Annotated in this window: 55 protein-coding genes and 1 CRISPR repeat array (1 of these 56 cut by a window edge); of the genes, 33 read left to right on the top strand and 22 right to left on the bottom strand. The window is 65.5% G+C overall.

Features of this window, described 5'->3' with window-relative positions:
- The 4 genes from ACODS4_RS21350 to ACODS4_RS21335 form a co-directional block, all read left to right on the top strand.
- Positions 1-83, top strand: the end of a protein-coding gene (locus ACODS4_RS21350; protein WP_488867305.1) for a methyl-accepting chemotaxis protein. 1,366 nt of this gene lie to the left of the window's left edge; 83 of the gene's 1,449 nt are visible here — the last part of the coding sequence; the start codon falls outside the window, past its left edge; the stop codon is at positions 81-83.
- A 14-nt stretch (positions 84-97) separates the two neighbouring features.
- A complete protein-coding gene (locus ACODS4_RS21345) occupies positions 98-880 on the top strand; it encodes a 3-hydroxybutyrate dehydrogenase (RefSeq protein WP_488867399.1) in 783 nt (260 codons plus the stop codon).
- Positions 881-1,213: 333 nt separating this feature from the next.
- Positions 1,214-2,632, top strand: a complete 1,419-nt coding sequence (locus tag ACODS4_RS21340; RefSeq protein WP_488867303.1) for a sigma-54 interaction domain-containing protein — start codon at positions 1,214-1,216, stop codon at positions 2,630-2,632.
- A gap of 110 nt (positions 2,633-2,742) precedes the next feature.
- Positions 2,743-3,558, top strand: coding sequence for an IclR family transcriptional regulator (locus tag ACODS4_RS21335; RefSeq protein WP_488867301.1), 816 nt, complete (start codon positions 2,743-2,745; stop codon positions 3,556-3,558).
- Between the two features lie 27 nt (positions 3,559-3,585).
- Here ACODS4_RS21335 and ACODS4_RS21330 read toward each other — a convergent pair whose 3' ends face one another.
- The 3 genes from ACODS4_RS21330 to rpoH all read right to left on the bottom strand — a co-directional run bounded on the left by ACODS4_RS21330 (position 3,586) and on the right by rpoH (position 6,162).
- A complete protein-coding gene (locus ACODS4_RS21330; RefSeq protein WP_488867299.1) occupies positions 3,586-4,434 on the bottom strand; it encodes an urea carboxylase-associated family protein in 849 nt (282 codons plus the stop codon).
- Positions 4,435-4,469: 35 nt separating this feature from the next.
- Entirely contained in the window at positions 4,470-5,126 is a 657-nt protein-coding gene (locus tag ACODS4_RS21325) for a GntR family transcriptional regulator (RefSeq protein ID WP_488867297.1), read from the bottom strand.
- 163 nt (positions 5,127-5,289) lie between these two features.
- Positions 5,290-6,162 carry an RNA polymerase sigma factor RpoH gene (gene rpoH, locus ACODS4_RS21320; protein WP_488867295.1) on the bottom strand — a complete coding sequence of 291 codons (873 nt, stop codon included), beginning with the start codon at positions 6,160-6,162 and terminating at the stop codon, positions 5,290-5,292.
- A 260-nt stretch (positions 6,163-6,422) separates the two neighbouring features.
- On the opposite strand from rpoH, the gene ACODS4_RS21315 reads away from it, so the two are divergent.
- Together ACODS4_RS21315 and ACODS4_RS21310 are read left to right on the top strand one after the other, a co-directional pair.
- Complete coding sequence (locus tag ACODS4_RS21315; RefSeq protein WP_488867293.1) at positions 6,423-6,812, top strand: NifB/NifX family molybdenum-iron cluster-binding protein; 390 nt, start codon at positions 6,423-6,425, stop codon at positions 6,810-6,812.
- 39 nt (positions 6,813-6,851) lie between these two features.
- Positions 6,852-7,868: an esterase-like activity of phytase family protein gene (locus ACODS4_RS21310; RefSeq protein WP_488867291.1), complete on the top strand. Its 1,017-nt coding sequence runs from the start codon at positions 6,852-6,854 to the stop codon at positions 7,866-7,868.
- 13 nt (positions 7,869-7,881) lie between these two features.
- Here the strand turns inward: ACODS4_RS21310 and ACODS4_RS21305 are convergent, their stop codons facing one another.
- From ACODS4_RS21305 to ACODS4_RS21295, 3 genes are all read right to left on the bottom strand, one after another.
- Positions 7,882-9,675, bottom strand: a complete 1,794-nt coding sequence (locus tag ACODS4_RS21305; protein WP_488867289.1) for a sensor histidine kinase — start codon at positions 9,673-9,675, stop codon at positions 7,882-7,884.
- A gap of 146 nt (positions 9,676-9,821) precedes the next feature.
- Positions 9,822-9,944 (bottom strand): hypothetical protein, encoded by a 123-nt coding sequence (locus tag ACODS4_RS21300; protein WP_488867287.1) that lies wholly within the window; start codon positions 9,942-9,944, stop codon positions 9,822-9,824.
- A 63-nt stretch (positions 9,945-10,007) separates the two neighbouring features.
- Complete coding sequence (locus ACODS4_RS21295; RefSeq protein WP_488867285.1) at positions 10,008-10,187, bottom strand: DUF3553 domain-containing protein; 180 nt, start codon at positions 10,185-10,187, stop codon at positions 10,008-10,010.
- 106 nt (positions 10,188-10,293) lie between these two features.
- Between ACODS4_RS21295 and ACODS4_RS21290 the strand changes: the two genes are divergently transcribed.
- Positions 10,294-11,028 carry a histidine phosphotransferase family protein gene (locus ACODS4_RS21290; RefSeq protein ID WP_488867283.1) on the top strand — a complete coding sequence of 245 codons (735 nt, stop codon included), beginning with the start codon at positions 10,294-10,296 and terminating at the stop codon, positions 11,026-11,028.
- A 15-nt stretch (positions 11,029-11,043) separates the two neighbouring features.
- Here the strand turns inward: ACODS4_RS21290 and ACODS4_RS21285 are convergent, their stop codons facing one another.
- Positions 11,044-11,217: a hypothetical protein gene (locus ACODS4_RS21285; RefSeq protein ID WP_488867281.1), complete on the bottom strand. Its 174-nt coding sequence runs from the start codon at positions 11,215-11,217 to the stop codon at positions 11,044-11,046.
- A 202-nt stretch (positions 11,218-11,419) separates the two neighbouring features.
- Here ACODS4_RS21285 and ACODS4_RS21280 point away from each other — a divergent pair, with 202 nt between their 5' ends.
- The 5 genes from ACODS4_RS21280 (at position 11,420) to ACODS4_RS21260 (ending at position 17,178) form a co-directional block, all read left to right on the top strand.
- Entirely contained in the window at positions 11,420-14,209 is a 2,790-nt protein-coding gene (locus ACODS4_RS21280; RefSeq protein ID WP_488867279.1) for a hybrid sensor histidine kinase/response regulator, read from the top strand.
- Positions 14,206-14,706: a chemotaxis protein CheW gene (locus tag ACODS4_RS21275; RefSeq protein ID WP_488867277.1), complete on the top strand. Its 501-nt coding sequence runs from the start codon at positions 14,206-14,208 to the stop codon at positions 14,704-14,706. The genes ACODS4_RS21280 and ACODS4_RS21275 overlap by 4 nt, the downstream gene beginning before the upstream one ends.
- Before the next feature lie 54 nt (positions 14,707-14,760).
- A complete protein-coding gene (locus ACODS4_RS21270) occupies positions 14,761-15,126 on the top strand; it encodes a response regulator (protein WP_488867275.1) in 366 nt (121 codons plus the stop codon).
- Between the two features lie 64 nt (positions 15,127-15,190).
- Complete coding sequence (locus ACODS4_RS21265; RefSeq protein ID WP_488867273.1) at positions 15,191-16,354, top strand: protein-glutamate methylesterase/protein-glutamine glutaminase; 1,164 nt, start codon at positions 15,191-15,193, stop codon at positions 16,352-16,354.
- Entirely contained in the window at positions 16,351-17,178 is an 828-nt protein-coding gene (locus ACODS4_RS21260; RefSeq protein WP_488867271.1) for a CheR family methyltransferase, read from the top strand. Before ACODS4_RS21265 ends, ACODS4_RS21260 begins: the two co-directional genes overlap by 4 nt.
- A gap of 83 nt (positions 17,179-17,261) precedes the next feature.
- Here the strand turns inward: ACODS4_RS21260 and ACODS4_RS21255 are convergent, their stop codons facing one another.
- The 4 genes from ACODS4_RS21255 to ctrA all read right to left on the bottom strand — a co-directional run bounded on the left by ACODS4_RS21255 (position 17,262) and on the right by ctrA (position 19,092).
- Positions 17,262-17,486: a hypothetical protein gene (locus ACODS4_RS21255; RefSeq protein WP_488867269.1), complete on the bottom strand. Its 225-nt coding sequence runs from the start codon at positions 17,484-17,486 to the stop codon at positions 17,262-17,264.
- Positions 17,487-17,617: 131 nt separating this feature from the next.
- Entirely contained in the window at positions 17,618-17,836 is a 219-nt protein-coding gene (locus tag ACODS4_RS21250) for a hypothetical protein (protein WP_488867267.1), read from the bottom strand.
- An 82-nt stretch (positions 17,837-17,918) separates the two neighbouring features.
- Positions 17,919-18,128 carry a cold-shock protein gene (locus ACODS4_RS21245; RefSeq protein ID WP_085552656.1) on the bottom strand — a complete coding sequence of 70 codons (210 nt, stop codon included), beginning with the start codon at positions 18,126-18,128 and terminating at the stop codon, positions 17,919-17,921.
- A gap of 226 nt (positions 18,129-18,354) precedes the next feature.
- Complete coding sequence (gene ctrA, locus ACODS4_RS21240) at positions 18,355-19,092, bottom strand: response regulator transcription factor CtrA (protein WP_488867264.1); 738 nt, start codon at positions 19,090-19,092, stop codon at positions 18,355-18,357.
- Between the two features lie 252 nt (positions 19,093-19,344).
- Here ctrA and fliI point away from each other — a divergent pair, with 252 nt between their 5' ends.
- From fliI to ACODS4_RS21215, 5 genes are all read left to right on the top strand, one after another.
- Complete coding sequence (gene fliI, locus ACODS4_RS21235) at positions 19,345-20,682, top strand: flagellar protein export ATPase FliI (protein WP_488867262.1); 1,338 nt, start codon at positions 19,345-19,347, stop codon at positions 20,680-20,682.
- Positions 20,679-21,113 (top strand): flagellar export protein FliJ, encoded by a 435-nt coding sequence (locus ACODS4_RS21230; RefSeq protein ID WP_488867260.1) that lies wholly within the window; start codon positions 20,679-20,681, stop codon positions 21,111-21,113. Before fliI ends, ACODS4_RS21230 begins: the two co-directional genes overlap by 4 nt.
- A 97-nt stretch (positions 21,114-21,210) precedes the next feature.
- Complete coding sequence (locus ACODS4_RS21225; RefSeq protein ID WP_488867258.1) at positions 21,211-22,101, top strand: prephenate/arogenate dehydrogenase family protein; 891 nt, start codon at positions 21,211-21,213, stop codon at positions 22,099-22,101.
- A 90-nt stretch (positions 22,102-22,191) separates the two neighbouring features.
- Positions 22,192-23,853 carry a hydroxylamine reductase gene (hcp, locus tag ACODS4_RS21220; protein ID WP_488867256.1) on the top strand — a complete coding sequence of 554 codons (1,662 nt, stop codon included), beginning with the start codon at positions 22,192-22,194 and terminating at the stop codon, positions 23,851-23,853.
- An 88-nt stretch (positions 23,854-23,941) separates the two neighbouring features.
- Positions 23,942-24,979 (top strand): 2Fe-2S iron-sulfur cluster binding domain-containing protein, encoded by a 1,038-nt coding sequence (locus ACODS4_RS21215; protein ID WP_488867254.1) that lies wholly within the window; start codon positions 23,942-23,944, stop codon positions 24,977-24,979.
- A gap of 86 nt (positions 24,980-25,065) precedes the next feature.
- Here the strand turns inward: ACODS4_RS21215 and ACODS4_RS21210 are convergent, their stop codons facing one another.
- A complete protein-coding gene (locus ACODS4_RS21210) occupies positions 25,066-25,671 on the bottom strand; it encodes a cold-shock protein (protein ID WP_488867252.1) in 606 nt (201 codons plus the stop codon).
- 188 nt (positions 25,672-25,859) lie between these two features.
- Positions 25,860-26,360 carry a YchJ family protein gene (locus ACODS4_RS21205; protein ID WP_488867250.1) on the bottom strand — a complete coding sequence of 167 codons (501 nt, stop codon included), beginning with the start codon at positions 26,358-26,360 and terminating at the stop codon, positions 25,860-25,862.
- 178 nt (positions 26,361-26,538) lie between these two features.
- On the opposite strand from ACODS4_RS21205, the gene ACODS4_RS21200 reads away from it, so the two are divergent.
- The 4 genes from ACODS4_RS21200 to ACODS4_RS21185 all read left to right on the top strand — a co-directional run bounded on the left by ACODS4_RS21200 (position 26,539) and on the right by ACODS4_RS21185 (position 29,639).
- Positions 26,539-27,288: a cyclic nucleotide-binding domain-containing protein gene (locus ACODS4_RS21200; RefSeq protein ID WP_488867248.1), complete on the top strand. Its 750-nt coding sequence runs from the start codon at positions 26,539-26,541 to the stop codon at positions 27,286-27,288.
- 11 nt (positions 27,289-27,299) lie between these two features.
- Positions 27,300-27,986, top strand: a complete 687-nt coding sequence (gene rnhB, locus ACODS4_RS21195) for a ribonuclease HII (protein WP_488867246.1) — start codon at positions 27,300-27,302, stop codon at positions 27,984-27,986.
- Positions 27,987-28,077: 91 nt separating this feature from the next.
- Positions 28,078-29,160, top strand: coding sequence for a site-specific DNA-methyltransferase (locus ACODS4_RS21190; protein ID WP_488867244.1), 1,083 nt, complete (start codon positions 28,078-28,080; stop codon positions 29,158-29,160).
- A 95-nt stretch (positions 29,161-29,255) separates the two neighbouring features.
- Positions 29,256-29,639, top strand: coding sequence for a dihydroneopterin aldolase (locus ACODS4_RS21185; protein ID WP_488867242.1), 384 nt, complete (start codon positions 29,256-29,258; stop codon positions 29,637-29,639).
- Positions 29,640-29,793: 154 nt separating this feature from the next.
- Here the strand turns inward: ACODS4_RS21185 and pcaG are convergent, their stop codons facing one another.
- The 7 genes from pcaG to ACODS4_RS21150 all read right to left on the bottom strand — a co-directional run bounded on the left by pcaG (position 29,794) and on the right by ACODS4_RS21150 (position 36,786).
- A complete protein-coding gene (gene pcaG, locus ACODS4_RS21180; RefSeq protein ID WP_488867240.1) occupies positions 29,794-30,342 on the bottom strand; it encodes a protocatechuate 3,4-dioxygenase subunit alpha in 549 nt (182 codons plus the stop codon).
- A gap of 3 nt (positions 30,343-30,345) precedes the next feature.
- Positions 30,346-31,065: a protocatechuate 3,4-dioxygenase subunit beta gene (gene pcaH, locus ACODS4_RS21175; RefSeq protein WP_488867238.1), complete on the bottom strand. Its 720-nt coding sequence runs from the start codon at positions 31,063-31,065 to the stop codon at positions 30,346-30,348.
- Between the two features lie 111 nt (positions 31,066-31,176).
- Positions 31,177-32,553 carry a 3-carboxy-cis,cis-muconate cycloisomerase gene (locus ACODS4_RS21170; RefSeq protein ID WP_488867236.1) on the bottom strand — a complete coding sequence of 459 codons (1,377 nt, stop codon included), beginning with the start codon at positions 32,551-32,553 and terminating at the stop codon, positions 31,177-31,179.
- Positions 32,550-33,764 carry a bifunctional 3-oxoadipate enol-lactonase/4-carboxymuconolactone decarboxylase PcaDC gene (pcaDC, locus tag ACODS4_RS21165; RefSeq protein ID WP_488867234.1) on the bottom strand — a complete coding sequence of 405 codons (1,215 nt, stop codon included), beginning with the start codon at positions 33,762-33,764 and terminating at the stop codon, positions 32,550-32,552. The genes ACODS4_RS21170 and pcaDC overlap by 4 nt, the downstream gene beginning before the upstream one ends.
- Positions 33,765-33,926: 162 nt before the next feature.
- On the bottom strand, positions 33,927-35,126 hold the full coding sequence (pcaF, locus tag ACODS4_RS21160; RefSeq protein WP_488867232.1) for a 3-oxoadipyl-CoA thiolase: 1,200 nt from the start codon (positions 35,124-35,126) through the stop codon (positions 33,927-33,929).
- A gap of 5 nt (positions 35,127-35,131) precedes the next feature.
- Positions 35,132-35,923 carry a CoA-transferase subunit beta gene (locus ACODS4_RS21155; protein WP_488867230.1) on the bottom strand — a complete coding sequence of 264 codons (792 nt, stop codon included), beginning with the start codon at positions 35,921-35,923 and terminating at the stop codon, positions 35,132-35,134.
- Positions 35,923-36,786, bottom strand: coding sequence for a CoA transferase subunit A (locus tag ACODS4_RS21150; protein ID WP_488867228.1), 864 nt, complete (start codon positions 36,784-36,786; stop codon positions 35,923-35,925). Before ACODS4_RS21150 ends, ACODS4_RS21155 begins: the two co-directional genes overlap by 1 nt.
- A 336-nt stretch (positions 36,787-37,122) precedes the next feature.
- Between ACODS4_RS21150 and ACODS4_RS21145 the strand changes: the two genes are divergently transcribed.
- From ACODS4_RS21145 to ACODS4_RS21125, 5 genes are all read left to right on the top strand, one after another.
- Positions 37,123-38,310, top strand: coding sequence for an ABC transporter substrate-binding protein (locus ACODS4_RS21145; protein WP_488867226.1), 1,188 nt, complete (start codon positions 37,123-37,125; stop codon positions 38,308-38,310).
- A gap of 69 nt (positions 38,311-38,379) precedes the next feature.
- The gene (locus ACODS4_RS21140) at positions 38,380-39,249 is read left to right on the top strand and encodes a branched-chain amino acid ABC transporter permease (RefSeq protein WP_488867224.1); all 870 of its coding nucleotides are present in this window, start codon (positions 38,380-38,382) and stop codon (positions 39,247-39,249) included.
- Positions 39,246-40,289, top strand: coding sequence for a branched-chain amino acid ABC transporter permease (locus ACODS4_RS21135; protein ID WP_488867222.1), 1,044 nt, complete (start codon positions 39,246-39,248; stop codon positions 40,287-40,289). The genes ACODS4_RS21140 and ACODS4_RS21135 overlap by 4 nt, the downstream gene beginning before the upstream one ends.
- Complete coding sequence (locus tag ACODS4_RS21130; protein WP_488867220.1) at positions 40,286-41,041, top strand: ABC transporter ATP-binding protein; 756 nt, start codon at positions 40,286-40,288, stop codon at positions 41,039-41,041. Before ACODS4_RS21135 ends, ACODS4_RS21130 begins: the two co-directional genes overlap by 4 nt.
- The gene (locus ACODS4_RS21125; RefSeq protein WP_488867218.1) at positions 41,031-41,756 is read left to right on the top strand and encodes an ABC transporter ATP-binding protein; all 726 of its coding nucleotides are present in this window, start codon (positions 41,031-41,033) and stop codon (positions 41,754-41,756) included. Before ACODS4_RS21130 ends, ACODS4_RS21125 begins: the two co-directional genes overlap by 11 nt.
- Positions 41,757-41,758: 2 nt before the next feature.
- Here ACODS4_RS21125 and mog read toward each other — a convergent pair whose 3' ends face one another.
- Positions 41,759-42,295, bottom strand: a complete 537-nt coding sequence (mog, locus tag ACODS4_RS21120; protein WP_488867216.1) for a molybdopterin adenylyltransferase — start codon at positions 42,293-42,295, stop codon at positions 41,759-41,761.
- A 319-nt stretch (positions 42,296-42,614) separates the two neighbouring features.
- Positions 42,615-43,910: direct repeats of the CRISPR family, unit length 32 nt; unit sequence GTTCGCCCCTTCACGGGGGCGTGGATTGAAAC.
- A 754-nt stretch (positions 43,911-44,664) separates the two neighbouring features.
- On the opposite strand from mog, the gene ACODS4_RS21115 reads away from it, so the two are divergent.
- From ACODS4_RS21115 to ACODS4_RS21100, 4 genes are all read left to right on the top strand, one after another.
- Positions 44,665-44,871: a hypothetical protein gene (locus ACODS4_RS21115; RefSeq protein WP_488867214.1), complete on the top strand. Its 207-nt coding sequence runs from the start codon at positions 44,665-44,667 to the stop codon at positions 44,869-44,871.
- A gap of 207 nt (positions 44,872-45,078) precedes the next feature.
- The gene (locus tag ACODS4_RS21110; protein WP_488867212.1) at positions 45,079-47,415 is read left to right on the top strand and encodes a heavy metal translocating P-type ATPase; all 2,337 of its coding nucleotides are present in this window, start codon (positions 45,079-45,081) and stop codon (positions 47,413-47,415) included.
- Positions 47,416-47,552: 137 nt separating this feature from the next.
- Positions 47,553-48,008, top strand: a complete 456-nt coding sequence (locus ACODS4_RS21105) for an RrF2 family transcriptional regulator (RefSeq protein ID WP_488867210.1) — start codon at positions 47,553-47,555, stop codon at positions 48,006-48,008.
- 329 nt (positions 48,009-48,337) lie between these two features.
- Positions 48,338-51,274, top strand: coding sequence for a bifunctional diguanylate cyclase/phosphodiesterase (locus ACODS4_RS21100; RefSeq protein WP_488867208.1), 2,937 nt, complete (start codon positions 48,338-48,340; stop codon positions 51,272-51,274).
- A 45-nt stretch (positions 51,275-51,319) separates the two neighbouring features.
- Here the strand turns inward: ACODS4_RS21100 and ACODS4_RS21095 are convergent, their stop codons facing one another.
- A complete protein-coding gene (locus ACODS4_RS21095; RefSeq protein ID WP_488867206.1) occupies positions 51,320-52,513 on the bottom strand; it encodes a 4-hydroxybenzoate 3-monooxygenase in 1,194 nt (397 codons plus the stop codon).
- 165 nt (positions 52,514-52,678) lie between these two features.
- Between ACODS4_RS21095 and ACODS4_RS21090 the strand changes: the two genes are divergently transcribed.
- Genes ACODS4_RS21090 through ACODS4_RS21080 form a run of 3 tightly spaced genes read left to right on the top strand, consistent with a single transcriptional unit; the run spans position 52,679 to position 55,302 of the window.
- Positions 52,679-53,644, top strand: coding sequence for a helix-turn-helix domain-containing protein (locus tag ACODS4_RS21090; protein WP_488867204.1), 966 nt, complete (start codon positions 52,679-52,681; stop codon positions 53,642-53,644).
- A 40-nt stretch (positions 53,645-53,684) separates the two neighbouring features.
- Complete coding sequence (gene cysE, locus ACODS4_RS21085) at positions 53,685-54,518, top strand: serine O-acetyltransferase (protein ID WP_488867202.1); 834 nt, start codon at positions 53,685-53,687, stop codon at positions 54,516-54,518.
- A 40-nt stretch (positions 54,519-54,558) separates the two neighbouring features.
- A complete protein-coding gene (locus ACODS4_RS21080; protein ID WP_488867200.1) occupies positions 54,559-55,302 on the top strand; it encodes an alpha/beta fold hydrolase in 744 nt (247 codons plus the stop codon).
- The last annotated feature ends 109 nt before the right edge of the window (positions 55,303-55,411 follow it).

Here is a 55,411-nt window from a genome sequence, read left to right as displayed (position 1 = left end):
GTCATTGGGGGGCCGTGCGCCTGAACTACCGCCATGAATCGGCGCGCAAAAACGCCGATCCTCAACCAACCAACAGGCATTAGGGAGTGAAGCCATGATGTTGTCGCGCAAGACGGCCATCGTCACCGGATCGACCAGCGGCATTGGGCTGGGCATCGCCCGCGCGCTCGCCGGGGTCGGCGCCGATCTGGTGCTGAACGGTTTTGGCGACCGTGACGAGATCGAGACGCTGCGCCGCTCCATCGCCACGGAGTTTGGCGTCCGCGTCGCCCATCACGGGGCCGACCTGTCGAAACCCGACGAAATCCGCGATCTGGTCGCCTTCGCGCAGGACGAATTCGGGCGCGTCGACATTCTGGTCAACAACGCGGGCATCCAGCATGTCGCCCCGGTGGAGGAGTTCCCGACCGACCGTTGGGACGCGGTGATCGCCATCAACCTGTCGGCGGTGTTTCACGGCACGCGTCACGTCCTGCCCGGCATGCGCGAACGCGGTTGGGGCCGCGTCATCAACATCGCGTCGGTTCACGGCATGGTCGGGTCGGTCAACAAGGCCGCCTACGTCGCCGCCAAGCATGGCGTCGTCGGCTTGACCAAGGTGGTGGCGTTGGAGACGGCGGGAAGCGGCGTGACCTGCAACGCCATCTGTCCCGGTTGGGTGCTGACCGCGCTGGTGCAAAAGCAGATCGACGCGCTCGCCGCGTCCCAGGGAATCGGCGTGGAGGAGGCCGGGCGTCGGTTGGTCGGTGAAAAGCAACCGTCGAAAGAGTTCGTCACCCCCGACCAGCTTGGCGGGTTGGCGGTGTTCCTGTGCTCCGACGCGGCGGACGGGATGACCGGATCGGCGGTGACGATGGACGGAGGATGGACGTCCCAGTGACCGCCGACCCGGTCGGCGGTTGACGCTGGCCGACCGCGCGCGCCCCACGCTTGGCGCCGGTCAGCGTCAACCACCCCTCAGCCCCAACGGTTGTATTTCGCGACTGACATCAAAAATTGTCACAAAAGAATCAAAAAGCGCGACAAATGCCGAAGATAATCCGCGTCTCTTTCCCGCAGGATGCGCCCGCGCGCCGTGCATAGATGCGCGCCTTCCCTTTGCTCTTATGGATGGGTTACTATGTTGACGCCTGAAATTGTTGAGAAAATACGCTGCAATGCAGCGAACATCGGCACCGCGACAGCAACAATCGGTCCGATCTGGGAGGGTGGCGTGGACGACATCGTCGATTTTGAAGCGTTGCGGCAACGCGCCGTTCATTCCCTGTTCGAGCATCTGGAAAGCATGTGCGTCGGCGCCGTCACCGTGGACCGCAACGCCCGCATCGCCTGGATGGATGAGAAGTACAAGACCCTGCTGCGTTTTTCCGGCGACCCGCGCGGCAAGCCGGTCGAAGACATCATTCCGAAAAGCCTGCTGCGCCGCGTCATCGAAACCGGGCAACCGATGCCGCTGGACATTATGGAGTTCGGCGACCGTTCGTTCGTCGTCACCCGCCTGCCGCTGTTCGGGGCCGACGGAACGCTGATCGGGGCCATCGGTTTCGTGCTGTTCGACCGCGCCGAGTATCTGCGCCCCTTGGTCAAAAAATACGAAAAGCTGCAAGAGGAGTTGGCCCGCGCCCAACAGGAATTGGCGCACGAACGGCGCGCCAAATACAGCTTCTCCCAATTTCTGGGAGCCAGCGACTCCATTCGTGAAATCAAACGGTTGGGCCGCCGCGCCGCGCAGATGGATTCCACCGTCCTGCTGCTGGGCGAAACCGGCACCGGCAAGGAGCTGTTGGCCCAGGCCATCCATAACGCCAGCCCGCGCGCCAACCGCCCCTTTGTCGGGGTGAACGTCGCGGCGATTCCCGAAACGCTGCTGGAGGCTGAATTTTTCGGCGTCGCCCCCGGCGCCTTCACCGGGGCCGACCGCCGCCACCGCGACGGCAAATTCCAGTTGGCCAACGGCGGCACCCTGTTTCTGGACGAAATCGGCGACATGTCCCTGCCGCTCCAGGCCAAGCTGCTGCGCGTGCTGCAAGAGCGCGAGATCGAGCCGCTCGGCTCCAACAAGGTCATCCGGGTGGACGTCCGCATCATCGCCGCGACCAGCCGCGATTTGATCGGGCTGGTGCGCGACAAGCAGTTCCGCGCCGATCTCTATTATCGGTTGAACGTGGTGCCGATCACCCTGCCGCCGCTGCGCGACCGGCCCGAGGACATCGAAAGCATCGCCGACCGCATCCTGGAACAATTGTCGATCCAGCAAGGGACGCCGCCGCGCGAGCTGCTGGAATCCGCCGTCCAGGTGCTGCGCGAGTATGATTGGCCGGGCAACGTGCGCGAGCTGTACAACACGCTGGAGCGGGTGGTCGCCCTGACCGACGCGCCGATCCTGACCGCCCCGCACATCCGCAGCGTTCTGCCCGGCATGCAACATCCGGCGGGGGCCACCGCGCTCGCCCCGGCGCAGCTTGGCGCGCGCCCTTTGTCGGAGGTGCTGCACGCCGCCGAACGCATCGCCATCGCCGCCGCGCTGGAGGAGGCGGGCGGGGTCAAGGCGCGGGCGGCCAAATTGCTGGGCATCTCCCGCGCCTCGCTGTACGAACGGATGGTGTCGTTGGGGTTGGGGGCCGCTCAATAGGGCGGTTTCTGAATTCCACTTTGCGGAATTTTGTTCCGAAAATTTGACGTTTTCCGCGATCCCTGCGAGGATGGCCGCAGCCATTCCCCCAGACGATCAAGGACACCCCCATGCGCAGACGGGACGAGGCTCTGGTCGCCGACGACCCGGCGGTGGACGAGGAAAAGGATCCCCGCTTCGTCACCGCGCTCGCGCGCGGCCTGGAATTGCTGCGGGCCTTTCGCCGCAACGAATCGGCGCTGGGCAATCAGGAGTTGGCCGAACGCACCGGCCTGCCCAAGCCGACCATCTCGCGGCTGAGCTACACCCTGTCCAAGCTGGGCTATCTGACCTACGACCCGACGACCGGCAAATATCGGCTGGGCACGTCGGTTCTGGCGCTGGGCTACGCCTGCCTGTCGGGCATGGGCGTTCGACAGGTGGCCCGTCCGCTGATGCAGGAGTTGGCCGACCAGACCGGGTTGGCGGTGGCGCTGGGCGGGCGCGACCGGGTCAGCATGATCTATCTGGAATGCTGCAAGGGGGCCGGGCCGATCACCCTGTCGCTGGACGTCGGCTCCCACATCAAGCTGTCCACCACGGGCATGGGCCGCGCCTATCTCGCCGCCCTGCCGGAGGTGGAGCGCGCGCCGCTGATGGCCAAGCTGGAGGAGCATGAGGGCGACCGCTGGCCCGCCATCCAGGACGGCATCCTGCAAGCCATCGAGGATTATCGGACGCGCGGCTATTGCCGCTCTATCGGCTCGTGGAAAAGCGAGGTTCACGCGGTCGGCGTGCCCTTCGTTCCGCGCGACGGCTCGCAAGTGTTGGCCTTCAACTGCGGCGGCCCGGCCTTTCTGGTCGATCCCAAACGGTTGGAAGAGGACTACGCCCCCCGCCTGATCGCCATGGTCCGCCGCATCGACGCCACCCTGTTCCACGGGTGACGCCGGGGCGGCGCTCTGGCGCGTTGGTTATTTCTCCCAATCCGGGGTTTCCAGTTTCAGCCCGTGGTTGCCGCGATAGGCGGCGACCGGCGGCGAGCGCCAACCCTCCAACAAAGCCGGGTCGATTTTGTAGACCTCCACCCCCAACGGGCGGCAGACCTCCAGCGGGTCGCGGGCGTCCGGCCCCCACAACGGCACGCTGAGATCGCCGCCGGGGCAGGTGGACAGGGCGCACAACAGGTCGATTTCGGCGAAGAATTCCAGGAAATCGCCCTTCTTGGCCGGGCAGGCCTTCATGAAATATTTGTCCTCGGCGTTCAGGCCGGTGACTTGGAAGACGTTCAGCACGTCGTGCACGTCGAACTCGGTCAAGCCATAGGGGGCGACGGCGCGGGTCAGGTTGGAATGGCAATGATGGTGGAAATCCTCCCCCGTCAGCATCCGGTTGACGTAGGGATCGCAGCGGGTGCCGAGCAAATCATGGACCCGCCCGCCATGCTCGTCGATGCCGTAATCGGCCAGCGTGTCGTGGGTGATCGTCACCAGCGGGCGCAGGAAGGGCAGGGTGGACCAAATCCGATCATAAGTGCTGACATGGGCCTGCTGAAGCTGCCGGGTGCGCGACGCCCACATGCGTTCGCGCGGGTCGTGGCGGTTCCAGATGTTCAAATCGGCGACCTGCGGCCCGTCGATGGTGACGATGCGGAAAACATGCCCCGCTGAGACCGTCCAGGCCCGTCCCGACCGGATCGGCACGGTCAGGCTTTCGACCAACTCGCGCCCGTCCGTTTGCGCGGCGACACGCTGGTAAAACGCCCGGTCCACGTCCAGGGCGGATCCTGTGCTGGCCTGATAGGCGGCGGGGTAATTGAGCATGTCGGGTCGGTCCTTCCAGGGGGGAGCGTCGATTGTCAGGGGGAGGGGAAGCGGGCGAGCAACCCCTGTTCGGATTCGTCGAGATAGAGGCGCAGCGCGACCGCCGCGCCGCCCGCGTCGCCAACGGCCAGCCGCTCGACGATGGCGGCGTCGCGGGCGATCCAGGGCGCTTGAAAGGCGGCTTCGTCCGGGTTGACGGCGAAGCTGAGGCGCAGTTGCGCCAGAACGCTGGCGAAAAACCCGTCGAGCAGCGGGCTGCCGATCAACCGGACGATTTCGCCGTGCAAACGCAAGCTGTGGGTGCCGACGGTTCGCCAGGCGCGCGCCGCCGCCGCGTCTTGCGCCGCCGTCACGCAGTCGCGCATCGCCGCCAGACGCGGCGGCGGCAGGATGGCGGGCGCGGCGGCGACCGCCTGAAGCTCCAGCGTCCGGCGGATCGTGAAGATCTCCCGCACGTCGTCGGCGGTGACGGCGCGCACGGTGACGCCGCAATGGCGGTGATGCTCGGCTAACCCCTCCCGGCACAATTGGCGGAACGCCTCGCGCAGCGTGTTGCGCGACACGCCCAACCGTTCGACCAAATCCGCCTCGACCAACTGTTCGCCGGGCTTCAACTCTCCGGCCATGATGGCGGCGCGCAGGCAGTCGGCGGCGCGGTCGGTCGCGGCGGGGGGATGGGGAAGGGGCGTCATCGACTCTGCGCGAAGAATTGTTCAACAATTATGATTGTTGAACAATTCGCGTGACGCTGTCAAGCCCGGCGCGGAAACGTCGACCGCCCAAAAAAACACCCTCCCCAGCGTCGGCGGGGGAGGGTCGGGGTCGGGGCAAAACGCTGAGAGACAGCGGAGGGCGTTACGCCGCCGCCGCCAACTGCAAGGTCTGTTTGGCGAGTTTTTCAAAGGCGCGCTCTTCGATCTGGCGGATGCGCTCGCGGCTGACGCCGTAGCGGACGGCCAGATCCTCCAGCGTCAGGGGCTGTTCGATCAGGCGGCGGTTGACCAGAATGTCCCGCTCCCGCTCGTTCAGCACGCCCAACGCGGCGTTGAGCAGCCCGGCGCGGCGACCGGACTCGCCACGCTCGATCAGCGTCTCCTCAACCGAGGGGCGCTCGTCGGCCAGCAGATCCTGCCACTCCGAATCGCCTTCCGACGCGATGGGGGCGTTGAGCGAGGCGACCGGCGAGGACAGGCGGCGATTCATCGCCACCACCTCATGCTCGCCGACCTCAAGATCGTTGGCGATGCGGGTGACGTTTTCCGGCTGAAGATCGCCGTTGCCGACCTCGCCCAGCTTGCGCTTCAGGCGGCCCAGGCTGAAAAACAGCTTCTTCTGCGCGGCGGTGGTGCCGATCTTGACCAGGCTCCAAGACCGCAGGATGTAATCCTGGATCGACGCCTTGATCCACCACATGGCGTAGGTGGACAGGCGGAAGCCGCGATCCGGCTCGAATTTCTTGACGGCGGTCATCAGGCCGAGATTGCCCTCGGCGATCAGATCGGACAGCGGCAGGCCATAGCCGCGATAACCCCCGGCGATCTTCACGACCAGCCGCAGATGGCTGGTGACAAGCTTTTGCGCGGCCTTCAGGTCGCCATGCTCCGTCCACGCCTTGGCGAGCATGAACTCGTCTTCCGGCGCGAGCACGGGGTAGCGGTGGGTGTCGTTGATGTAGCGCGACAGCGATTCACCGGAATCGGTCGAGCGGAGTGCGAGCGCGGCGCCCATGTCACATCCTCATGCGAAGCGATATGACGGAAACGGTTCCCCCGACAGGCGGGATCCGGCCTCTCCGACGGAGCAGACGATCATATCTTAAGATTTCCGAAAGGAATGTCAAGCGACGTGAACAAAAGGGGGTGATGGCGGCGCGGCTGCACCCGGCCCTTTCGGGCCTCCCGTTCCGTTGATTGACTTCCCTCAGTGCGGGCGCGGCGCGGGCTGGGCAGGATGGGCGGGTCGTCGGCCCAACAGGAAAGATCCGTTGCATGAAAATCGCCGTCGCTACGCAAGACAACCGCAGCGTCGCCACCCATGGCGGGCGCGCCCGCCGCTTTCTGGTGTTCGAGGCGGAGGCTGGCCTTGATCCGATTGAGGAATCCCGGATCGAGTTGACCGAGGACGCGGTGCTCCATCTGTGCGGCGACGGTCGCCCGCACCCGATTGACGCAGTGTCGGTGGTCATCGCCGGGGCGTCCGGCCCTGGCTTCGTCGCTCACATGCGCCGCCGGGGGATCGAGCCGGTGACGACGCTGGAAAGCGACCCGGCGCAGGCGATCCGCGATTGGTTCGCCGGAACGGTCAAGACCGCCCCGCCCCCGGCCCACCCGCACGAGCATCATGACGGCCACCACAAGGATGGTGGGGCGGACGCCTGACCTCTTCCTCTCGACCGTGCCGCGTGGCATGACTGGGGCATGACGCCATTCTTCCGAACCGGGGCGGTGGTCGCGCTGTTTCTGGCTCTGGCTGGAGGGTGCGCCACAGTCATCGAGCCGCATGCGCCCCCGGCGCGGGCGACGCCCGCGCCGCTTGATCCATCCCGCCCACTGGCGGACCGGGTTGGCGCGCTGACCTTCCGTGGCGCGCTGGACCTCACCGGCATGGGCGAGGCGGGCGGGCTGTCCGGCCTGTGGGTGGCGCCGGATGGCGGACGGTTCGTCGCCGTCGGCGACACCGGCTTGGTGGTCGATGGTCGTCTCGACCATGACGCCGACGGACGCTTGATCGGCGCCGACCAAATCCGGGTTCGCCGGCTGCCCGTGGAGGAAGGCTTCACCAAGGTCAAGCGCCGCACCGACGCCGAGGAATTGCTTGGCTTGCCGGATGGCGGCTGGATCGTCGCGCTGGAACGCGACCACCGTCTGTTGCGCTACGCCGCCAACCCCAACGGCCCGCAGGGCGTTCCAACCCCCGTGCCGGTTCCCCCGTCGGTGGAAGAGGACAGCCCCGACAATGGCGGCTTGGAATCCCTGGCCCGCCTGGCCGATGGCCGCCTTCTCGCCATCGAAGAGGGGGACGAGGACAGCGAGCGCGCGCCCAACCAGCCCCGCCGCGCCTGGGTGACGACCAGCCCTGGCCTGCCGACCCAGCGGGCGGACTGGCTGCCGATGGCCTACCGCAGCGCGCCGCGCTATCGCCCAACCGCCGCCGCCGGACTGCCGGACGGCGGCGCTGTGGTGTTGGAACGGCGGGCGTCGCTGCTGGGCGGCTGGTCCACCCGCATCGTCCGCATCCCCGCCACGGCCCTGCACGCGGGCGCCGACATCCATGGGGAGGAGTTGGCGCGGTTGGAACGCCCCCTGTTGAACGACAATTTCGAGGGAATCGCCACCCGTCCAGGACCGAACGGGGAAACGCTGATCTACATCCTGTCCGACGACAATTTCCTGCCGTTCCAGCGCAGCTATCTTGTGATGCTCAGCCTGCCATGAGCGCGAATGACGCTCAAACCAACAGCTCTGGAACGCGGGGCGACGGCGCCGCCTCCGTTTGAACGCGGCGCAGACGGGCGGCGGGGAACAGGATCGTCGCCGTGGTGCCCCGACCAACCGTGCTGGTCAGAAGAAAACGCCCCTCCTGCATTTCAACCAGCGACTTGACCAGCGGCAGGCCAAGCCCGGTTCCGGCGTAACGCCGGGTGTGCGAATTGTCCACCTGATGGAACGGTTCCAGCACCAGCATCAACTCCTCTTGGGGAATGCCGATGCCGGTGTCGATGACGCGGATGCGCAGATTCCGTTCGCTCGCGTCGACCATCACCGTGACGCGACCGTTCGCCGGGGTGAATTTGACCGCGTTCGACAGAAGATTCAGCAGAATTTGCCGCAAAGCGCGTTCGTCCGCGTACAAACTCGGCAAATCGGCGGGCGCCGTCGCCGCAAGATCAATGGATTTTTCCGCCACTTGCGACCCCACCGACCGCAGGCTCTGCTCCACCACATCGCGGACGTCCACAACCTCTTCATGCAGGGCGTATTTGCCGGATTCAACCTTCGTCGTGTCGAGAATGTCGTTGATGAGGCTCAACAGATGCTGGCCAGAGCGGCGGATGTCGCCGACATATTCGGTCTGTTTGCTGGTCATTCGGCCAAAGATGCCGGTTTCCAACGCCTCGGCAAAGCCGATGATGGCGTTCAGCGGCGTCCGCAATTCGTGGCTCATGTTGGCGAGAAACTGGGTTTTCGCCCGGTTGGCGGCGTCGGACGCCTGCTTGGCCGCGATCAGTTCCGCCTCGGCCCGATAGCGTCCGGCGATGTCCTGAATCAACCGCTGCTGGCTGTCGCGCAGGGCGCCTTCGCTGCTTTGCAAATCGGCCAGCATGGCTTCCCGCCGCCCGGCCTCGCGCACCAGAACCAGGGTGAGAAAGCCGAGCATCACGCTGCCGCACACCGCCACCACAAGGGAGATCTTGGCCTTGTCGCGCCAGGGCAGCAAAACATGGTCACGGGACAGCGACACCGTCACGACCAACGGAACCTCCACCGACCGACGGACGCTGAGAATCCGGCTTGGCCCATCGCTGGAGCGGTCCATAAACTCAACGCCCGACAACCCGGATCGCAACGAAAGAGTGGCCGACAAGGACAAGAGAGCCGGTGGGTCGGAACCGGCGTCATGAACGGGAAAACGCGCCATCGTTGGCCCGCTGGCGTGATACAGCGTGACCACGGCGTCGTTGCGCAATTTCAGCGCCTCGTAAAAGACGCGAAACGCCGCTGGATCGATCACCGCCACAAGCACGCCCGCAAACCGTCCGTCAGCGGTTTCCAGCCGTCGGCTCATGCTGACGAACCAGTTGCCCGACACCCGCCCCCGAACCGGCACGCCCAGATAGCTCCCCGAGGCCGTCCCGTCGCGCTGCGCCGTCAGATAATCGCGATCGGACAGATCAAGATCGGCGGGCGTCAGAGCGCCGCTGTCATGGATTGGATGACCATCCGCCGAAATCACCAGAAGGGCGCGGATCAACGGCGACAGACTCGCCTGGCGACGCAACAGCGCGTGCACGTCAGGATCGCCGCGATCCCAACGGTCGGCGCGCACGTTCAAAACCTCGGCCACCCCGGCCAAAACTTTGGCGACCCCCGTCACGCTGTCGGTGGCCTGACGTTCCAGGATCAAGCTCAGGCTCTGGGTTTCCTCCCGCGCCCGCGCGATCAGATCATCATGCTCACGCGACAAATCAGCGCCGATCATGGCGTTCAAGCCAAGGATCAGCAGCAGCCCAAACGCGCTCATTCCCCCTTTCAGACGTGAAATCACGCGTTTCCCCGCCTTGGCGCCCCCACCGACGCAAGGGAGCCTATACCGTGCAGCCTCTCAAGGAAAGACGCGTCAAAATCGTCTTTGGCGCGTCTTTCCTTAAGCCCGGATGAAGCCCGCGCTCACAACCGGACCGACAGGGAGGAAAAACGCGTGGCGCTGGACATGTCGGCGCTGGTCAGCACGGCGGCGACGGCGACCCCGACGATGATCGCGGCGGCAAATCCCAAAAACATGGCTTTCATCAAACGGTTCCTCCGCAAGCGCCGCCAAGGCGGCGCGAGACGATGGCCGGGCAGGGCGGGCGCCTATCCGACATCGGGATCCACCACCGTCAGGGCGACGACGGCGGTGTCGATCAACACCTTGCCCGCATGTTCAAAATTCACCGTCACCCGGTTGCGAATCGCCGATTGCACCTGCCCCAACCCCCAATCGGCTTGCGTCGGATGCCGCACCCAGGCGCCGGGAACCAACGCGTCTTCCATCACCGTCGTCCTTCCACGCCACACGCGCGCTGACGTTACAAGAGGCACGATATAGAGTACAACAGGCGGGCAGCAACCCGCTTCTCTGCCGCGTGGAGACCCTCTCGTGACTGGCTCCGTGACCACCCCCATGCCCGAACCCGTCACCGCCCCCGTCACCATCGAGGTCCGCATCCTTGAATTGCTCGCCTCCAAGCTGTGCCATGACCTGGTCAGCCCGGTCGGCGCCATCCGCAACGGGCTGGAGTTGATTGAGGAAATGCGCGAGGACGCCGAGGCGGATCCTGATTCCGTCTCGGGATTGACCGGCGCGGCGCTGGGGCAGGGTTTTCTTGGCGAAGCGGTGGCGTTGATCGATCACTCATCAAGCCAGGCGGACCGCCGTCTGCGGGTGTTTCGTCTGGCCTATGGCGTCGCCGGACGCGAACAGCGGGGGTTCGCCGACGCCCGCGACGCGGCGGCGGGATGGATCGACGGCGGGCGCAGCGCGCTGGATTGGCCCGAACGCACGCCCGACCCGGCGCTTGGCGAGCGGCGCGGCGTGGCGAAGCTGCTGCTGAACATGGTCGTGCTGGCCGAAGAGGCGTTGCCTTATGGCGGTCGGATCACCGTCGCCGGAGAGGGCGACGCGACGGCGGGCCGCGTCACCGTCACCGCCGCAGGACGACCCGGCGGGTTGAGCGCCGAACTGGCCGCCGCGCTGATCGGCGCGCCCACCGCCCCCCTGACGCCGCGCAACGTCCACGCTTACATCACCGGACGCTTCGCGGAGGATGCCGGGCTGCGCCTTGCCGCGACTCCGTCGGGCGCGGATCGGCTGATCTTCAGCGCCGACTGGTGACGTTGTCGCAATTTCTCACAATTGTTTGAAAATTTGCGAGTCGACGACAACCCGCTCGACGCCGCTCGTGGTTTGATGCGCCGTGGTGCGCAACGTCACCGCCAGATTGTGGCGGGCCGCCAACGCCAAGGCCTCGTTCAAGGCCGCCACCGCGTCACGCACGGTTTTGGCGAGATCCGCATCCCTCATTGATCCTCCTGTGACAATGCGTCCCGCCAATTTTCGGCGGGGCGTTGTGAGATTTCCCTATCGCTGCGGGTAAGGTTCTCTTAATCAGTGTTTGCCACGCTCCGGCCATCACCTGGACTGGAACGCAATCGGCGGCTCGACAGAGCGCCTGTTCGAGCCGCAGGTCGGCGCGGACCATAACATTGGGCCTGGGGAATGCGACATGGATGATCTGCTCTCCGAATTTCTAACGGAAACCAACGAAAACCTATCGGTGCTCGACGTCGAGTTGGTCCGATTGGAGCAGAACCCCAACAACCCGGAACTGCTGTCCAACATTTTCCGTCTCGTCCACACCATCAAGGGCACTTGCGGCTTTCTCGGCCTGCCGCGCCTGGAAAAGGTGGCGCACGCCTCGGAAAACGTGCTGGGCAAGTTCCGTGACGGCGAATTGACCATCAACCCCGAAGCGGTCTCTTTGATCCTTCAGGCGTTGGACACCATCAAGAGCCTGCTGGCGGTTCTGGAAGCGACCGAGGCGGAACCGCCCGGCGACGACATCCCGCTGATCGAGCGGTTGAATCTGTGCGCCGAAGGCAAGCTGGGCGGACCCGCGCCGGTGGTCGAGGCTCCTCCTCCCCCGCCGCCGACCGCCCCCGCCGTGGCCGCCGCCGAAGAGCGCCCCAACACGCTGGACGAGTTGGAAGCGCTGTGGAACTCCATCCCAGGCCCGGCGACCCCGCCCCCGGCGGCCCCCGCCGCCCCGGCCAGCACCGCGCTCGCCCCCCGCGCGCCGGAACCGACGCCCGAGCCTGCGCCCTCGCAGGATCTGGTCGTTCCGGAGCCGGAACCCGCCGCAGCGGCCAAGGTTCCGGTCGCCGCCACCCCGGTCGCCTCGGCGGGTGGGGCTGGCCACGCCAACGACGGCAATTCGGAAAACGCGACCAAGGAATCGGCGGTCGCCGCGCAGACCATCCGCGTCAACGTGGATCTGCTCGAAAACCTGATGACCATGGTTTCGGAACTGGTGCTGACCCGCAACCAGCTCCTCCAAATCCTGCGCTCGCAAAAGGAAAGCGAGTTCGCCGCGCCGCTGCAACGCCTGAACCATGTGACGTCGGAGTTGCAGGAAGGCGTCATGAAGACGCGCATGCAGCCCATCGGCAACGCCTGGGCCAAGCTGCCGCGTCTGGTCCGCGATCTGGCGCATGAACTGAACAAGAAGATCGACCTCCAGATGCTCGGCGCCGACACCGAGTTGGATCGTCAGGTTCTGGAGCTGATTAAGGATCCGTTGACCCACATGGTGCGCAACAGCGCCGACCATGGTCTGGAAATTCCCGCCGAGCGCGTCAAGTCGGGCAAGATCGAGACGGGTCGGATCACGCTGAACGCCTATCACGAAGGCGGCCACATCATCATCGAGATTCAAGATGATGGTCGGGGTCTGGCCATCGACAAGATCAAGCAGAAGGCCATTCAGAACAACATGGCCTCGGAAATCGAGCTGGCCTCGATGACCGATCAGCAGATCATCCAGTTCATCATGAAGCCGGGCTTCTCGACGGCGGCCAAAGTCACCAACGTGTCGGGCCGTGGCGTCGGCATGGACGTGGTGAAGACCAACATCGAAAAGATCGGCGGCACGATCGAAATCAAGTCGCTCCAGGGCCGTGGTTCGACCTTCGTCATCAAGATCCCGCTGACTCTGGCCATCGTCTCGGCCTTGATCGTCGAATGCGCGGCGGAACGCTTCGCCATTCCGCAGATCAGCGTCGTCGAACTGGTGCGCGCCGCCACCGACAGCGAACACACCATCGAACGGCTGAAGGGAACGCCGGTCCTGCGCCTGCGCAACCGCCTGCTGCCGCTGGTGTCGTTGCAGGAGCTGCTGAAGCTGGACGACAACGAGGCGTCGAGCAAGACCGAGGACGAGACCTTCATCGTCGTCACCCAGGTCGGCACCTACACCTTCGGCATCATGGTCGACCGCGTGTTCGACACCGAGGAAATCGTCGTCAAGCCGGTCGCCCCGATCCTGCGCCACATCGAGATGTTCTCGGGCAACACGATCCTGGGCGACGGCTCGGTCATCATGATCCTGGATCCCAACGGCATCGCGTCGGCCACCGGCGAAATGGCGGTCGCGGACGTCGTTGGCAAGGAAACCACGGCGGTCCAGACCCAGCGTCAGGAAGACAAGATGGCGCTTCTGCTGTTCCGCGCGGGCGACGGCGCCCCCAAGGCGGTTCCGCTGTCGCTCGTCGCCCGTCTGGAAGACGTCGATGTGGCCACGGTCGAAATGTCGAACGGCCTGCCGATGGTCCAGTATCGCGGCAAGCTGATGCCCCTGGTCCCGATCGATCCGAACTTCATGCTGGGCAAGGAAGGCCGTCAGCCGGTTCTGGTCTTCGCCGACGGCGACCGCTCAATGGGTCTGATCGTCGACGAGATCGTCGACATCGTGGAAGAGAAGCTGAACGTCCAGTTGGCCGCCGAACGTCCAGGCCTGATGGGATCGGCGATCATCGCGGGCAAGGCGACCGAGGTCATCGACGCTGGCTTCTTCCTGACCCAGGCCTACAAGGATTGGTTCGGATCGGGCGCCAACGACGGTTACGAGGAGGAGAAGCTCCATCGCGTCTTGCTGGTCGATGACAGCCCCTTCTTCCGCAACCTGCTGACGCCGTTGCTGTCGGTGGCGGGTTACGACGTCACGGCGGTGGAAAACGCCAACGACGCGATGGCCCTGTGCGAAGCGGGCGAGGATTTCGACGTCATCGTGTCGGACATCGAGATGCCGGGCATGAGCGGCTTTGATTTCGCCGAGGCGGTGCGCCATGGCAGCCGTTGGCAGAGCGTGCCGATGGTGGCATTGTCCAGCCACGCCAGCCCGCGCGATCTTGATCGTGGCCGGATCGCCGGTTTCAACGATTATGTCGCCAAGTTCGACCGTGACGCGCTGCTTTTCGCTCTCCAGCAGACGCTGACCGAACATAAAGGTGCCGCATGAGCAACGCGAAGCTGCCCTCCACCGTCCGCAAGTCGAAGGGCGACGACCTCGTCGCCACCGGCAACCAGGACTATGTGACCATGTCGATCGCCGATCAGATGTTCGGCATCCCGGTCCTTCAGGTGCAAGACGTCCTCGGCCACCAGCGGATCACCCGGATTCCGTTGGCTCCGCCGGAGGTCGCCGGATCGCTCAACCTGCGCGGTCGCATCGTCACCGCCATCGACGTCCGCTTGCGGCTTGGCTTGCCCGGCCGGGCGAAGGACAAGCCCGGCATGTCCATCGTCGTCGATCTGCGCGGTGAGCTGTACAGTCTGATGGTTGATTCCGTCGGCGAGGTGTTGAGCCTCACCAACGAGGATTTCGAGCGCAACCCCGCCACGTTGGATCCGCGTTGGCGCGAAGTGTCCACGGGAATTTACCGCCTGAACGGCCAGTTGATGGTTGTGTTGGACGTCCCTCGTCTGCTCAACTTCACGACGGTCGAGACGGCGTAACCCGCCGTCTCCCTCCATCGCACGTCCCGTCATGCTTCCTGAGGCGCTATCGAGATGAAATCCTGCCTGGTCGTCGATGACAGCCGCGTTGTCCGCAAGGTCGCGCGCAAGATCCTGGAGGAACTGAACTTCGCGTGCACCGAGGCGGAGGACGGCAAGCAGGCGATGGAAACCTGCGCGGTGCAGATGCCCGACGCCATTCTGCTCGACTGGAACATGCCGGTCATGAACGGCATCGAGTTTCTCCGGCGGCTGCGCAAGATGAGCGGCGGGGAATTCCCCAAGGTTGTCTTCTGCACCACCGAAAATGATCTGGCTCACATCCAGGAAGCGCTGTCGGCCGGGGCCAACGAGTACATCATGAAGCCCTTCGACAGCGACATCATCCAGACCAAGTTCGCACAGGTGGGCTTGCTGTGATCCGTCGGCCCGTCTAACACACGGTTCTTCGTTCGGATGTTGAGTTGAAAGGCGATCGGTCGTTATGTCGGACAGTTTTGGCAGAAGCTCCCTCACCAGCGCAAAGCCCGCGAACCCGGATCCGATCCGGGTCATGGTGGTGGATGATTCCGCCGTCATCCGTGGGCTTCTGACCCGCGCGCTGGAGGGTGACGCCGACATTCGGGTGGTGACGTCGGTTGGCGATGGCCAAATGGCGGTGAATTCGCTGCAACGCAATTCCATCGACGTCATCGTCCTCGACATCGAAATGCCGGTGATGGATGGCCTGACCGCCATTCCAAAGCTGCTGGCCGTGGCGCCGCAGGTCAAGATCATCATGGCTTCGACGCTGACGCTGCGCGGCGCCGACGTGTCGATCCGCTGCCTGTCGGCCGGAGCCGCCGACTACATCCCCAAACCGACCTCCACCCGCGAGATCGGCGGGGCCGAGGATTTCAAGCGCGAGCTGGTGTCCAAGGTCAAGGCGCTGGGCGCGGCGGCGCGGCGCGCCGGGTCACGCAGCCGGGGCGAAGTTCGCCCGCTGTCGCCCGCCTATGTGCCCTTGTCGCTCAAGCGCGAACAGGCGCCGATCACCACCCGTCCTGCCCCGATGGGCCTGCAAGTGAAGCCGGACGTCATCGCCATCGGCAGTTCGACCGGCGGGCCGCAGGCGCTGTTTGAAGTGCTGTCGCACATGAAGGGCGCGGTCACGCAACCCATCCTGATTACCCAGCATATGCCCGCGACCTTCACCACCATTCTGGCGGAACACATCACCCGCCAGTGCGGCATCGACGCGAAGGAAGCCAAGGACGGGGAACCCGTCGTGCAGGGCCGCTGCTACATCGCGCCCGGCGACTTCCACATGCTGGTCGCCCAGCGCGGCGGGGCGAACGTGATTTCGCTGACCAAGGATCCGCCCGAGAATTTTTGCCGCCCGGCGGTTGATCCGATGATGCGGTCGATCCTGAAGGCCTATGGCGGGCGCAAGATTTTGGCCTGCATCCTGACCGGCATGGGTCAGGACGGCCTGAAGGGTTGCACCGACGTGGTCAATGGCGGCGGCACCCTGATCGGCCAGGACGAGGCGTCCAGCGTGGTGTGGGGCATGCCGGGCGCCGTGGCGCAAGCGGGCATCTGCTCGGCCATTCTGCCGCTGAAGGAAATTGGTCCCTACATCCGCAAGTTCGCGTCGAGGGCAGCATGAGAGTCGAAGATTTCGACATGTTCTCCACGCTGCTCAAGCAGCGTTCCGGCTTGGTCCTGACCCGCGACAAAGCCTATTTGCTCGAATCCCGGCTGATGCCGGTGGCGCGCAAATGGAACATGAAGGGGCTGGAGGAGCTTGCGATCACCGTCCGCACGCGGAAGGATGAAGCGCTGCTGCGCGACATCACCGAAGCGATGACGACGAACGAGTCCTCCTTCTTTCGCGATCAGAAGCCGTTCGACCAGTTTCGCCAATTGGTTTTGCCCCGCCTGATGGCGGCGCGGGCGGCCAAGCGGTCGATCCGCATCTGGTCGGCGGCTTGCTCTTCGGGCCAAGAGGCCTATTCGCTGGCGATGATCCTGAACGACGAGGCCGCGAAGCTGGCCGGTTGGCGGGTGGAAATCGTCGGCACCGACATTTCAGCGGAAATGGTCGAGCGCTCCAAGGCGGGCGTCTACACCCAGTTCGAGGTGCAGCGCGGCCTGCCAATCACCATGCTGGTGAAGCATTTCAAGCAAAACGGCGACAAATGGCAAATCAGCCCGCAATTGCGGCAGATGGCCTCGTTTCGCGAATGGAATTTGCTGGGCGATCTGTCGCCACTGGGGCAGTTCGACATCGTGTTCTGCCGCAACGTGTTGATTTATTTTGACGGCCCGACCAAGGGCAAGGTTCTGGAGGGGATCGCCCGCCAGATGCCGCAGGACGGCGTTCTCTATCTGGGCGGTGCCGAGACCGTGTTGGGCATCACCGACAAGTTCAAGCCGGTCGATGGTCAGCGCGGCCTGTACAGCCTGGGTGGTTTCTCCGCAGGCCCCTGAGTGGGGGCCTGGGCGGCGATCAAAACCGCCGCCATGCCCGCCGACGAACGCCGATGATCGGAAACGATCACCGGCCCAAAACATCAAACATCCGAACGCGTGATCGACTTGATCGGTCCGCGTGGGTTGCCGGACATTTCGGCAATCTTGCGGTCCTGCCCTTCGATGAAGGCCCGAATCGAGCCTTCGTTATCGTAGCTGTCGATTTCCGCCGTCGGAACCTTGCGGTTCGAGGTGCGGGCGCCATCCTGATAGAGGACGTCGAACAGGATGAAGCCGTTGTCAACCGGCGGTTTCTTTCGGGCCATGATCGCACTCTCCACATAGGCGTTGGAGCGGCCCGCATCGAGACGGAACGTCCCGAAGCCTGCTGCCGCTCAACAAAACAAGGGCTGTTGGACCGCATTCCGCCATCGGTCAAAGCGGAACGCGCGTCCGATCAACCGTTGTCGGTCTTGGCGCCGACGGCCTCGTCAGTCACGCTGACAGCGCCATCGTCGGCGCCATCGCTGTCAACCGCATCGCCGTCAGCGGATTGTTCCGTGGCGCGACGAGCGGCTGCATCTTCCTCGCGGCGTTGCAGCTTTTCCTGCTTCTTCAGCTCTTTGGCGCGGTTGCGTTCGGCGCGCTGCTGGTTGTAGTTCGGTTTGAAGGCCATGGGCGCAGGCTCCGGTTTGGGAAGCACGGAAAAAGGGCATCGGTTGCCCGATGCCCTTTTCTCTGGAATCGCTGAAAACGGATTAGACCGCCTTCAGATTTTCCGCCGACGTCTTGCCACGCTTCGGATCGCGCTGCTCTTCGTAGGAAACCTTTTGGCCTTCCAGCAGGCTGCGGAGACCGGCGCGCTCAACGGCGGAGATGTGAACGAACACATCCGCGCCGCCGCTTTCCGGCTGAATGAAACCGAAGCCCTTGGTGCTGTTGAACCATTTGACGGTGCCGACGGGCATCTCTGTCTCCCATGACGCAAGTGGCGCCACATCACCGATGCGGCGCATCAGACTGAATTTTGGATTGGCCGCAATCTGGCAAGCTCGCGAAGCGAGATCGAGGGCGAAACAGGCCCGGGCAGTCCGAAGCAGAATGACACCCTATAAGTGGGGGGAACACCCCCCCACTTCAAGCGAAAATCGTCTTCGTCCGGTCAAACAGCGAAAATAAATAAATCGCCCGAACTCAACCCGCCGCCTGTTGCGGAATGCGCGGCGGCGGCGAAGTCACGCCTTCAACGATTTCCTCGTGCGGATCACGCAAAACATAACCACGCCCCCACACGGTTTCGATGTAATTGTCGCCCTGGGTGGCGGCGGCCAATTTCTTGCGGAGTTTGCAAACGAACACGTCGATGATTTTCAATTCCGGCTCGTCCATTCCGCCATAAAGATGGTTCAAAAACATCTCTTTGGTCAGCGTCGTGCCCTTGCGCAGGCTCAACAGCTCCAGAATGCCATATTCCTTGCCGGTCAGATGCAGCGGCAGGGTGTCCACCTCCACCGTGCGGGTGTCGAGGTTGACCGTCAGACGACCGGTGCGGATCACGCTGTCGGAATGGCCCTTGGACCGGCGAACGATGGCCTGAATGCGGGCGATCAACTCGCGCTTGTCAAAAGGCTTGGTCAGATAATCGTCGGCGCCGAATCCCAACCCCTTGATCTTGTTGTCCATCTCGGTCAAGCCAGACAGAATCAGAATCGGGGTGGTGACGCGGGCGGCGCGCAGACGGCGCAACACCTCGTAACCATCAATGTCCGGCAGCATCAGATCGAGGATGATGATGTCGTAATCGTAAAGCTTGCCGATCTCCAGCCCGTCTTCACCCAGATCGGTGGAATCGACGATGAAACCTTCCGTGTTCAGCATCAACTCGATGCTTTTGGCGACGGAGGTATCGTCCTCAACCAGCAGAACCCTCATGGCGACATCCCGACGTTTGATGGTGCGCTTTCGCAACCCGAACTTCGGCGCGGCCCCCGCTCCTTCATGAACGGTGTGTCTCCCCGCCGTTTACACAAGTTAACAGACGATTCAGCTTAACGCCAGAAGGATGCGCTTCATGCAACGTTGATGCTTCCTCCGCAAGATGCGGGCATACTGGTTGACGGCGGCGTCCAGCAAACGACGAACGCCTTGAAAACCCTTGGCCATCGCGCATTTTGGAGCACGCCCGTGCCCGCCGACATCGCTCAACTCATCCACGACATCGACGCCATTCCAGGTTTCAACCGCTTTGGCCGGGTGACGGCCGTGCTTGGCCTGATGGTTGAGGTCGGCGGCATTGAAAAGGAATTGTCGGTCGGCGGTCGCTGCGTGGTTGAATCCCGCGATGGCCGCCACATCCCGTGCGAGGTGGTCGGCTTTCGGCAAGGCCGCGCCCTGCTGATGCCGTTTGGGGCGCTGGACGGCGTCGGGTTGGGCTGCCGCGCCCTGGTGGCGAAGGATCAAGCCTGCATCTTCCCGACCGACGCGTGGCTGGGCCGCGTCGTCAACGCGCTGGGCGAGCCGGTGGACGGCAAGGGGCCGCTGCCGCGCGGGACGCGCGGGGTGCCGATCCGCAACACGCCGCCCAACGCCCACGCCCGCGCGCGGGTGGGGGAAAAGCTGGATTTGGGCATCCGCGCCATCAACGCCTTTCTCACCTGTTGCCTGGGCCAGCGCATGGGCATCTTCGCCGGATCTGGCGTCGGCAAATCCTCCGTCATGTCGATGCTGGCGCGCTTTTCCGGGGCGGAGATCGCGGTGATCGGGCTGATCGGCGAACGCGGACGCGAGTTGCAGGAGTTCATCACCGAGGATCTGGGCGAAGAGGGCTTGGCCCGCAGCATCGTCGTCTGCGCCACGTCGGACGAAGCCCCGCTGATGCGCCGCCAGGCCGCCTACATGACGCTGTCGGTCGCCGAATATTTCCGCGACGAGGGCCGCAACGTCCTGTGCATGATGGACAGCGTCACCCGCTTCGCCATGGCCCAGCGCGAAATCGGCCTGTCGGCGGGCGAACCGCCGACGACCAAGGGCTATCCGCCGACCGTCTTCGCCGAGTTGCCGCGCCTGCTGGAGCGCGCCGGGCCGGGGCTGGTCGGGTCGGGGTCGATCACCGGCCTGTTCACCGTTCTGGTCGAGGGCGACGACCACAACGAACCCATCGCCGACGCGGTGCGCGGCATTCTCGACGGTCACATCGTGTTGGAGCGCCAGATCGGCGAACGGGGCCGCTACCCCGCCATCAACATTCTGCGCAGCGTGTCGCGCACCATGCCGGGTTGCAACAGCCGCAACGAAAACGAGTTGGTCAACCACGCCCGGCGGCTGTTGTCCGCCTATGACAACATGGCGGAGATGATCCGGTTGGGCGCCTACCGCAAAGGTTCCGACCCGCAGGTGGACGAGGCGATCCACTATCAACCGGCGCTGGAGGCCTTTTTGAAGCAAGGCAAGCGGGAGTCGACCGATCTGGCCACCAGCTACGCCCTGTTGGCTGAAATCTTCGGGGTGCAGTGGCCGCAATGAGCCTGAAAACCATCATCCGTCTGCAAAAGCTGCAATTGGACGAAAAGCGCCGCACCCTGGCGGAGCTGCAAAATCTTGGCGACCGTTTGAAGGCGGAAATCGAGAAACTGAAAGAAGAAATCGCCCACGAGCAGGCGACGGCGCGCGACGATTTCGCCGTGTCCTTCACCTACGCCAACTTCGCCCAAGCGGCGATGGAGCGGGGCCGCAAGCTGGGGGAATCGCTGCTTCAGGTCGAGGTTCAAATCAGCATCGCCACCGACCAGATGGCCGAAGCCTATCAGGAGTTGAAGCGCTTTGAACTGGCCGAAGAAGAACGGTTGAAGCGGGAAAAAGACAAACAAAAGCGCAAAGAGGCCATCATGCTCGACGAAACCGCCCTGGTCGGTTTCCGTCGTCGGCAGGCCGAAGAAGAGGCGGCGGAGGGCTAAGGCCCGCAACCCCGCAAAGTTTCGCTTGGTCCATCCGCCCCAAGGTGGTTTAAAACAAGGCGTTTTTCGCGCCCGCAACCCACCCCCGTGGACCATCATGAGCGACACCGCCCCCCTGTTCGACCGCGTCGCCTTCATCGGCATCGGCCTGATCGGCTCGTCTCTGGCGCGGGCGCTGACGGAGTATGGCATCGCCCGGCAGGTCGTCTGCGCCGACCGCAGCAAGGACGTCTGCGTCAAGGCGATGGAGTTGGGCATCGTCGAGATGGCGACGACGGAGGTGGAGGTCGCGTTGGACGGGGCCGATCTGGTGGTGCTGGCCACCCCGGTCGGCAGCTTCGCCGAGGTGGGGGAGCGCATCGGCCCGCATCTGGCCCCCGGAACCATCGTGACCGACGTCGGCTCGGTCAAGCAGGCGGTGCTGCGCGACATCGGCCCCAACCTGCCCGACGGCGTGCATCTGGTCCCCGGCCATCCGGTGGCGGGCACGGAGCACTCCGGGCCGGAGAACGGCTTCGCCTCGCTGTTTCAGGGGCGCTGGTGCATTCTGACCCCGCCGACCGGGGCTGACCCGCAAGCGGTGGACAAGGTGGTTGAGATGTGGCGCCGCGTCGGCTCCAACGTCGAGATCATGGAGGCCAGCCACCATGACCGCGTGCTCGCCATCACCTCGCATCTGCCCCACCTGATCGCCTACACCATCGTCGGCACCGCGTCGGATCTGGAGGAGGACACCAAGTCCGAAGTCATCAAATTTTCGGCGGGCGGCTTCCGCGACTTCACCCGCATCGCCGCCAGCGATCCGGTGATGTGGCGCGACGTGTTTCTCAACAACCGCGAAGCCGTGCTGGAGATTCTCCAGCGCTTCACCGAGGATCTGACCGCCCTGCAACGCGCCATCCGGTGGGGCGAGGGGCAGCAGTTGCAGGACACCTTCACCAAAACCCGCGCCATCCGTCGCGGCATCATCGACGCCAAGCAGGCGTAAAAGTTCTTCACTTGACCATGGTCAAGTGAGACGGTCGAGGCCGCCCCTATAAGCGCTCTGGAACACTCCAGAAACGTCAGAGGGCGCCTCATGTTTTGCTATCAGTGCGAGCAAACGACCCGTCTTCCCAGCGGCGACGGCTGCGCGTCGGCCAAGGGCCTGTGCGGCAAGGACGCGACCACGGCGGATCTCCAGGATCTGCTGGTCCACGCGGTGAAGGGCGTCGCCCAGCAGGCCCGCCGCGCCCGCGCCCTGGGCGTGCCGGACCATGAGGCGGGCGCCTTCATGCTGCACGCGCTGTTCACCACCCTGACCAACGTCAATTTCAACCCGACCCGCTTCGTCACTCTGCTGAACGAGGCGGCGGCGGTGCGCGACCGGGTGAAGGCGCGTTGCGAGGCCGCGCCGAACGCCGCCACAATCGCCGCCCCAACCGGCCCGGCGATTGAGTGGACGCCCGCCGCCGATCTGGAAGGGCTGCTGGCCCAAGCCGCCGCCGTGCCGGTCAACGCCGGTCTGGCCGAGGTGGGGGAGGACGTCGTCGGTCTGCGCGCCCTGATCCTCTACGGCATGAAGGGCGTCGCCGCCTACGCCAACCACGCCGCCGTGCTGGGCTACACCCGCGACACGGTGTTCGCGGGCGTGGAAGAGGCGATGGCTTTTCTGGCCAGCGACCCGACCGACGTCCCGACTTTGCTGGACCGCGCGCTGTCGGTCGGTCGCCTCAACCTTGAGGTCATGGAGCTGCTGGACGCCGCCAACACCGGGCGTTTCGGCACGCCATGCCCGACCGCCGTCCGCGTCGCCCCGGTGGCGGGCAAGGCGATTCTGGTCAGCGGCCATGATCTGGGCGATCTGGAAGCCCTGCTGAAGCAAACGGCGGGCAAGGGAATCAACGTCTACACCCACGGCGAAATGCTGCCCGCCCACAGCTATCCGACGCTGAAGGCGTACCCGCATCTGGTCGGCAATTACGGCGGAGCCTGGCAGGATCAGCAGACGGATTTCGCCAACTTCCCCGGCCCGATCCTGATGACGTCCAATTGCATCATCGAACCCGGCCCGCGTTACCGCCAGCGCATCTTCACCGCCGGGCCGGTGGGTTGGCCCGGTCTGCGCCACCTGACCGACCACCAATTCAAGCCGCTGGTTGACGCCGCTCTGGCTTTGCCGGGCTTCAAAGCGGACGAACCGGAACAGACCATCACCGTCGGCTTTGGCCGCGACGCCGTGCTGGGCGTGGCCGGCGCCGTCATCGACGCGGTGAAGGCGGGCGACATCCGCCATTTCTTCCTGATCGGCGGCTGCGACGGCGCGGCGTCGGGCCGCAACTATTACTCCGACTTCGCGACCGGCGCGCCGGACGACACGGTGGTTCTGACGCTGGGTTGCGCCAAATACCGCTTCAACCGGCATGAGTTCGGGGCCATCGGCGGCATTCCGCGTCTGCTCGACATCGGCCAGTGCAACGACAGCTATTCGGCGATCCGCATCGCCGGGGCCTTGGCCGAAGCCTTCGATTGCAGCGTCAACGACCTGCCCTTGTCGCTGGTGGTGTCCTGGTTCGAGCAGAAGGCCGCCGCCGTGCTGCTGACCCTGCTGGCGTTGGGCATCCGCAACATCCGGTTGGGGCCGACCTTGCCCGCCTTCATCACGCCGAACGTGCTGGCGACGCTGGTGGACGGCTTCGGCATCCAGCCGATCACCAACGCGCCGGACGACATCGCCGCCGCGCTGAACCGCGCCGCCTGATCGTCTGAACCGCGCCGCCGGATGGGGGGAGTCATCCTGCCCGTCCGGCGGCGCTTTTCGTTTGTTCCGACTGGGAGTTTCCCAACCGATGAGCGTCCACAGCATCGCGCTGCTCACCCGCGACGGCGAGCGGCTGAGCTTTCCCTGCGCCGAGGATCAAAGCCTGGTCGAGGCCGCCGCCGCCGTCGATCTGTTCCTGCCGGTGGTCTGCCGCGAGGGCGGTTGCGGGGCCTGCCGGGCCACCGCGCAAGAGGGGGAGTATCATCTCGGCCCCCACAGCAGCGCCGCTTTGTCGGCGGAGGACGCCGAACGCCGGGCGATCCTGCTGTGCCGGACCTACCCGCGTGGTCCGATGAGCGTCAGCGCCCCCTTTGACCGCTCCCGCATCCTCAGCCAAGCCGTGCGCCCGCGCGGCGCCGCCGTGACCGATTTGACGGTGGTGGGCGAGCGGACCATCCGCCTGCGCCTGGAACTGGAGGATGAGGGGGAGGGCCGCGCGGCGGAGTTTGAGGCCGGGCAATATATGGAGCTGGAGATCCCCGGCGAGGGCGTGCGCCGCGCCTATTCGCTGGCCAACACGGCGAATTGGGACGGCGTGTTGGAATTCCTGATCCGCCTGCAACCCCAGGGGCGTTTTTCCGGCTATCTGGAGCGGCGGGCCAAGATCGGGGATCGCCTGCTGACGCATGGGCCGCTGGGCGGTTTCACCTTGCAGGAGCATGGCTTGCGCCCGCGCTGGTTCGTCGCCGGGGGAACCGGGCTGGCCCCGATGCTGTCGATGCTGCGGCGGATGGCCGAGTTCCAGGATCCGCAACCCGCCCGCCTCTATTTCGGCGTCAACCGGGAGAGCGAGCTGTTCGCGCTCGACGATCTCGGGCGGGTGGCGGAGGCGTTGCCGGGATTCACCCTGATCCCCTGCGTCTGGCAGGCCGGAGACGGGTGGCAAGGCTTTCGAGGCACCCCGGCGGACGCGGTGCGCGCCGATCTGGCGGCGTTGGCTGTGGCCCCCGATCTTTACACCTGTGGCCCGCCCGCCTTGATCGACGCGGTGGAGCGCGCGGCGCGCGAGCAGGGCGTGCCGGACAACCATCTGTTCAGCGAACGCTTTCTGCCCAGCGTCGCCTGAATCTCGTTCAAAGGGCGGACGACAAAAAACCCCCGCTCCAGTGGAGCGGGGGTTTTCCGCATCAGATCACATCACGAGACGAGACGTTACGCCAGCTCGACGCGCTGCGCTTCCGGTCCCTTGGCGCCCTGGCGGATGCTGACACGCACCTGCTCGCCATCGGCCAAAGACTGGATGCCCGAACGCTCCAACGCGCGGATGTGGACGAAAATGTCCTTGCCGCCGCTGGCCGGGGCGATGAAGCCAAAGCCCTTGGTCACGTTGAACCACTTGACGGTGCCGTCAACGGTCTCGCCGCTGTCGGAATCGCCGTAGGAGTCACGACCGCCGCCGTAGCTGTTGCCGCCGCCGTAGCCGCCATCGTTGCCCCAGCCGCTGTCACGGTCACGCGCCGGGCGGGCCGGACGGCTGCTCGGGGCGGCGGTGGACAGGTCCACGGAATGGATGGTGGCGACCTGCGGACCCTTCGGGCCGCGCGAGAGGTCGCACACGATGGTCGCGCCTTCGTCGAGGCTGTCGTGCCCGCTGAATTGCAGAACCGTCGAGTGAAGGAAAGCGTCGGGCGAGCCGTCTTCGGGCGTCACGAAGCCGAAGCCCTTGGTGCTGTTGAACCACTTCACAGTGGCCCGGATGTCGCGCTGGGTAATCTCGGGAGCGCGGAACGAGTTGTTGCGCTGCGGACGATCGAACATAAGTGTAGTCTCATCTGTCGTGATAGACCGCATCCCGAAACGCCGGAACACGGCGAACGGACCATGAGCCGTTCCGGCGCGGAATTCAATCGGGATTGCGGCCCAAACCACGAAAGACTCGAGAAAGTTTCAGACCCGGCGCGTTTTGGCGGCGCGCCGGGTGAAATTGATCGCGACGGACGGGCCGGTCAGGCCCCGTGGCACTTCTTGTATTTCTTGCCGCTGCCGCAGGGGCAGGGGTCGTTGCGGCCAACCTTGGGGCCGCTGCGCGGGCGGGCGCCCAGCACGCCGTCCACATAATACCAACGCCCGTCCTGGTGGATGAAACGGCTGGTTTCGTGGTGGGTCAGCGGCTTGTTGTTCATCGTGAAGCGGGCGACGAACTCGACCAGACCGTCCTTGTCGCCGGGCTGGCCGCCTTCGGTGGAGCGGATCTCAAGCCCGGTCCAAACGCTGTTGTCGGCCCAGGTCTCGGCCTCGGCGCGGGCGAAGTCGCCGCGCGTTTCCGGCTGCAAGGTGTCGTGCAGATAGTCGATGTTGCGGACGGCGTAGGCCGAATAGCGCGAGCGCATCAGCGCTTCCGCCGTCGGGGCGGGCAAGCCGGCCAGATAGGGGCCGCAGCAGGCGTCAAAAGTCTTTCCCGAACGGCAAGGGCATTCGGTGGAGGTCGCGGGGGTTTCGGCGGTCATGTCGGCATCTCTGAAGTCACGCGGGCGCCGGCCCATGCCGTCGCGGGCCGCATCCATAGCGCAGCCGCGTCCATCGGCTCAAGAGGGTGATCGTGGGCCATTCCCAATTGGCGGATTAACGATTTTCAGTCATCATTCCTGATAAGGTTCTTGCGCCACACGCTTCTTGAGCCGACCAATGACAAGCCCCCCCAGCGCCGACACCCGACGCATTCAGATCCCAGCCGGAACCATCCTGATGCATCAGGGGGCCTTTGGCGACCGCGCATGGCTGGTCGAATCCGGTGAAATGGAAGCTTTGCTGGAACGTCCAGAAGGCTTGAAGCGGTTGGGAATCATCAAAGCCGGGTCGGTGGTCGGCGAAATGGCCCTGATCGACAACGGAACGCGCAGCGCCACCGTGCGCACCGTCACGTCGGTGTCGGCGGTGGAGCTGACTCGCGAGACGTTTCAAATCATGCTGCGCAAATCGCCGCCGCTGGCGCGCTATCTGCTGGAAAGCCTGATCGCGGCGATCCGCCGCAATTACGGCCTGCCCCAACCGGAACGGCTGGACGGCGGCGCCGAGATCCGGTCTTCGGCGTCCTTCCAGACGCTGGTCGAACGCCGCTTGTTTCGCGAGGGTCATGTCTTTTTCCGCCAGAACGACGAGGGGCTGGCCGCCTATCTGATCCAATCCGGGCAAGTCTCCATCCGCCGGGCCGACGGCTTTGAGGACAAGGAGCTGGCGTTGCTCGGCCCTGGCCGGATCTTCGGCGAGTTGGCGTTGCTGACCGATCATCCGCGCGCCGCCAGCGCCACGGCGACCGAGGCGACCGTCTGCGAAATCATCCGCAAGGAGAGCTTTGTCCAGGCCTTGGCCGCCATGCCGCCCATCTTGCGGACGCTGACCCGCATCTATATCAAGCAGCTTTCCACCCCCCGCTGAAGCCGCCGGTCATGCCCCGCAAAGCCGCCTCCGCCCCACGCCCCGCCAAAAGCGGGGCGACGGTCGTCCGTCACCGCCCCGACCTGTCCTTTGAAACCGCCTTCGGGCCGGGCCGTCGGGTTTGCGGCATCGACGAGGTTGGGCGTGGGCCGCTGGCCGGACCAGTGGTCGCCGCCGCCGTGGTGCTGCCGCCCGACGGCTTGCCGCCGGAGATCGCCGCGCTGATCGACGACAGCAAGGCGCTCAGCCGCCGTTTGCGCGACGAGATCGAACCGGCGATCCGCGCCCACGCGCTCGCCTTCGCCATCGCCGAGGCGTCGGCCCAGGAAATCGACGACCTCAACATCCACAAGGCGACCCTGCTGGCGATGAAACGCGCCTATCTGGCCTTGCCGGGAGCCGCCCCCGACGCGGCGTTGATCGACGGAAAATTCACCCCCGATCTTGGCTGCGAGGCGGTGGCGGTGGTCAAGGGCGACAGCCGCAGCCAATCCATCGCCTGCGCGTCGATTCTCGCCAAAGTGGCGCGTGACAACGAGATGTTGCGTCTGTCGGCGGAGCATCCCCACTATGGCTGGGACCGCAACGCGGGCTATCCGACGCCCGAGCATGTGGCGGCGTTGCGGCTGCACGGCGTCACCGCGCACCACCGAGTCTCTTTTGCACCAGTGCGCGCGCAAAAGGCGCTAACCGGCTGACTCGTCTGACTCTTGGCGCAAAAAGCTGTTGACGGCGACTCGGCGGCGACTCATTGTCGCGCTCGAGTCCCCGCTGCTGTTGGTTGCCCTGATGTCTCCTCACAATCGTATCCTGGTCGGTGATTGCATCGCGTTGATGAACGACCTGCCGCCTGAGTCGGTCGATCTCGTCTTCGCGGATCCGCCCTACAATCTTCAGTTGGGTGGCGAGCTGCTGCGACCGAACCATTCCCGCGTCGCCGGGGTGGATGACGATTGGGACAAGTTCGTCGATTTCGAGGCCTATGACCGCTTCACCCAGGATTGGATGACGGCGGCCCGCCGCATTCTGAAGCCCGACGGCTCGCTGTGGGTGATCGGCAGCTATCACAACATCTTCCGCGTCGGCGCGACGCTCCAGAATCTGGGATTTTGGATCCTCAACGACATCGTGTGGCGCAAGACCAACCCGATGCCGAATTTCCGGGGCACCCGCTTCGCCAACGCGCACGAAACCATGATTTGGGCGTCGAAGGACAAGGACGCGCGCTATCGCTTCAACTACGACGCCATGAAGAACCTGAACGAGGATCTTCAGATGCGCAGCGACTGGGTTCTGCCGATCTGCACCGGCGGCGAGCGGCTGCGCGACGAGGACGGCAAGAAGACCCACCCGACGCAAAAGCCGGAATCGCTGCTGTACCGGGTGATCCTGTCCTCGTCCCGTCCGGGCGACGTCGTGCTGGATCCCTTCTTCGGCACCGGCACCACCGGCGCGGTGGCCAAGCGGCTGGGCCGCAAATGGATCGGGCTGGAGCGCGACGACACTTATGTGAAGGCCGCGCAAGCCCGCATCGACGCGGTGGAGGAAGCGCCGGAGGGCGCCATCCTCGACACGCCGCCCAAGCGCAGCGCGCCGCGCATTCCCTTTGGCTGGGTGGTGGAGCGCGGCTTGCTGCGCCCCGGCTCGACTCTGTTCGACCAACGCCGCCGGGTGGCCGCGCGGGTGCGCGCCGACGGCACGCTGATCGGCTCCAACCCGTTGGGCGATCATCGCGGCTCGATCCATCAGGTCGGCGCGGCGATGGCCGGACTGCCCGCCTGCAACGGCTGGACCTATTGGCATTACGAGGATGGCGAGGCGTTGCGCCCCATCGACGTCCTGCGCGAGCAAATCCGTTCGGAAATGCACTGAAAAAGACGTTGGTTTGGGCCAAGCGTGGCTGCCTTGCCCGTCATGATCGCGGCGGTGTCTTGGCAGCCGGGCGCCGCTATGTTAGGCGTTCGCCCATGAACAAGCTTTTCGCCACCGTCACCGCTCCGACGCCGCGCGCGGCGTCGGCGGCGCTGTCCACCCGCTGTTTTGTCCGTGATCTCGTCATGGACGCCTTGATCGGCGTCTACGCGCACGAACGCGCCAAGCCCCAGCGCGTCCGCCTGAATCTGGATCTCGACGTCATCGCCCCCGGCGTGACCGGCGAGGACATGGCGTCGGTGGTCAAGGGCGTCGTCACCCAGGGGCACGTCACCCTGGTGGAGACGCTGGCCGAACGCATCGCCGAACGCTGCCTGGCCGACGCCCGCGTCAAGGCGGCGAAGGTGCGGGTCGAAAAGCTCGACGTGTTCCCCGACGCCGCCAGCGTCGGCGTGGAGATTGAGCGCACGCGCGCGTGACGGACGTTTTGTTTCCCTCTCCCGCTCCGGGAAGAGGGTGGCCCGACAGGGCCGGGTGAGGGGTTCTCCGAGAATCCCAGTCGTTGGCGAACCCCTCACCCTCCCCACTTCGTGGGTCCCCTCCCTCTCCCAGAGGGAGAGGGAAAAACACACCTTACAAATCAAAAAACACGGTTTCCCGGTCGCCTTGAAGACGGATGTCGAAGCGGTAGACCGCGCCGCCCGGCGTGTCCGCGCGGCTGGCGATCAGGGTTGACCGGCGGTCTTCCGGGACCAGGGCCAGGGTCGGATCCTCGGCGTTCGCCCGTTCCTCGTCGGCGAAATAGACGCGGGTGAAGGCGTGGACCAGCATGCCGCGCGCGAAGACCGTCACCGCGATGTGCGGGGCCTCGCCGTCGCCGGTCGCGCCCGGCTTCACGGTGTCGAAGCGGTACAGCCCCTCTTCCGTCGTGCCGCAGCGGCCAAAGCCCGCCGCGCCGGGTTGAACGCGGCCTTGCGCGTCGGCCTGCCAAATCTCAATCACGCAATCGCGGATCGGCGCGCCTTCGCCGTCCGTCACCACGCCTTCCACGCGGATGCGCTCGCCCGCCGTGTCGGTGGTGGTCAGCACGTTGCTGAGCAGCGGGCGACGGCCATACAGCTCCGGGGTCCAGGCGTAGGCGAAATAGGGGCCGACGGTCTGGGACGGGGTTTGCTTCAGCATGGTTCAGGCCTCCATCGGCGTGGCGTGGCGCCCGCGCAGAACGATGTCGAATTCATAGCCGAGCGCCCACACCGGCTCGGTCACGTCGATTGAGAAGCGCGAAATCAGCAGATCGCGCGCCCCTTCGGGAATGCCGTTGTAAATGGGATCCAACGGCAACAGCGGATCGCCGGGGAAATACATCTGCGTGACCAGCCGGGTCAGATAGGCCGGGCCGAACAGCGAGAAATGGATGTGCGCCGGACGCCACGCGTTGTGATGGTTGCCCCAGGGATAGGCGCCGGGCTTGATCGAGGTGAAGCGGTAGCGCCCCTGATCGTCGGTGACGCAACGGCCAGCCCCGAAGAAATTCGGGTCGAGCGGCGCGTCATGCTGGTCCCAGCGATGAACGTAGCGGCCCGTCGCGTTGGCCTGCCAGATCTCCAGCAGCGTGTTGGGAACCGGGCGACCGCTTTCGTCAAGCACGCGGCCCGTCACGATGATGCGCTCGCCCAACGGCTCGCCGTTCACCCGGCCATTCTTGGTCAAGTCATTGTCGAATTCGCGCAGACTGTCATGCCCGAACACCGGGCCGCTGCGGGTCAGCAGGCTTTGCTTGACCGGGATCAACGGCTTGCTGGGGGAGCGCAGCACCGTCGATTTGTAGGCGGGGGACAGGTAGGGCGGGTGCTGCGTCCAGTCGCGCGGGGCGAAATCCGCCTCGGCCTGCGGCGTGTGGGTCATCTCGGGCGCCTCCTTGGGGGTGTTTTTTGATGAGACGATTGTGGACCATTGGTCCATTTTTGTGAAACGCGAAGACTGGACCGCGCTGGTTCACTTTCTGAACAATGGGCCTCACCGACCGTGCGCGCGTTCCATCACAGCGTGATCCGCCAAGGCGCGATCAATGAAATGGGCCGCCGACCCGGTGTAGCGCAGCGGGTCGAACAGGCGGTCCAGCCCGTCCAGCCCCAGCGCCGCGACGATCTCGGCGTCCTCGGCCAGCAGGTCGCGCAAGGGGCGCTGGTCGGCGATGGCGCGGCGGCTGGCTTCCGCCACGCGGGCGTGGGCGGCCAGACGGCCCATCGTCTCGCCCAGGGCCATCGTCACCGCTTCGGCCAGGATCAAGCCGCGCGTCAAATCCAGATTAGCCCGCATCCGCTCGGCGTCCACCGTCAACCCGTCGATCATCGTGGCGGCGTGATGGGCCGCCCCGGCGACCAGCCGGGCGAGGTCGGGCAGGGCCTGCCATTCGGCGTGCCAACCGCCAAGGCCGCGTTCATGCTCCTGCACCTGCGCGGCGAGCAGCCCGCCGACCAGAGCGGGCGCGCGCAGGGCGGCGGAGAGCAGGACGGCGCAGGACACCGGGTTGCGCTTGTGCGGCATGGTGGAAGAGCCGCCGCGACCGGGGCCGGACGGCTCGAACGCCTCGCCAACCTCCATCTGCATCATCAGCGACACGTCGCGCCCGATGGTCCCCAGCGTTCCGGCGAGAATGCCCAGCGCCGCCGCCAATTCGGTCACGCGGTCGCGGCTGGCGTGCCAGGGCAAAGCGGGCAGGGGGAGGGAAAGCTCCGCCGCCAACGCCTCGGCCACCGCCGGGCCGGCATCGCCCAGCGCCGCCAACGTTCCCGCCGCGCCGCCGAATTGCAGGGCCAACCGCCCGCGCGCCGCCGCCAACCGTTGCCGGTCGCGGCCCAGCGCGTCGAGCCAGACCGCCGCCTTCAACCCGAAGGTCGTCGGCAGGGCGTGCTGCAACCAGGTGCGCGCCACCATCGGCGTCGCCCGGTGGCGGTCGGCCAGAACCGCCAGCCCGGCGGCCAGCGCCGCAAGGTCGGCGTCCAGCCCGTCGATGAAGCCGCGCAATTGCAGGACAAGGCCGCTGTCCATCGCGTCCTGGCTGGTCGCCCCCCAATGGACGAAGCGGGCGGCCTCCTCGTCAGCCTCTTTCACCTTGCGGGTCAGATGCTTGACCAGGGGAATCGCCGTGTTGCCCGCCAGCGCCGCTTCCGCCCCCAAGGCCGCCGCGTCGTAGAGCGCGGCGTCGCAGGCCGCCGCGATGGCGGCGACCGCGCCGGGGGGAATGACGCCGACCGCCGCCTCGGCCCGCGCCAACGCAGCCTCAAAATCCAGCATGCCTTGCAGGCGGGCGCGCGGGGAAAAGGCGTCCGCCGCGTCGGGCGTGGTGAACAGCGGGTCGAGCAGCGGGTCGGCGTAGGGAATCCCGCTCATGACGCCGACGCTCCGGCCTCTTCGGCGTCCATCTCCTCATAGACCGCGCGGGCGAGCGCGATGGCGTGGTTGGCGGCGGGAACCCCGGCGTAGACGGCGGCTTGCAACAGGACTTCCTTCACCTCGTCGCGGGTCACGCCGGTGTTGCGGGTGGCGCGGATGTGCAGTTTGAACTCGCCGTCATGACCCAGCGCGGCCAGCATGGCGATGGTCAGCAGGCTGCGGGTCCGCCGGTCCAGTCCGGGCCGGGTCCAGATCGATCCCCAGGCGGTTTTGGTGATGAATTCCTGGAAATCACGGTCGAAATCGCTGGCGCGGGCGAGGGAGCGGTCAACATGGGCGTCGCCCAGCACCGCGCGGCGCACCGCCATGCCCCGGTCGTACAGGCCGCGCTCCGGCATCTCGGCGGGGGCGGACAGGCCGCTCAAAAACTCCAGGATCAACGCGGCCAACTCCGCCGGGCGCTCGACGCAGGGGATGTGCGCGGCGTCGGGCAGGATGGCGAAGCGCGCGCCGGGGATGCCGTCGGCCAGTTCGCGCGCCAGGGCGGGGGAGGTCGCCAGATCCTCCGACCCCACCACCACGAGAGTCGGCGCGACGATGCGGGCGTTGTCGGCGCGCAAATCGGCGTCGCGGATCGCCATGGAACAGCCGACATAGCCATCGACCGGCGTCCGGCTGAGCATGGCGACGTAACCGCGAATGAGATCGGGGCGCTCGGCCCGGAACCGCTCGGTGAACCAGCGGGCCATCACTCCTTCGGCGATGCTGTCCAGACCGTTGGCGCGGATCGCCGCAATCCGGTCGGCCCAGATCGACGGCGGGCCGATCAACCCGGCGGTGTCGCACAGGATCAACCCGTCCACCCGCTCCGGCGCTTTCACCGCCAGCCGCTGCGCCATCATGCCGCCGATGGACAGGCCGCAGACATGCGCCCGCCCAATGCCCAGCGCGTCAAGCAGCGCTGCCGCGTCGTCGGCCAGACGGTCCATGCTGTAGCCGCTGTCGGCGCCCACCGGCGACACGCCGGTCAACCCATGGCCGCGCATGTCGTAACGCAAAACCCGGAAACGCTTGGTCAGCGCGGGCAGGGTGGCGTCCCAGATGTGCAGGCTGGTGCCGATGGAGTTGGCGAGCAGCAGAACCGGCGCGTCAGCCGGGCCGGTCAGATCGTAATGGACCGTCAATCCGTCGGCGTCGATGAAGGGCATGGGATCCTCCCGGTGGTCTTGTTTTTGTGGGGAGGAAGTGTCCGTTGCCCCCTCCCTAACCCTCCCCCGCTCACGCGGGAGAGGGGACGCGAGCGCTTCAGCCGCCTGCCCCCTCTCCCGCTGACAAGCGGGGGAGGGCTGGGGAGGGGGCCGAACGCGCGCTCACACCCGCTCGATCAACAGGGCGATGCCCTGGCCGACGCCGATGCACATGGTGCAGAGTGCGCTGCGTCCGCCGGTTCGCTCAAGCTGATAGAGCGCGGTCGTCACCAGACGCGCGCCGCTCATGCCCAGCGGGTGGCCCAGCGCGATGGCACCGCCGTTGGGGTTCACATGGTCGGCGTCGTCGGGCAAGCCCAACTCGCGCAGCACCGCCAGACCTTGCGCGGCGAACGCCTCGTTCAACTCGATCAGGTCCACCGACGAAATGGAGCGACCCAACCGTTCCAGCAGCTTTTTCGTCGCCGGAGCCGGGCCGACGCCCATCACGCGCGGCGGCACGCCAGCGGTGGCCCCCGACACGACGCGGGCGCGCGGCGTCAGGCCAAAGCGTTTGACGGCGGCCTCCGACGCGATCAACACGGCGCAGGCGCCATCGTTGACGCCCGAGGCGTTGCCCGCCGTCACCGTGCCGCCCGCCCGCACCACCGGCTTCAGCGCGGCCAGCGCCTCCAGCGTCGTGGCGCGCGGGTGCTCGTCGGTGGTGACGGTGGTTTCGCCCTTACGGCCCTTGATGACCACCGGGGTGATTTCCTGGGCCAGCGTGCCGTCGGCGATGGCGCGGGCGGCGCGCTGTTGGCTGCGCAGCGCGAAGGCGTCTTGGTCGGCGCGGCTGATTTTCCAGTCGTCCGCCACATTCTCCGCCGTTTCCGGCATGGAATCGACGCCGTACAGCGCCTTCATCGCCGGGTTGACGAAACGCCAGCCGATGGTGGTGTCGTGAATCTCGGCGGCGCGGGAAAAGGCGCTGTCGGCCTTGCCCATGACGAAGGGGGCGCGGCTCATGCTTTCCACGCCGCCCGCGATCATCAGTTCCGCGTCCCCGGCCTTGATGGCGCGCGACGCCGTGGCGATGGCGTCGAGGCCGGAACCGCACAGGCGGTTCATCGTCGTTCCCGACACGACGTCCGGCAGACCGGCCAGCAGGCTGGACATGCGGGCGACGTTGCGGTTGTCCTCCCCCGCCTGGTTGGCGCAGCCGAAGATGACGTCGTCCACCGCCGACCAATCAACCCCGGCGTTGCGCGCCATCAACGCCCGCAGCGGAACCGCGCCCAGATCGTCGGGGCGCACCGACGACAAGGCCCCGGCGTAACGCCCGATGGGCGTGCGGATGGCGTCGCAAATGTAAGCCTCGCTCATCGCGATCAACCCTCCGAACTGGTGCTTTGCCCGTGCGCCTTGGCGGTGCGGGCCTGAAGATCGCGCAGCGCGGCCAGCGCGTCGGCGTCGGGAATCTCGGTGACTGTGAGGTCGGGCGAAATTTTCACGTCCCAGCCGGTCGCCTCGCGCACCTGCTCCACCGTCACGCCGGGATGGATGCTGGTCAAGGTCAACTCGCGCGTCACCGGGTCGGGCGTCAGGATGCCCAGGTCGGTGATGACCGCCGTCGGGCCGCCGCCGGTGATCCCCGCCTTTTCCCGCGCGTCACCGCCATCCAGGAAGCCCGCCGAGGTGATGAAGGGCAACTTTTCGACGAAGGCCTTCTTGTTCTGCTTCAGAACGATGAAGACCTCCTTGGCCTGCGCCGCGATTTCCGGGGCGCCGCCGGCGCCGGGCAGCCGAACCTTGGGGTCGTCGTAGGGGCCGATGACCGTGGTGTTGATGTTGGCGAAACGGTCGATCTGCGCCGCGCCGAGAAAGCCGACGTCGATCCGCCCGCCCTGAAGCCAATAGCGGAAAATCTCCGGCGTGCTGACCACGGTGTCGGCGGTCAAGGACAGGTCGCCGTCGCCGATGGACAGCGGCAGGACGGTCGGCTTCGCGCCGATCGGGCCGGATTCATAAATCAACACGACGTCGGGCGCGTGGGTCAACCGGGCGAGGTTGGCGGCGGTCGAGGGCAGGCCGATGCCGACGAAGCACACCGTGCCGTTCTGCAACAGACGGCTGGCCGCCACCGTCATGATTTCGGCAGCCGAAAAGTCATGCGCGCTCATCACACCGTCTCCTTCTTCGCGCTGTCGGCGAGCGCCCGCTTGAAATCCGCGAAATCCACGGTGTCGAGGACATGGCGCTTCATCCAGGCTTGGAACGTCTCTCGGGTGCGGGCGATGGGATCCCAATCCTTGTAGAATTTGTTGTCGCGCTCCGAATAGCCTTGCGCGTAGGACGGATAGGCCCCGCCCGGAACATGACAGACGGCGGACACCGCCCAGCTCGGCAGCACGCAGGAATTGGTCGGCGCCTCCAGATCGTCGACAATCTCCTCCACCGTGATGATGGAGCGTTTGGCGGCCAGAACCGCTTCCTTCTGCACGCCCAGAATGCCCCACAGCAGCACGTTGCCGCGCCGGTCGGCCTTTTGCGCGTGGATCACGGTGACGTCGGGGCGCACCGACGGGATCGCCGCCAGCTTTTCCCCGGTGAAGGGGCATTCGACGAAGCGGATGTTCGGGTTGACCTTCGGCAGGTCGGACCCGGTGTAGCCGCGCAGCAGGGCGAAGGGCAGGTTGGACGCGCCCGCGACATAGGCGTTGGCCATGCCCGCGTGGCTGTGCTCCTCAATCTCCAACCTGTGCGGCCAGCCCTGTTCCACCGCGTCGCGGAAGCGGTGGAGCGAGCCGACGCCGGGGTTGCCGCCCCAGGAGAAGATCAGTTTGCGGGCGCAGCCCATGCCGATGATCTGGTCATAGATCAAATCGGGCGTCATGCGGACCAGCGTCAGATCCTTTTTGCCCTGTCGAATGATTTCGTGACCGGCGGCGTGGGGGATGAGGTGGGTGAACCCCTCCAAAGCGACGGTGTTGCCGTCTTGCACAAGGCTGGACACCGCCTCGCGCAGAGGTGTGATGAGCGCCATAAGACCTCCCATTTGTGCGAAAATCGCACATTCATTTCCCTTTGCGCCCAGAATGGGCGGCGGGCACGCCCTGTGTCAAGTGCGAAAAATGATGTATGAGTTCGATAATCGCCCTTACTGCGCCGCAGCACAATGCATCCCTATCCATAAAAACTCAGAATCTTGATCTTTTCGTTGTTTTACAGATGATTATGCTAAGCTCTCTTTCTGGGCGTTTATCGCCCATAAAATCATATACCGCACTTGACGATCCGCTTTCCCCTCAGTAGGCTGCACGGAAGATCACGCAGCCGGGATTCACCCGACGCGGCCCTGACGGTGGACAGATTGGGAGGGATGATGACGACGACTCTGCGCAAGGCGCTTTTGGGCGCGGTCTTCGCGGCTTCACTGGGCGTTGGCGGCGCCGACGCGGCGACGATCAAGGTCGGGGTGATCGCCCCCTTCTCCGGTCCCTTCGCCATGTTCGGCCAGACCTTCAAGGAGGGCATCGCCGTCTATCAGGCCGAACATGGCAAAACGGTCGGCGGCGACACCGTGGAGTTCGTCTTCAAGGATCTCGATCAGGCCAACCCGGCGCAGTCGAAGGCTCTGGCGCAAGAGTTGATCGTGAAGGAGCGGGTGAGCTTTCTGGCCGGATTCGCCTTCACCCCCGACGCGATGGCCGTGGCCCCCTTGATCGACGAGGCCAACATCCCCGCCGTGATCTTCAACGCCGCGACCTCCGCCATCACGGAAAAATCGCCGCGTTACGTCCGCAGTTCCTTCACCCTGTGGCAGAACACGGTGCCGCTGGCCAACCACATCGCCAAGCTGGGCGTCAAAAAGGCGATCACCGCCGTCAGCGATTACGGCCCCGGCATCGACGGTGAAACCGCCTTCAAGGCCACCTTTGAAAAGGCGGGCGGCGCGGTGGTGGACACCATCCGCATGCCGCTGAAATCGAACGACTTCGCCCCCTTCATGCAGCGCATCAAAGACAGCGGGGCCGAAGCGGTCTACGCCTTCCTGCCCGCCGGACCGACGACGCTCGCCTTCGCCAAGGCCTTCGCCGACAACGGCCTGAAGGAGAAGGGCATCCAGTTCTTCGGCCCCGGCGACATCACCCAGGAACCCGACCTTCCGGCGCTGGGCGACGCGGTGCTGGGGATGACCACCAGCTTCCATTACAGCCAAGCCCATGATTCCGCTGTGAACAAAAGCTTTCTGGCGAAATACAAGGAGCTGTTCGGGTCGTCGGACAACGCCACCTTCACCTCGGTCGGCGCCTATGACGGCGTGCATCTGATCTACACCATGATCGCCAAGACCGGCGGCAAGATCGACGGGCTGAAGGCGGTGGAAGCGGTGAAGGGCATGAGCTGGGAAAGCCCGCGCGGCCCCGTGACCATCGACCCCGACAGCCGCCACATCCGCCAAACCATCTATCTGCGCACGGTGGAGCGGGTGAACGGCAAGCTGCAAAACACGGAAAAGGCGTCCTTCCCCGAACAGCCGGATTTCGGCTTCAAAATCGGCAAGTAAGCGGGTTGCGCGTCGTCCCCTCTTCCCTTGCGGGAGAGGGGACGGTCCAGCGAACAGGCGGAGCGTGTCATGGAAACCATGTTCGGCATCGCCGTGGACGGCGTCGCCTATGGGATGATCCTGTTCATCATTTCGGTCGGCCTGTCGGTGACGCTGGGGCTGATGCGGGTGGTCAATCTGGCCCATGGGGCCTTCGCCATGGTCGGCGGCTACGTCGCGTCCTACGCCGCGCAATCCTTCGGGCTGCCCTATGCGGCGGCGCTGCTGGTCGCGGTGCTGCTGACGGTGCTGGCGACGTTGCCGCTGGAAAGGCTGCTCTACCGCCGCATCTACGGCCACGCGAACGAGCTGTCGCAGGTGCTGCTGACCATCGGCTTGACCTTCGTCATCGTCGCGTCGGTCAATTACCTGTTCGGCCCGTCGTTGAAGCGGATCCCGTTGCCCGACCTGCTGCTCGGCACGGTGTCCTTGGGGCCGAAGTCCATCCCGACGCACCGCGCCTTCGTCATCGCCGCCGGGGCCGTCACCCTGCTTGGCCTGTGGTGGTTGCTGGAGCGCACCGATTTCGGCATCCGTCTGCGCGCGGCGGTCGATGATCCGGCGATGGCCGCCGCGCTCGGCATCCGCACCGAACGGCTTTACATGGCGACCTTCGCGCTCGGCACGGGCCTTGCCGCGTTGGGCGGGGTGTTGGGGGCGGAACTGCTGCCGTTGGAACCCTATTACGCCATCCGCTACATCGTGCTGTTTTTGGCGGTGGTGGCGGTCGGCGGGGCGGGCAGCATCTTCGGATCCGCCGCCGCCGCTCTGGCCTTGGGAATCACCGACACGGCGGGCAAATATCTGATACCGAATTTCGGCGAGTTCTTTTTCTACGCGGCCTTGATCCTGATCCTGTTCCGCTGGCCGCACGGCTTCTTCAAGGGGAAGATGGCATGAGCGCCACCATGACCGACGGCCTGAGCAAAGGATTGAGCGCCCCGATGACCCGTGATTCCGCCACACTGGCGACGCCCCGGCGCGATTTCGGTTGGCTGGCCGCGCCGATCACCGGCGCGCTGGGGTTGGCGGCCTTCTGGCTGTTTCCCGAGGATCTCGGGCTGATGACCCGCATCGCCGCGACCGCGCTGTATGTGCTGTCGCTCGACCTTGTGCTGGGCTATTGCGGAATCGCCACGCTGGGGCATGCGGCGATGTTCGGAACCGGGGCCTACGCGGCGGGGATCGCGGCGGTCCATCTGGTCAACGACCCGCTGGTTCTGCTGCTGATCGGCGGCGCGGCGGGCGGTTTGATGGCGCTGGTCACGGGCGCCTTGATCCTGCACGCGCGCGGCCTGACGCTGCTGATGCTGACCATCGCGGTGACGCAGATTGTCCAGGAGGTCGCCAACAAGGCGCGCGACTGGACCGGCGGCAGCGACGGCCTGTCGGGAATCGACCCCGCCCCGTTGCTGGGCCTGTTCCGCTTCGACATGTTCGGCCGGACCTCCTACCTGTTCGCGGTGGCCGTTCTGGTGGTCGGCATGCTGGCGGCGCGGCGGATCGTGCGCTCCCCCTTCGGGCTGGCCTGCCGGGGGGTGAAGGAGGATCCCTTGCGGATTTCGGCGCTGGGCGGCTCGCCGCGCGCCTATCTGGTGACGATGTACGCCGTGGCCGGGATCTTCGCCGGGGCAGCCGGGGCGTTGACCGCCGTCAGCAGCGGCATCGTCGGGTTGGACAGCGTCAGCTTTTCCTGGTCGGCGGAGGCGCTGGTCATGCTGGTGCTGGGCGGAACCGGGCGGCTCTATGGCGCGGTGATCGGCACGGTGGCCTTCATGACCGTGCATCACATTCTGGCGGCGACCGATCCCTTCCACTGGATGCTGTTCATCGGCCTGTTCCTGATGGGAATCGTCCTGTTCCTGCCCGGCGGCGTCGCGTCGGGCGGCGAGCGGTTGCGCGCCCTGCTGGCCCGCAAGGGCGATGGAGAAGCGGCATGAGCGTTCTTTTGGAGGTTCAGGGACTCAGCAAGAATTTCGGCGGGCTTCAGGTGTCCTCCGACATCAGCATGAGCCTGAAGGCGGGCGACCGCTGCGCCCTGATCGGGCCGAACGGGGCCGGCAAGACCACCTTCGTCAATCTTGTCACCGGCGTTCTGCCGCCGACCGCCGGGGCGATCCGGCTGGATGGCCGCGACGTCACCAAACTGTCGGCGGCGGATCGGGTGCGGCGCGGCCTGATCCGCTCCTTCCAGGTCGCCCGCCTGTTCAAATCCATGACGGTGCGCGAGCATATGGAGCTGGCGGTGCTGCAACGCGACCGCCGCACCTTCCGTCTGTTCGCCTCCGTCGCCAAAACCGCCGGGCTGGCCGACGAGGTGGCGGAGTGTCTGGGTCTGATGGGTCTGGGCGCGGCGGCGGAAACGCCGGTCGGCTCGCTGGCGTACGGGCAACAACGCTTGCTGGAAATCGCTCTGGCGCTCGCCATGCGGCCCAAGGTGCTGATCCTTGACGAACCGGCGGCGGGCGTGCCCCATTCGGAAAGCCAGCGCATCCTGGACGCCATCGACCGCCTACCCAAGGATCTGGCGGTTCTGATGATCGAGCACGACATGGATCTGGTGTCGCGCTTCGCGTCCTCCATCGTCGTGCTGGCGCAGGGCAAGCTTTTGTGCAGCGGCGCGACGCGCGACGTCATGGCGGACCCCCGCGTCCGCGAAGTCTATTTGGGGAGCCGGGCCAATGCGCATTGAGGGCCAGGGAACGGAAAAGGGCTTGCTGGACATCAGCGACCTGCGCGCCGGTTATGGCGCCACGCTCATTCTCGACGGCGTGTCCTTCTCCGTGCCGCCGCGCGGGCGTCTGGCCCTGCTGGGGCGCAACGGCGTCGGCAAATCGACGACGCTGGCGACGCTGGTCGGGCAGACGACGCGCCATGGCGGCTCGATCAAACTGGACGGGGTGGAGTTGGGCGGCTTGGCCTCCTCGGCGCGGGCGGCGGCGGGGTTGGGCTATGTGCCGCAGACCCGCGACGTCTTCAAATCCCTGACGGTCGAGGAAAATCTCGTCACCGGCCTGAAGGGCCGCCCGCGCGCCGCGTTGGAGGAGGCCTACGCCCTGTTCCCCCGCCTGGGCGAGCGGCGGCGCAACGGCGGCGCCGAGCTGTCGGGCGGCGAGCAGCAAATGCTGTCGGTGGCCCGCGCCCTGCTGGGCCAACCCTCCGTCCTGCTGCTCGACGAACCGTTGGAGGGGCTGGCCCCGGTGATCTGCGACCTGCTGATGGACGCGCTGTCCAAGCTGGACATGACCGTGATCCTGGTGGAGCAGCAGATCGACCGGGCGCTGGAGTTCGCCGACAGCGTCGTCTTCCTCGACCGGGGCCGGGTGGTCCACGCCGGACCCGCCCGCCACGCGGCGGACGACGCGGCGTTGCTGGAACGCCATCTCGGCGTGGCTTTGGCGGCCTGACGTTATGAACCGGGACGGAAGGCGCGGCAGACGTCCGGGTCGGTGTCGATCCGCCCCGCCCCGATCAAATCCAGGCAATAGGGAATCGCCGGAAACACCGCCATCAGGCAATCCTCAATGGCCGACGGCTTGCCCGGCAGATTGACGATCAGGCAGGATCCGCGAATCCCCGCCGTCTGGCGCGACAGGATGGCCGTCGGCACGACCGCCAGACTGACCTTGCGCATCAACTCGCCAAAGCCCGGCATCATCTTCTGGCACACCCGTTCGGTCGCCTCCGGCGTCACGTCGCGCGGGGCGGGGCCGGTGCCGCCGGTGGTGACGATCAACCCGCAGCCCGCCGCGTCGGCCAGTTCCGCCAGCGTGGCGGCGACGCCGTCGAGATCGTCGGGGATCACCCGCGCCTCGGCGACCCAAGGCGAGGCGATGACGCGATCCAGCGCGGCGCGGATCGCCGGACCGCCCTTGTCCTGATAAACGCCTTGGCTGGCGCGGTCGGAAACGGTGACAATGCCGATGCGGATCGGGGATGCGGTCATGACGGCGGGCGTTCCTGCTGATGGTCGGACGGGGAAAGACGCAAGCCTATCTGAAACGCCGGTCCGCTGGGTTTGACCGCCGTCAAGCACGCCAATCCACGCGAAACGCGAATCCAGCCGTGGATCCGAAGGCCCCTTGATGGTTTAATGCCCGCGAACCCCAAGCGAACACGATTTCCCTGATCGGTTCGCGCACGAGGAACGCCAACGGGTTGAACCGCAAACAGCGACACACGCCCCCCGGCCACGCCCCGACCGACAAAGGGTTCGCGCCAAATGGGGAATTGTGGGTTCTTGAACAAGTCTATAGTGTTTGGGAGTTCGCCCCTTCACGGGGGCGTGGATTGAAACGCCGACGACGCACGCATGCCCGGATTCGTCGAAGAGTTCGCCCCTTCACGGGGGCGTGGATTGAAACACCGCCAGCATCGACGCCGCCATGACGCTGGTGCCGGTTCGCCCCTTCACGGGGGCGTGGATTGAAACCGGATCACTTACGATTTCCAATGGAGGGCGGAATGTTCGCCCCTTCACGGGGGCGTGGATTGAAACAAGGCGGTAGGTAAGACCGGCAGGCAGAGCGGCCGTTCGCCCCTTCACGGGGGCGTGGATTGAAACTTGAAGTTGATTGAAGACACGCCGTCAACATAGAAGTTCGCCCCTTCACGGGGGCGTGGATTGAAACGTCAACTTAATCCGGGTCGTCCCGCCCAAGGTGGTTCGCCCCTTCACGGGGGCGTGGATTGAAACTAGTAGGCGCTGACCTAGGTCCCTTCGGTCGTGAGGTTCGCCCCTTCACGGGGGCGTGGATTGAAACATGCGCCCCGTTGCCGGACCCGATCCACCTTGTGGGTTCGCCCCTTCACGGGGGCGTGGATTGAAACCGCATATTGTTGAACGCCTTTTGGATTTCGTTGGTTCGCCCCTTCACGGGGGCGTGGATTGAAACGTGTCCAGCGGTTACAGTTGGCGCGACGCGCCCCGTTCGCCCCTTCACGGGGGCGTGGATTGAAACTCGGCACATTCGTGCTAAAGCAGACCCTCACTTTGGTTCGCCCCTTCACGGGGGCGTGGATTGAAACGGCTGCGGGAATGCTAAAGCGGATCATGTGACGTCGTTCGCCCCTTCACGGGGGCGTGGATTGAAACTGCCGCCGCTACCCGGCCAGCAAGGTCCGGGCGAGTTCGCCCCTTCACGGGGGCGTGGATTGAAACTCCGAACACACCTTCGGCCCCGGCGCCAGAACGGGTTCGCCCCTTCACGGGGGCGTGGATTGAAACGTCCTTTGCCTCAATGAGAGAAATCACGCCGCCGCGTTCGCCCCTTCACGGGGGCGTGGATTGAAACTCCACCGTAGAGATCGCGCCCCCACACCTTGGAAAGTTCGCCCCTTCACGGGGGCGTGGATTGAAACGGGTTCGGTGAAGTCGGGCATCACCGGGCGGCGCGTTCGCCCCTTCACGGGGGCGTGGATTGAAACTCCAACGCCGCGATTTCCGCGTTTAGAGCGGCAGCGTTCGCCCCTTCACGGGGGCGTGGATTGAAACTTTCCGAAGGACTGGATCAACGACAACCCCAGCGCGTTCGCCCCTTCACGGGAGCGTGGATCAGGGCAATCGCTTGAACACGCTGTTGGCGATCCCGAGACAAGATTTGACACGGATTTCACGAATTCTCACACGGATTTCACGGATGTCTTCCTTGGACCAAGGCCCATCGCGTCGAAAGGTTCGCTCATTGGCGGAAATCCGTGAAATCCGTGAGTCAGTCCGTGAAATCCGTGTCAAATCTTGTCAGACATCCCCGATCTCTTCGTTCAAGCGATTGCCCTGGGGCGTGGATTGAAACGTTGCTGTAGGTCGGTTGAATAGCGCAAGGTGAACGTTCGCCCCTTCACGGGGGCGTGGATTGAAACAACGCGCCGTAAGTCGCTGGTCTATTTTGTCTTTGTTCGCCCCTTCACGGGGGCGTGGATTGAAACTACGACACGGCCCCGTTCCGCCATGAAATCCGGCTGGTTCGCCCCTTCACGGGGGCGTGGATTGAAACATCACCGGATCTTGTGGAATGGCATTGGAGAACAGTTCGCCCCTTCACGGGGGCGTGGATTGTGAGACTGTGCATAGCCATCGCCATGCTGGACGATGTTCGCCCCTGCATGGGTGTGCGGATTGTGTTCGGCGAAGCGGCTTGTTGGTGGTGGGCGGGGGCGAAGGCGGCGCGTTGTCGAACTGGCGCGCTTTTGGCTTCGGCTCGCCCCCACAGCGGCTCTCACAAGGATGTGAACTCTCATTAGATTTAATTCATGATTGGCGGCGCGACCCCGGTGTTAAGGTTTCGCCGTCGCGACAACATTGGGAGAAACATCATGATCGGTGGGGTGTCATCCTCCACGCCGTCCTATTCCCCCCAACAGCTTCAGGCTGCCGCGCCTCAGGCCGCCAAGGTGGACAGCGACGGCGACAACGACAACGACGCCACGGAATCGGCGTCGGTGAAAGCCAAGGAATCGGGCGGCGCGCCGCCGTTGCCGACCGATCCCAACCGTGGGCGGACCCTCAACATCTCCGCGTAACGGCGCAGCATGGCCAAGGAGCGCCGCCGTTCCGGCGCCCCCCTTGGCCGCGCCGTGCGCGACCTCGACCATTCCGGCCACCATCGTTCTTAAATTCCGCCGTCGCCCCGCAGGCCGCCTATGGCGGATGCGCAGGGCCGCCGCGCCTGACGCCGTGCTATTATTGATCCGACAATCTGCGCGCCTTTCGCGCCGGAGGATCGTGTCATGGCCCTCCCTCTTTTCCGCAAGCTCGCGCTGTTCGCCGTCGCCGCCGCTGGTCTGATGTTTGGGATTGGCGCCGGGTGGCTGGGCGAGGATCGGATCGCCGCCTGGGCTTGGGCGGCGGGCGCCCTGCCGACGCTGGCGGTCCTGCTGATTCACATTGTCCAGGCGATCCGACGCGGCGAAGCCGGGCTGGACATCATCGCCGTGCTGGCCCTGTCGGGAACGCTGGCGATGGGCGAGCCGCTGACCAGCGCCGTCATCGCCCTGATGGTCTCCAGCGGGCGGCTTTTGGAAGGCTGGGCGGCGGCGCGCGCGCAGCGGGAGATGACGGCGCTGCTCGACCGGGCGCCGCGTCAAGCCAACCGCTGCGAGGCCGACGGGCGCATCGTCACCATCCCACTTGACGACGTCAAAGCGAACGACCGGCTGCTGGTCCGCGCGGGCGACGTGCTGCCGGTGGACGGCACGCTGGCGGCGGGCGTCGCCGTGTTGGACGAAGCGGCCTTGACCGGCGAGCCGCTGCCGACCCGCCACGAGGCGGGCGGGCGGCTGCGCAGCGGCGCGACCAACGTCGGCGACGCGTTCGAGCTGATCGCCGTCACCACGGCGGCGGACAGCGCCTACGCCGGGATCATCCGGCTGGTGCGGGCGGCGCAAGAGTCGAAGGCTCCGGCCTCGCGGCTGGCCGACCGTTACGCCTTGCTGTTCGTGCCGCTGGCGCTGCTGGCGGCCGGGATCGCGTGGCTGTTGTCGGGGGATCCCAACCGCGCCCTGGCCGTTCTGGTGGTGGCGACCCCCTGTCCGTTGATCCTGGCGGTGCCCGTCGCCATCGTGGCGGGGATGTCGCGCTGCGCCAAGCGCGGCGTTCTGGTCAAGGGGGCGGGGGCGCTGGAAACGCTCGCCACCGTGAAAACGCTGCTGTTCGACAAAACCGGCACCCTGACCGGCGGGCGGGCGCGGGTCGTCGCGCTGGAGGTCGGCGGCAACGGCAAAGACGCGAACGGGCAGGGCGGCGCCATCGATTCCAACGACATGTTGCGGTTGGCGGCCTCGCTCGATCAAGCGTCGCAACATGTGCTGGCGGAGGCGATCATCGCGGCGGCGCGCGCGCGCGGCCTGCCCCTGTCGGCCCCGACCGCCATCCACGAACAACCCGGCGCGGGATTGACCGGGCGCGTCGATGGCCGCCTGGTGTCGGTTGGCGGCGTCGCCTATGTCGACGAACAGGCTCCGGCCCCACAGCCGCCGCCGTGGCGCGCCCGCTTCCTGCGCCGCATGGGTTACGAGGGGGCGGCGGGCGTCTTCGTCGCCGTCGATGGCGCCATGGTCGGCGCGATCTTGCTGGCCGACGAGATTCGCCCGGAGGCCGCCCGCTCGCTCCGCCTGCTGCGCAAGGCCGGGGCCGAACGTCTGGTGATGGTGACGGGCGACCACAGCGACGTCGCCGAAACCATCGGCGCGGCGCTGGAGCTGGATGGCGTGATCGCCGACTGCGCCCCCGCCGACAAGGTGGCGGCGGTCGAGGCGGCGAAGCGCCATGGCCCGACCGTGATGGTGGGCGACGGCGTCAACGACGCGCCCGCCCTGGCGATGGCCGATGTCGGCGTGGCGATGGGCGCGCGCGGCGCCGCCGCGTCGTCGGAAAGCGCTGACGTGGTGCTGTTGGTGGATCGGCTTGACCGGCTGGCCGAGGCGATGCGCGTCGCCCGCCGCTCGCGCCGCATCGCCGTGGAAAGCGTGCTGGTCGGCATGGGGTTGTCCTTCGTCGCCATGGGCGTCGCGGCGGCGGGCTTTCTGCCGCCCTTGAGCGGCGCGGTGTTGCAGGAGGTCATCGACGTCGCGGTGATCGTCAACGCCCTGCGGGCGCTGGGCGACGGGCGTTTTGGCCGCAAAGTCGGCTCCTTCCCGGTCGATGAGGCCGCCCGATTGAAGGCCGAACACGACGCGCTGCTGCCGCTCCTTGACCGCGTCCGCGCCACCGGCGACCGGCTGTCGGCGGGGCAGGCGTTGCCGACCAAACAGGATCTGGCCGATCTGGCCACCCGTCTGCGCGACGAGTTGCTGCGCCACGAGCAGGAGGACGACCGCGCGCTCTACCCGCAAATCGCCCAGTTGATCGGCGGCGTCGATCCGATGGCGGCGATGAGCCGGGGCCATCGCGAGGTTGGGCAACTGGTGCGCCGCTATGGCCGGATGGTCGCCGATCTCGCCGATCCCCCGGACGATCCGGCGGCCTTGCGCGAGACCCAGCGCGTTCTTTACAGCCTGGACGCCATCCTGCGCCTGCATTTCGCGCAGGAGGAAGAGATCTATCACGCCCTTGCCGACGCGGCGTAAGGAAGCGGGGGCAATCCCCTTGTATGACGCTCGCCTTGCACGGGGAAAGTCACTACAGTCCGCGACTGTGGGATCGGCGGGAAGACCGCGCCGATCCAAGATGGTCACGGTTCCGAACTGGGTGGATAGTCTCTGGGATGCTGTCGCAAAAAGCCAAATACGCCCTTCGCGCGCTCATCATGCTCGCTGAACAGGCCAACAACGACGATCTGATTTTGATCGCCGACATCGCCGAACGCGAGAACATCCCCCGCAAATTTCTGGAAGCCATTCTGGTGGAGTTGCGCAAGCACGGGCTGCTCTACGCCAAACGGGGCAAGAGCGGCGGTTATCGTCTGGCGCGCCCAGCGTCGGGGATCTCCTTTGGCGAGGTGATCCGATTGATCGACGGGCATCTCGCCCCCTTGCCCTGCGCCAGCAAATTTTCCTTCAAGCCGTGTGAGGATTGCGGCGATCCTGCGGTTTGTTCGGTGCGTTGGCTGATGACGCAGGTCCGCGACGCCACCGCCGGGGTCTTGGACAATCACAGCCTGTCCGACGCCCTGCGACACCGCCAATCCACCGGCGCTTTGGCGATGAACTTTGACATTTGACTGGCGACGCGTCGCGCAGACGCGCGCGCATGGAGCCGCCGCAATCAGGGTCGCCCCCAATCCGCAGAAGGGGCGCTGATGAGCGAAAGTACAATCCATTTCTCTAATAAAAGAGTAATGTGAAGGAGTGGTCGCTTGTGGGCGGTCATGCGCCGCAGGCGACGGCGAAAAAGCATGGCGGGGATCGACCGGGGTCACGCAAGGATCCAAGCCGAGGGGGATGGCGCATGGCCGAGACAGACGCTTTGCCAATCTGGGATCCAAACACAAGAAAAGCAGAAAAATTCAACATCACCCGCACATTGGCGTTTCTGTTCGCTTTTTTTGTTTTGTCCCTTTATTTCCCGACCGTCGCGGGACCGGTTGAGATTCTGTATTATCTGCCGCTCCACACGCTGTTTGAAACATTCGCCATCGCTGTGGCCATTCTTGTGTTCGCCATCGGCTGGAACTCCTACACCCAGCAGGCGACTCCGGCGCTGCTGGCCTTGTCCACAGGCTTTCTGGGCGTGGCGTTGCTTGATTTCGGGCATCTCTTGTCCTACGCGGGAATGCCGGACTTCGTGACTCCCTCCGGCCCGGAAAAGGCCATCGTCTTTTGGCTGGCCGCGCGTTTCATCGCCGCCGTCGCCCTGCTGGCGGCGGCCCTGCTGTCCTGGAAGCCGGAAGCCTCGGACATCCGACGTTATCCCCTGATCGGCGCGACGTTGCTGGCGGTGGCGGCGGTTTATGGCGTGACGCTCTGGTTTCCAGACACGTTGCCGCGCACCTTCATTCCCGGTCAGGGGCTGACCACGACCAAGCTCTACGCCGAATACGCCCTGGTTCTGCTCTATGGCGGGGCCGCCTTGGCCTTCCATTGGCGCAGGCGCCGCCCCTCGACGCTGGACGTCCCCCGCCTGATCGTCGCCGCCGTCGCCATCGCCATAAGCGAACTGTGCTTCACGCTGTATTTCAGCGTCTATGACCTGTCGAACGCCACAGGGCATCTCTATAAGGTGATTGGCTATTGGTATTTGTATCGGGCGATCTTCGTCACCTCCGTTCACCACCCCTATGACGCGCTGAACCGTTCGCAGTGGGAACTGTGGGCGGAAAAGGAACGGATGCGCGTCACGCTGCTGTCGATTGGCGACGGGTTGATCGCCACCGACACCGACGGACGGGTGACGCTGATGAACCGCGCCTCCGAACGGCTGACCGGCTGGACCATGGCCGAGGCGCTGGGCAAGCCGGTGTCGGACGTCTTCGCCATCGAAAGCGCTGAATCCGGTCAAGCGGTCAGCGTTCCGGTCGAACAGGTGCTGCGCGACGGCCAAATCGTCGGCTTGGCCAATCACACCGTGCTGGTGTCCCGCGACGGTCGGCGCAGCCACATCACCGACACCGCCGCCCCAATCCGCGACCGCAACGGCGCGCTGCACGGCGTCGTCTTGATTTTCCAGGATGTTACGGAAACCTACAACAGCCGCGAAGCCCTGAAGGACAGCCTGTCGCTCAACAAGGGCGTTCTGGAAAGCGCCGCCTGCGGCGTCATCGCCACCAGCCTGGACGGCGTCGTCCGCGTCTTCAACCGAGAGGCCGAAGAGATCACCGGCTACAGCGCCAAGGAGATGCTGGAACACCCAGCCTCGGCGCTGCTGCGTCTTCACGACGCCGACGAATTGCGCGTCCAGGCCGAACGGATGAGCCAAGCGCTGCAACGCCCGATCAAGCCGGATTTTGAGGTGTTCGTCGCCGCCACGCGGGAAAACGGCCTGCCCGAACAGCGGGAATGGACCTGCGTCCGCAAGGACGGGGCGCGGCGCCTGGTGTCGCTGGTCGTCAGCGTGCTGCGCGACAGCGGCGGCGTGGTCCGGGGCTATCTGGCCATCATGCTGGACGTCACCGAAAAAAAACGCGCCGAGCGCCAGATCGAAAGGCTCGCCTATTACGACCCCTTGACCGATCTGCCCAACCGTCGGCTGCTGCTGGAAAACCTGGAGCAGGCGCTGCGAACCGGGCGCCGGACCGGGCGCGTTGGCGCGTTGCTGTTCCTTGACCTCGACCATTTCAAGAATCTCAACGACGCGCGCGGCCACACGGCGGGCGACGCCTTGCTGCGGCAGTTGGCCCAACGGCTGCGCGGCGTTCTGCGCAAAGGCGAAATGGTCAGCCGTTTGAGCGGCGACGAATTCGTCATCCTGTTGCCCGACCTGGGCGCCGATCAGACGGAAGCGGCGTCCGCCGCCCATCAGGTCGCCGACAAGCTGCGGCGGGCGGTGGCCCTGCCGTTTCACTTGGACCAGCAGGATTACAGCCTGTTCGCCAGCGTCGGCCTGACGGTGTTTCCCAAGACGCCGGTTGAGACGGTCGATGACATCCTGATCCAGGCCGACAGCGCCATGTACGCGGCCAAGGACAGCGGCCGCAACAGCGTTCGCGAATTCGATCCTCTGATGCGGGCCGAAGCGGAAGCCCGCTTGCTGTTGGAACAGGATTTGCGCAAGGCGGTCGAAGGCGGCGAATTCACCCTGTTCCTGCAACCGCAAACCACCGCCGACGGCGCGTTGATCGCCGCCGAAGCGCTGGTTCGCTGGAACCACCCGACGCGCGGTCTGGTCGCCCCCGGCGCGTTCATCGCGGTGGCCGAAAATTCCGGCCTGATCCTGCCGCTGGGCGATTGGATATTGGCCGAAGCCTGCCGCATTCTCCGCCGGTTGGAGGATGCGGGAAGCTCCTGCCACCTGTCGGTCAACATCAGCCCCCGGCAGTTTCGCCAGACGAATTTCTGCGCGACGGTGATCGAGATCATGAATCGGACTCGGGTCAACCCCCGACGGCTGACGTTGGAAATCACCGAAGGCATCGCCATCGAGGACGTCCACGACACGGTCGCCAAGATGCGGGAATTGAGCGCCTGCGGGGTGTCCTTCTCGTTGGACGATTTCGGCACGGGTTTTTCGTCGCTGTCCTACCTGAAGCAGCTTCCGGTCAGCGAAATCAAGATCGACCGTTCCTTCATCCAGGATGTGGACGGCAACAGTCACAACGCCGTGCTGGTCGACATCATCCTGTCCATCGCCGACCGACTGGGCTTGAGAACGGTGGCGGAGGGCGTCGAAACCGCCGAGGATCGGGATTTCCTGAAAGAGCACGGCTGCGCCGTCTTCCAGGGCTATTATTTCAGCCGCCCGATCCCCGTCGATGTCTTTTTCCAAACCTATTCGCCGCTTGCGACCTCGCAAGGAATCACGCGGCGCGCGGAGGCCGACGCCCTGTCCTAACCCGCTGCGTCCTAACCCGCCGCGTCCTAACCCGCCGCCGGGCCGTCACTCCATCGGCAGACCGACGTAATTCTCCGCCAGCGCCGTCATCGCCGCGCGGGAATGGACGACGTAATCCAGATCGGCGAGATGGATTCGCTGCTCGAACGAGGTTTCGTTCGGGTTGTGATGCAGCATCGTCGTCATGTACCAGGAGAAGCGCTCAGCCTTCCAAATCCGCCGCAGGCATTGCGCGCTGTAGCCCGCCAAACCATCGCCGTCGCCCGATTTGAAAAAGGCGGTCAGGGCGCGGGACAGCACCAGAACGTCGGCGACCGCCAGATTCAGCCCCTTGGCTCCGGTCGGCGGCACGATGTGGGCGGCGTCGCCCGCCAGAAACAGGCGGCCATGCCGCATCGTCTCGCAAACAAAGCTGCGCATGGCGATGATGCCCTTTTGGAACACCGGCCCTTCGGTCAAAGCCCAACCGCTTTTGTCCTCCAACCGCGTGTGAAGCTCCGACCAGATGCGGGCGTCGGACCAGTTGGCGATGTCGTCCTTGGGATCGACCTGGATGTAGAGCCGCTGCACCTCCGGCGAACGGGTGCTGAGCAGGGCGAAGCCGCGTTCGTGGCTGGCGTAGATCAACTCGGGGTGCGAGGGCGGGGCGGAGGTCAGAATGCCAAGCCAGCCAAAGGGATAGACGATCTGATGCTCGCTGCGCATCGCCGTGGGAATGGCTTGACGGCTGGGACCGTGGAAGCCGTCGCACCCGGCGATGAAATCACAGCGCAATTCCTCAACCGGCCCCTCGGGGCTGCGGCGGAAGGTGATGAACGGTTGCTCGCTCTCCACCGCGTGAAGCTGGACGTCGGACACGCCGAAAATGATCTCTCCGCCATCCTCCAGCCGCGCGGCGACCAGATCGCGAATCACCTCGTGCTGGGCGTAGACGGTGACGCGCTTGCCGCCGGTCAACTCCGCCATGTCGATGTGATGGCTTTCCCGGTGGAAGCGCAGGGTGATGCCGGAATGGAAATGACCCTCGCGCATCATGCGCTCGCCCAGGCCCATTTCGTTCATCAGATCGACAACCCATTGCTCCAGAACGCCAGCCCGGATGGTGCCTTCGACCTCCGCCCGGCTGCGGCTCTCCAGGATGACGGTTTCAACGCCTTGGCGGCGCAGCAAATGCGCCAGAAACAAACCGGCGGGTCCAGCGCCGATGATCCCAACGGGGGTGCGGGTGATGGTGGCCATGTCTCTCAAACCTTCTGCGCGGGATTTTATTTGATAGAGCTTTTAAATAACAATCGGCTCTATCAATCGTTCTGAGGCGATCCTACCCTGCGGACGGCGACGCCGGACATAGACGAAGCGGCGAATTCCTTGTACTTTTCATCGTCCTTCTCCCTGGTCCCCGGCATGTCCACGCCCCTCGAACCCATCCCCCGCTATTGGCTGTATGGCGAGCCTCCGGCGGTTCCTGAGCTGCGCTTCGTCCATGTTGAAACGATTCCAGAGCGGATGCGCTTGCACAATTGGGAGGTTCAACCCCACCGCCATGACGGGTTGAGCCACAGCCTGCTGGTGACGCGCGGCGGCGGGCGGCTGACGGTGGACGCGGAGGAATGGCGGTTTCGCGCGCCCGCCTTGATCGCGGTCCCGGCCCAGGTGGTCCACGGCTTCCGCTTCGACCCCGACACCGACGGGTCGGTGCTGACCATGTCGGAAGGGTTTCTCGCCAGCGTGCTCACCGCCGTTCATGACGCGGAGTTGCGGGCGGCGTTGGCGCTGCCCTTCGCCCATGATCTGAGCGCCGACGCGCCGGAGACCGCCGATCTCGCCGCCGCCTTCGCCGCCATCACCGCCGAATTCCGCGCCCATCACCTTGGTCGGGCCAGCGCCATCGCCGCCCACGTCACGCTGACGCTGGTGACGACGGCCCGGCTGTTCGCCGCGCAGGGCAGGGCGGAGCAGGGGCAATCGCCCGACATCCGCCTGCTGGCCCGGCTGCGCCACCTGATCGACGAGCGGTTTCGCGCGCATTGGCCGGTGGACCGCTACGCCGCCACCCTGGGCGTCACCAGCGGGCGGCTGAACGCCGCCTGCCGCCGAGTCACCGGGCGATCCACCCTGCAACTGATCCACGCCCGCCTGATGCTGGAAGCGCAGCGGTCGCTGATCTACACCGGGCTTGGCATGGCCGAGATCGGCTACGCGTTGGGCTTTGAGGATCCGGCCTATTTCTCGCGTTTTTTCACCCAACGCGGCGGGCAATCGCCGCAAGCCTTTCGCCGGGCGCATTGGGAGGATCGCCGACATGCGTCAAGCGGGGGCGTTCCTGACCGCATAGGGCTTGACCCGGACGGGGCGTCCTTACCAAAGTAACCCTGTTGGATTTTAGCAAACGGCTGGGAAAGACGGACGCATGGACACCCTCGGCCTTACGGTGCGCGACCCGTCGCCGGTCGGACAGGATCTGTGGCGAACCCTGTGCGCCGACGCCACCCGCGTCGCGGCGGAAGAAAAGACGTTGCGGGTTTTTCTGAACGAATCCGTTCTGTCGCACGACTGTTTTGGCTCGGCGCTCGCCGCGCTTTTGGTGCGCAAGCTGGCCGACCGGGTGATGCCGCCGGATCGGTTGGCCGTCACCGTGCAGGCCGCCTTTGATTCTGAGGCGGGGATCGTCAACGCCGCCGCCGCCGATCTGGCCGCCATTCTGACCCGCGACCCAGCGGCGGACAGTTGCCTGACGCCGTTTCTCTATTTCAAGGGCTACCACGCCCTGCAATGGCACCGCGTCGCCCATTGGCTGTGGAAGCAGGACCGCCACAACCTCGCCCATTTCCTGCAAAGCCGGGTGTCGGAAACCTTCGCGGTGGACATCCACCCGGCGGTGCCGGTCGGGCGCGGCGTGTTCATCGACCATGGCACCGGCGTCGTCATCGGCGAAACGGCGGTGATCGGCAACGACGTCTCGATCCTGCAAAACGTCACGCTGGGCGGAACCGGCAAGGAGCATGGCGACCGTCACCCCAAGGTGCGCGACGGCGTGCTGCTGGCGGCGGGGGCCAAGGTGCTGGGAAACATCACCATCGGCGCCCACGCCAAGGTCGGCGCGGGCAGCGTCGTGCTGAAGGACGTGCCCGGCTGCGCCACGGTGGCCGGGATTCCCGCCCGCGTCGTCGGCTGGTGCCGCGACGAACTGGCCCCGGCGCTCAGCATGGACCAGAGCCTGCAACAGGGCGATTACAGCATCTGACATCCATTCCCGGTCTTCACCATCACAACGGACGCGCCCCATGACCCGCCGCCCGATGGTCTTCGTTCATGGCCTGATCGGAAGCCTGCAAACGCCGATCCTGCACCGCCCCTTCGCGCCCACGCCCACGCTCGCCCCCGATCTGCTGGGCTATGGGGTGGAGCGGGGAACCAATCCGGCCAGCATCACGCTCGCCGCCCAAGCCGACCACGTCCACCGGGCGGCGCGCGCGGCCTTTGGCGACCAGCCCGTGACGGTGATCGGGCATTCGGTGGGGGGAGCCATCGGCGCGTTGCTGGCCCATCAGCATCCTGAACAGGTCGCCGCCCTGGTGTCGGTGGAGGGCAATTTCACTTTGGGCGACGCCTTTTGGTCGGGCTCCGTCGCCCGCCTGTCGGAGGTGGAGGCTGAAAGCCTGATGGTTGGTTTCCGGGCTGATCCGGCGGGATGGCTCGCCCGTTCCGGCGTGCCGCCGACCCCTGAGCATTTGGAAGCCGCCGCCGATCTGCTGTCGCGTCAACCCGGATCGACCGTCCGGGCGATGGGCCGCGCGGTCGTCGAGGCCACCGGCCACCCGTCCTACCTCAACGCGGTCGAAGCTGTGTTCAACGCCATTCCGGTGCATCTGGTGGCCGGTGAACGCTCCGTCACCGGCTGGAACCTGCCGGATTGGGCCAAAGACAAAGCCGCCAGCCTAACGGTGATTCCAAACACCGGGCATATGATGATGGTGGAGAATCCGACAGCCTTCACCGACGCGTTGGCGCGCTGTCTGACGGACTGAATTCAGAAAAGGTGCGACAAGAAGACCGCCGCGCTTCAGGATAGAACCCACCCGCCTACAAATTTTGTTGCAACCGGATTGAAGTGTCAGCGGTTTTTGCAAAGTAGGA

It is taken from the genome of Azospirillum sp. FG154 (assembly GCF_057809575.1).
Note: the sequence above shows the minus strand (reverse complement) of the source record. Positions and strands in the feature narration are given on the sequence as shown.

Bases quoted from the DNA above. Each gene is read 5' to 3' on its own strand.
- ACODS4_RS21200 (WP_488867248.1), top strand. From the start codon at position 26,539: ATGACAAGCCCCCCCAGCGCCGACACCCGACGCATTCAGATCCCAGCC.
- ACODS4_RS21205 (WP_488867250.1), bottom strand. From the start codon at position 26,360: ATGACCGCCGAAACCCCCGCGACCTCCACCGAATGCCCTTGCCGTTCG.
- ACODS4_RS21270 (WP_488867275.1), top strand. From the start codon at position 14,761: ATGAAATCCTGCCTGGTCGTCGATGACAGCCGCGTTGTCCGCAAGGTC.
- ACODS4_RS21315 (WP_488867293.1), top strand. From the start codon at position 6,423: ATGAAAATCGCCGTCGCTACGCAAGACAACCGCAGCGTCGCCACCCAT.
- ACODS4_RS21185 (WP_488867242.1), top strand. From the start codon at position 29,256: ATGAACAAGCTTTTCGCCACCGTCACCGCTCCGACGCCGCGCGCGGCG.
- hcp (WP_488867256.1), top strand. From the start codon at position 22,192: ATGTTTTGCTATCAGTGCGAGCAAACGACCCGTCTTCCCAGCGGCGAC.
- ACODS4_RS21210 (WP_488867252.1), bottom strand. From the start codon at position 25,671: ATGTTCGATCGTCCGCAGCGCAACAACTCGTTCCGCGCTCCCGAGATT.
- ACODS4_RS21335 (WP_488867301.1), top strand. From the start codon at position 2,743: ATGCGCAGACGGGACGAGGCTCTGGTCGCCGACGACCCGGCGGTGGAC.
- ACODS4_RS21230 (WP_488867260.1), top strand. From the start codon at position 20,679: ATGAGCCTGAAAACCATCATCCGTCTGCAAAAGCTGCAATTGGACGAA.
- ACODS4_RS21110 (WP_488867212.1), top strand. From the start codon at position 45,079: ATGGCCCTCCCTCTTTTCCGCAAGCTCGCGCTGTTCGCCGTCGCCGCC.
- ACODS4_RS21135 (WP_488867222.1), top strand. From the start codon at position 39,246: ATGAGCGCCACCATGACCGACGGCCTGAGCAAAGGATTGAGCGCCCCG.
- ACODS4_RS21130 (WP_488867220.1), top strand. From the start codon at position 40,286: ATGAGCGTTCTTTTGGAGGTTCAGGGACTCAGCAAGAATTTCGGCGGG.
- ACODS4_RS21215 (WP_488867254.1), top strand. From the start codon at position 23,942: ATGAGCGTCCACAGCATCGCGCTGCTCACCCGCGACGGCGAGCGGCTG.
- ACODS4_RS21285 (WP_488867281.1), bottom strand. From the start codon at position 11,217: ATGAGGGATGCGGATCTCGCCAAAACCGTGCGTGACGCGGTGGCGGCC.
- ACODS4_RS21265 (WP_488867273.1), top strand. From the start codon at position 15,191: ATGTCGGACAGTTTTGGCAGAAGCTCCCTCACCAGCGCAAAGCCCGCG.
- cysE (WP_488867202.1), top strand. From the start codon at position 53,685: ATGGACACCCTCGGCCTTACGGTGCGCGACCCGTCGCCGGTCGGACAG.
- ACODS4_RS21140 (WP_488867224.1), top strand. From the start codon at position 38,380: ATGGAAACCATGTTCGGCATCGCCGTGGACGGCGTCGCCTATGGGATG.
- ACODS4_RS21255 (WP_488867269.1), bottom strand. From the start codon at position 17,486: ATGGCCCGAAAGAAACCGCCGGTTGACAACGGCTTCATCCTGTTCGAC.
- ACODS4_RS21225 (WP_488867258.1), top strand. From the start codon at position 21,211: ATGAGCGACACCGCCCCCCTGTTCGACCGCGTCGCCTTCATCGGCATC.
- ACODS4_RS21325 (WP_488867297.1), bottom strand. From the start codon at position 5,126: ATGACGCCCCTTCCCCATCCCCCCGCCGCGACCGACCGCGCCGCCGAC.
- ACODS4_RS21150 (WP_488867228.1), bottom strand. From the start codon at position 36,786: ATGGCGCTCATCACACCTCTGCGCGAGGCGGTGTCCAGCCTTGTGCAA.
- ACODS4_RS21190 (WP_488867244.1), top strand. From the start codon at position 28,078: ATGTCTCCTCACAATCGTATCCTGGTCGGTGATTGCATCGCGTTGATG.
- ACODS4_RS21105 (WP_488867210.1), top strand. From the start codon at position 47,553: ATGCTGTCGCAAAAAGCCAAATACGCCCTTCGCGCGCTCATCATGCTC.
- ACODS4_RS21345 (WP_488867399.1), top strand. From the start codon at position 98: ATGTTGTCGCGCAAGACGGCCATCGTCACCGGATCGACCAGCGGCATT.
- ACODS4_RS21280 (WP_488867279.1), top strand. From the start codon at position 11,420: ATGGATGATCTGCTCTCCGAATTTCTAACGGAAACCAACGAAAACCTA.
- ACODS4_RS21300 (WP_488867287.1), bottom strand. From the start codon at position 9,944: ATGAAAGCCATGTTTTTGGGATTTGCCGCCGCGATCATCGTCGGGGTC.
- pcaH (WP_488867238.1), bottom strand. From the start codon at position 31,065: ATGACCCACACGCCGCAGGCCGAGGCGGATTTCGCCCCGCGCGACTGG.
- ACODS4_RS21275 (WP_488867277.1), top strand. From the start codon at position 14,206: ATGAGCAACGCGAAGCTGCCCTCCACCGTCCGCAAGTCGAAGGGCGAC.
- ACODS4_RS21330 (WP_488867299.1), bottom strand. From the start codon at position 4,434: ATGCTCAATTACCCCGCCGCCTATCAGGCCAGCACAGGATCCGCCCTG.
- pcaF (WP_488867232.1), bottom strand. From the start codon at position 35,126: ATGAGCGAGGCTTACATTTGCGACGCCATCCGCACGCCCATCGGGCGT.
- ACODS4_RS21170 (WP_488867236.1), bottom strand. From the start codon at position 32,553: ATGAGCGGGATTCCCTACGCCGACCCGCTGCTCGACCCGCTGTTCACC.
- ACODS4_RS21125 (WP_488867218.1), top strand. From the start codon at position 41,031: ATGCGCATTGAGGGCCAGGGAACGGAAAAGGGCTTGCTGGACATCAGC.
- ACODS4_RS21310 (WP_488867291.1), top strand. From the start codon at position 6,852: ATGACGCCATTCTTCCGAACCGGGGCGGTGGTCGCGCTGTTTCTGGCT.
- rnhB (WP_488867246.1), top strand. From the start codon at position 27,300: ATGCCCCGCAAAGCCGCCTCCGCCCCACGCCCCGCCAAAAGCGGGGCG.
- ACODS4_RS21080 (WP_488867200.1), top strand. From the start codon at position 54,559: ATGACCCGCCGCCCGATGGTCTTCGTTCATGGCCTGATCGGAAGCCTG.
- mog (WP_488867216.1), bottom strand. From the start codon at position 42,295: ATGACCGCATCCCCGATCCGCATCGGCATTGTCACCGTTTCCGACCGC.
- rpoH (WP_488867295.1), bottom strand. From the start codon at position 6,162: ATGGGCGCCGCGCTCGCACTCCGCTCGACCGATTCCGGTGAATCGCTG.
- ACODS4_RS21260 (WP_488867271.1), top strand. From the start codon at position 16,351: ATGAGAGTCGAAGATTTCGACATGTTCTCCACGCTGCTCAAGCAGCGT.
- pcaDC (WP_488867234.1), bottom strand. From the start codon at position 33,764: ATGCCCTTCATCGACGCCGACGGATTGACGGTCCATTACGATCTGACC.
- ACODS4_RS21245 (WP_085552656.1), bottom strand. From the start codon at position 18,128: ATGCCCGTCGGCACCGTCAAATGGTTCAACAGCACCAAGGGCTTCGGT.
- ACODS4_RS21295 (WP_488867285.1), bottom strand. From the start codon at position 10,187: ATGGAAGACGCGTTGGTTCCCGGCGCCTGGGTGCGGCATCCGACGCAA.
- pcaG (WP_488867240.1), bottom strand. From the start codon at position 30,342: ATGCTGAAGCAAACCCCGTCCCAGACCGTCGGCCCCTATTTCGCCTAC.
- ctrA (WP_488867264.1), bottom strand. From the start codon at position 19,092: ATGAGGGTTCTGCTGGTTGAGGACGATACCTCCGTCGCCAAAAGCATC.
- ACODS4_RS21250 (WP_488867267.1), bottom strand. From the start codon at position 17,836: ATGGCCTTCAAACCGAACTACAACCAGCAGCGCGCCGAACGCAACCGC.
- ACODS4_RS21090 (WP_488867204.1), top strand. From the start codon at position 52,679: ATGTCCACGCCCCTCGAACCCATCCCCCGCTATTGGCTGTATGGCGAG.
- ACODS4_RS21095 (WP_488867206.1), bottom strand. From the start codon at position 52,513: ATGGCCACCATCACCCGCACCCCCGTTGGGATCATCGGCGCTGGACCC.
- ACODS4_RS21155 (WP_488867230.1), bottom strand. From the start codon at position 35,923: ATGAGCGCGCATGACTTTTCGGCTGCCGAAATCATGACGGTGGCGGCC.
- ACODS4_RS21115 (WP_488867214.1), top strand. From the start codon at position 44,665: ATGATCGGTGGGGTGTCATCCTCCACGCCGTCCTATTCCCCCCAACAG.
- ACODS4_RS21305 (WP_488867289.1), bottom strand. From the start codon at position 9,675: ATGAGCGCGTTTGGGCTGCTGCTGATCCTTGGCTTGAACGCCATGATC.
- ACODS4_RS21145 (WP_488867226.1), top strand. From the start codon at position 37,123: ATGATGACGACGACTCTGCGCAAGGCGCTTTTGGGCGCGGTCTTCGCG.